The 57,671-nt window shown below is 41.4% G+C and carries 59 protein-coding genes (2 of these 59 running past the window's edge); 25 read left to right on the top strand and 34 right to left on the bottom strand.

Annotated elements, in window-relative coordinates; all coding sequences use genetic code 11:
* The 3 genes from spoIID to MHH41_RS16695 all read left to right on the top strand — a co-directional run.
* Nucleotides 1-501, top strand: the end of a protein-coding gene (gene spoIID / locus MHH41_RS16705; protein ID WP_044140138.1) for a stage II sporulation protein D. Its footprint begins 525 nt before the window's first position; the window shows 501 of its 1,026 coding nt (coding positions 526-1,026); its start codon lies beyond the left edge, outside the window; it ends in the stop codon at nt 499-501.
* A gap of 326 nt (nt 502-827) precedes the next feature.
* On the top strand, nt 828-1,526 hold the full coding sequence (locus tag MHH41_RS16700; RefSeq protein ID WP_080984771.1) for a VWA domain-containing protein: 699 nt from the start codon (nt 828-830) through the stop codon (nt 1,524-1,526).
* An 82-nt stretch (nt 1,527-1,608) separates the two neighbouring features.
* The gene (locus MHH41_RS16695; protein WP_340866573.1) at nt 1,609-2,286 is read left to right on the top strand and encodes a VWA domain-containing protein; all 678 of its coding nucleotides are present in this window, start codon (nt 1,609-1,611) and stop codon (nt 2,284-2,286) included.
* 52 nt (nt 2,287-2,338) lie between these two features.
* Here the strand turns inward: MHH41_RS16695 and MHH41_RS16690 are convergent, their stop codons facing one another.
* Nucleotides 2,339-4,687, bottom strand: coding sequence for an FdhF/YdeP family oxidoreductase (locus MHH41_RS16690; RefSeq protein WP_212045626.1), 2,349 nt, complete (start codon nt 4,685-4,687; stop codon nt 2,339-2,341).
* An 82-nt stretch (nt 4,688-4,769) separates the two neighbouring features.
* Nucleotides 4,770-6,035, bottom strand: coding sequence for an L-lactate MFS transporter (locus MHH41_RS16685; RefSeq protein WP_212045625.1), 1,266 nt, complete (start codon nt 6,033-6,035; stop codon nt 4,770-4,772).
* A gap of 134 nt (nt 6,036-6,169) precedes the next feature.
* Here MHH41_RS16685 and fdhD point away from each other — a divergent pair, with 134 nt between their 5' ends.
* Together fdhD and moaA are read left to right on the top strand one after the other, a co-directional pair.
* A complete protein-coding gene (gene fdhD, locus MHH41_RS16680) occupies nt 6,170-6,958 on the top strand; it encodes a formate dehydrogenase accessory sulfurtransferase FdhD (RefSeq protein WP_137054285.1) in 789 nt (262 codons plus the stop codon).
* Nucleotides 6,959-6,968: 10 nt separating this feature from the next.
* Nucleotides 6,969-7,976 (top strand): GTP 3',8-cyclase MoaA, encoded by a 1,008-nt coding sequence (gene moaA / locus MHH41_RS16675; RefSeq protein ID WP_212045624.1) that lies wholly within the window; start codon nt 6,969-6,971, stop codon nt 7,974-7,976.
* A 253-nt stretch (nt 7,977-8,229) separates the two neighbouring features.
* On the opposite strand, the gene rpsN is transcribed toward moaA, so the two are convergent.
* The 4 genes from rpsN to MHH41_RS16655 all read right to left on the bottom strand — a co-directional run bounded on the left by rpsN (nt 8,230) and on the right by MHH41_RS16655 (nt 10,510).
* Nucleotides 8,230-8,499 carry a 30S ribosomal protein S14 gene (gene rpsN / locus MHH41_RS16670; protein WP_212045623.1) on the bottom strand — a complete coding sequence of 90 codons (270 nt, stop codon included), beginning with the start codon at nt 8,497-8,499 and terminating at the stop codon, nt 8,230-8,232.
* 16 nt (nt 8,500-8,515) lie between these two features.
* A complete protein-coding gene (locus MHH41_RS16665) occupies nt 8,516-9,712 on the bottom strand; it encodes a GTP-binding protein (RefSeq protein ID WP_212045622.1) in 1,197 nt (398 codons plus the stop codon).
* Nucleotides 9,713-9,793: 81 nt separating this feature from the next.
* A complete protein-coding gene (rpmG, locus tag MHH41_RS16660) occupies nt 9,794-9,943 on the bottom strand; it encodes a 50S ribosomal protein L33 (protein WP_137054287.1) in 150 nt (49 codons plus the stop codon).
* Between the two features lie 144 nt (nt 9,944-10,087).
* The gene (locus MHH41_RS16655) at nt 10,088-10,510 is read right to left on the bottom strand and encodes a DUF5362 family protein (protein ID WP_050944429.1); all 423 of its coding nucleotides are present in this window, start codon (nt 10,508-10,510) and stop codon (nt 10,088-10,090) included.
* Between the two features lie 526 nt (nt 10,511-11,036).
* Here MHH41_RS16655 and MHH41_RS16650 point away from each other — a divergent pair.
* Nucleotides 11,037-11,441: a hypothetical protein gene (locus MHH41_RS16650; protein ID WP_137054288.1), complete on the top strand. Its 405-nt coding sequence runs from the start codon at nt 11,037-11,039 to the stop codon at nt 11,439-11,441.
* Nucleotides 11,442-11,486: 45 nt separating this feature from the next.
* Here MHH41_RS16650 and MHH41_RS16645 read toward each other — a convergent pair whose 3' ends face one another.
* Complete coding sequence (locus MHH41_RS16645; protein ID WP_212045621.1) at nt 11,487-11,996, bottom strand: hypothetical protein; 510 nt, start codon at nt 11,994-11,996, stop codon at nt 11,487-11,489.
* A 98-nt stretch (nt 11,997-12,094) separates the two neighbouring features.
* On the opposite strand from MHH41_RS16645, the gene MHH41_RS16640 reads away from it, so the two are divergent.
* The 3 genes from MHH41_RS16640 to MHH41_RS16630 are packed head-to-tail and all read left to right on the top strand — an operon-like array spanning nt 12,095 to nt 14,980.
* A complete protein-coding gene (locus MHH41_RS16640; protein ID WP_106032123.1) occupies nt 12,095-13,894 on the top strand; it encodes an ABC transporter ATP-binding protein in 1,800 nt (599 codons plus the stop codon).
* 1 nt (nt 13,895) lies between these two features.
* Nucleotides 13,896-14,453 (top strand): MauE/DoxX family redox-associated membrane protein, encoded by a 558-nt coding sequence (locus MHH41_RS16635; RefSeq protein WP_050944425.1) that lies wholly within the window; start codon nt 13,896-13,898, stop codon nt 14,451-14,453.
* Nucleotides 14,450-14,980 (top strand): TlpA family protein disulfide reductase, encoded by a 531-nt coding sequence (locus tag MHH41_RS16630; protein ID WP_050944424.1) that lies wholly within the window; start codon nt 14,450-14,452, stop codon nt 14,978-14,980. Before MHH41_RS16635 ends, MHH41_RS16630 begins: the two co-directional genes overlap by 4 nt.
* A 234-nt stretch (nt 14,981-15,214) precedes the next feature.
* On the opposite strand, the gene MHH41_RS16625 is transcribed toward MHH41_RS16630, so the two are convergent.
* A complete protein-coding gene (locus MHH41_RS16625) occupies nt 15,215-15,724 on the bottom strand; it encodes a GNAT family N-acetyltransferase (RefSeq protein ID WP_034620260.1) in 510 nt (169 codons plus the stop codon).
* 116 nt (nt 15,725-15,840) lie between these two features.
* Here MHH41_RS16625 and MHH41_RS16620 point away from each other — a divergent pair, with 116 nt between their 5' ends.
* Nucleotides 15,841-16,737, top strand: a complete 897-nt coding sequence (locus tag MHH41_RS16620; RefSeq protein ID WP_003214850.1) for a peptidoglycan DD-metalloendopeptidase family protein — start codon at nt 15,841-15,843, stop codon at nt 16,735-16,737.
* A gap of 80 nt (nt 16,738-16,817) precedes the next feature.
* Here MHH41_RS16620 and MHH41_RS16615 read toward each other — a convergent pair whose 3' ends face one another.
* The 5 genes from MHH41_RS16615 to MHH41_RS16595 form a co-directional block, all read right to left on the bottom strand.
* Nucleotides 16,818-17,165, bottom strand: a complete 348-nt coding sequence (locus MHH41_RS16615) for a P-II family nitrogen regulator (RefSeq protein WP_003214763.1) — start codon at nt 17,163-17,165, stop codon at nt 16,818-16,820.
* A gap of 18 nt (nt 17,166-17,183) precedes the next feature.
* Nucleotides 17,184-18,392: an ammonium transporter gene (locus MHH41_RS16610; protein WP_003215412.1), complete on the bottom strand. Its 1,209-nt coding sequence runs from the start codon at nt 18,390-18,392 to the stop codon at nt 17,184-17,186.
* Between the two features lie 193 nt (nt 18,393-18,585).
* Nucleotides 18,586-19,326 (bottom strand): amino acid ABC transporter ATP-binding protein, encoded by a 741-nt coding sequence (locus MHH41_RS16605; protein ID WP_226804253.1) that lies wholly within the window; start codon nt 19,324-19,326, stop codon nt 18,586-18,588.
* Nucleotides 19,327-19,336: 10 nt separating this feature from the next.
* Nucleotides 19,337-20,014, bottom strand: a complete 678-nt coding sequence (locus tag MHH41_RS16600; protein ID WP_078061638.1) for an amino acid ABC transporter permease — start codon at nt 20,012-20,014, stop codon at nt 19,337-19,339.
* Between the two features lie 40 nt (nt 20,015-20,054).
* A complete protein-coding gene (locus MHH41_RS16595) occupies nt 20,055-20,942 on the bottom strand; it encodes a transporter substrate-binding domain-containing protein (RefSeq protein WP_050944421.1) in 888 nt (295 codons plus the stop codon).
* A gap of 168 nt (nt 20,943-21,110) precedes the next feature.
* Between MHH41_RS16595 and MHH41_RS16590 the strand changes: the two genes are divergently transcribed.
* The gene (locus tag MHH41_RS16590) at nt 21,111-22,499 is read left to right on the top strand and encodes an MFS transporter (protein WP_226804251.1); all 1,389 of its coding nucleotides are present in this window, start codon (nt 21,111-21,113) and stop codon (nt 22,497-22,499) included.
* Nucleotides 22,500-22,536: 37 nt separating this feature from the next.
* On the opposite strand, the gene MHH41_RS16585 is transcribed toward MHH41_RS16590, so the two are convergent.
* The 3 genes from MHH41_RS16585 to MHH41_RS16575 all read right to left on the bottom strand — a co-directional run bounded on the left by MHH41_RS16585 (nt 22,537) and on the right by MHH41_RS16575 (nt 24,857).
* Entirely contained in the window at nt 22,537-23,136 is a 600-nt protein-coding gene (locus MHH41_RS16585; protein WP_137054296.1) for an undecaprenyl-diphosphatase, read from the bottom strand.
* A gap of 104 nt (nt 23,137-23,240) precedes the next feature.
* The gene (locus tag MHH41_RS16580; protein WP_253622083.1) at nt 23,241-24,428 is read right to left on the bottom strand and encodes an MFS transporter; all 1,188 of its coding nucleotides are present in this window, start codon (nt 24,426-24,428) and stop codon (nt 23,241-23,243) included.
* Between the two features lie 15 nt (nt 24,429-24,443).
* Nucleotides 24,444-24,857, bottom strand: coding sequence for a MarR family winged helix-turn-helix transcriptional regulator (locus MHH41_RS16575; RefSeq protein ID WP_003214738.1), 414 nt, complete (start codon nt 24,855-24,857; stop codon nt 24,444-24,446).
* Nucleotides 24,858-25,195: 338 nt separating this feature from the next.
* Between MHH41_RS16575 and spoIIID the strand changes: the two genes are divergently transcribed.
* The 4 genes from spoIIID (at nt 25,196) to MHH41_RS16555 (ending at nt 28,473) form a co-directional block, all read left to right on the top strand.
* Nucleotides 25,196-25,474 carry a sporulation transcriptional regulator SpoIIID gene (gene spoIIID / locus MHH41_RS16570; RefSeq protein ID WP_008343327.1) on the top strand — a complete coding sequence of 93 codons (279 nt, stop codon included), beginning with the start codon at nt 25,196-25,198 and terminating at the stop codon, nt 25,472-25,474.
* Nucleotides 25,475-25,658: 184 nt separating this feature from the next.
* Entirely contained in the window at nt 25,659-26,660 is a 1,002-nt protein-coding gene (gene mbl / locus MHH41_RS16565) for a cell shape-determining protein Mbl (RefSeq protein ID WP_012011515.1), read from the top strand.
* Nucleotides 26,661-26,784: 124 nt separating this feature from the next.
* Nucleotides 26,785-27,624, top strand: coding sequence for a flagellar hook-basal body protein (locus MHH41_RS16560; protein ID WP_003215293.1), 840 nt, complete (start codon nt 26,785-26,787; stop codon nt 27,622-27,624).
* 30 nt (nt 27,625-27,654) lie between these two features.
* Nucleotides 27,655-28,473 (top strand): flagellar hook-basal body protein, encoded by an 819-nt coding sequence (locus MHH41_RS16555; RefSeq protein ID WP_003215031.1) that lies wholly within the window; start codon nt 27,655-27,657, stop codon nt 28,471-28,473.
* Between the two features lie 14 nt (nt 28,474-28,487).
* Here MHH41_RS16555 and MHH41_RS16550 read toward each other — a convergent pair whose 3' ends face one another.
* The gene (locus MHH41_RS16550; RefSeq protein WP_050944418.1) at nt 28,488-29,543 is read right to left on the bottom strand and encodes a tetratricopeptide repeat protein; all 1,056 of its coding nucleotides are present in this window, start codon (nt 29,541-29,543) and stop codon (nt 28,488-28,490) included.
* 218 nt (nt 29,544-29,761) lie between these two features.
* Between MHH41_RS16550 and fabZ the strand changes: the two genes are divergently transcribed.
* Together fabZ and mscL are read left to right on the top strand one after the other, a co-directional pair.
* Nucleotides 29,762-30,196 (top strand): 3-hydroxyacyl-ACP dehydratase FabZ, encoded by a 435-nt coding sequence (gene fabZ, locus MHH41_RS16545; RefSeq protein WP_034620258.1) that lies wholly within the window; start codon nt 29,762-29,764, stop codon nt 30,194-30,196.
* 125 nt (nt 30,197-30,321) lie between these two features.
* Entirely contained in the window at nt 30,322-30,717 is a 396-nt protein-coding gene (mscL, locus tag MHH41_RS16540) for a large conductance mechanosensitive channel protein MscL (protein ID WP_003215139.1), read from the top strand.
* 189 nt (nt 30,718-30,906) lie between these two features.
* On the opposite strand, the gene MHH41_RS16535 is transcribed toward mscL, so the two are convergent.
* Nucleotides 30,907-31,317 carry a YwpF-like family protein gene (locus MHH41_RS16535; RefSeq protein WP_340866572.1) on the bottom strand — a complete coding sequence of 137 codons (411 nt, stop codon included), beginning with the start codon at nt 31,315-31,317 and terminating at the stop codon, nt 30,907-30,909.
* A 117-nt stretch (nt 31,318-31,434) separates the two neighbouring features.
* Between MHH41_RS16535 and MHH41_RS16530 the strand changes: the two genes are divergently transcribed.
* The 3 genes from MHH41_RS16530 (at nt 31,435) to MHH41_RS16520 (ending at nt 33,965) form a co-directional block, all read left to right on the top strand.
* Nucleotides 31,435-31,791: a hypothetical protein gene (locus MHH41_RS16530; protein WP_340866571.1), complete on the top strand. Its 357-nt coding sequence runs from the start codon at nt 31,435-31,437 to the stop codon at nt 31,789-31,791.
* A gap of 371 nt (nt 31,792-32,162) precedes the next feature.
* Nucleotides 32,163-33,023 carry a Cof-type HAD-IIB family hydrolase gene (locus tag MHH41_RS16525; RefSeq protein WP_340866687.1) on the top strand — a complete coding sequence of 287 codons (861 nt, stop codon included), beginning with the start codon at nt 32,163-32,165 and terminating at the stop codon, nt 33,021-33,023.
* A 153-nt stretch (nt 33,024-33,176) separates the two neighbouring features.
* On the top strand, nt 33,177-33,965 hold the full coding sequence (locus tag MHH41_RS16520; RefSeq protein ID WP_003214597.1) for a PAS domain-containing protein: 789 nt from the start codon (nt 33,177-33,179) through the stop codon (nt 33,963-33,965).
* 70 nt (nt 33,966-34,035) lie between these two features.
* Here MHH41_RS16520 and MHH41_RS16515 read toward each other — a convergent pair whose 3' ends face one another.
* Both MHH41_RS16515 and MHH41_RS16510 read right to left on the bottom strand, forming a co-directional pair.
* Nucleotides 34,036-36,813, bottom strand: a complete 2,778-nt coding sequence (locus tag MHH41_RS16515) for a DEAD/DEAH box helicase (protein ID WP_340866570.1) — start codon at nt 36,811-36,813, stop codon at nt 34,036-34,038.
* Entirely contained in the window at nt 36,800-38,407 is a 1,608-nt protein-coding gene (locus tag MHH41_RS16510; RefSeq protein WP_251190712.1) for an SWIM zinc finger family protein, read from the bottom strand. Before MHH41_RS16510 ends, MHH41_RS16515 begins: the two co-directional genes overlap by 14 nt.
* A gap of 186 nt (nt 38,408-38,593) precedes the next feature.
* Here MHH41_RS16510 and MHH41_RS16505 point away from each other — a divergent pair, with 186 nt between their 5' ends.
* The gene (locus MHH41_RS16505) at nt 38,594-38,737 is read left to right on the top strand and encodes a hypothetical protein (protein ID WP_003214884.1); all 144 of its coding nucleotides are present in this window, start codon (nt 38,594-38,596) and stop codon (nt 38,735-38,737) included.
* Between the two features lie 116 nt (nt 38,738-38,853).
* A complete protein-coding gene (locus MHH41_RS16500; RefSeq protein WP_340866569.1) occupies nt 38,854-40,173 on the top strand; it encodes a UDP-glucose dehydrogenase family protein in 1,320 nt (439 codons plus the stop codon).
* Between the two features lie 239 nt (nt 40,174-40,412).
* Here MHH41_RS16500 and MHH41_RS16495 read toward each other — a convergent pair whose 3' ends face one another.
* The 5 genes from MHH41_RS16495 to alsS form a co-directional block, all read right to left on the bottom strand.
* Entirely contained in the window at nt 40,413-40,946 is a 534-nt protein-coding gene (locus MHH41_RS16495; protein ID WP_034620321.1) for a chromate transporter, read from the bottom strand.
* On the bottom strand, nt 40,946-41,527 hold the full coding sequence (locus tag MHH41_RS16490; RefSeq protein WP_003214813.1) for a chromate transporter: 582 nt from the start codon (nt 41,525-41,527) through the stop codon (nt 40,946-40,948). The genes MHH41_RS16495 and MHH41_RS16490 overlap by 1 nt, the downstream gene beginning before the upstream one ends.
* Nucleotides 41,528-41,543: 16 nt before the next feature.
* Nucleotides 41,544-42,020, bottom strand: coding sequence for an Lrp/AsnC family transcriptional regulator (locus MHH41_RS16485; protein ID WP_003214832.1), 477 nt, complete (start codon nt 42,018-42,020; stop codon nt 41,544-41,546).
* A gap of 153 nt (nt 42,021-42,173) precedes the next feature.
* Entirely contained in the window at nt 42,174-42,944 is a 771-nt protein-coding gene (gene budA / locus MHH41_RS16480; protein ID WP_310425483.1) for an acetolactate decarboxylase, read from the bottom strand.
* Between the two features lie 38 nt (nt 42,945-42,982).
* Nucleotides 42,983-44,680: an acetolactate synthase AlsS gene (gene alsS / locus MHH41_RS16475; protein ID WP_340866568.1), complete on the bottom strand. Its 1,698-nt coding sequence runs from the start codon at nt 44,678-44,680 to the stop codon at nt 42,983-42,985.
* Between the two features lie 150 nt (nt 44,681-44,830).
* Here alsS and alsR point away from each other — a divergent pair, with 150 nt between their 5' ends.
* Together alsR and MHH41_RS16465 are read left to right on the top strand one after the other, a co-directional pair.
* A complete protein-coding gene (gene alsR, locus MHH41_RS16470; RefSeq protein ID WP_065097893.1) occupies nt 44,831-45,727 on the top strand; it encodes an acetoin biosynthesis transcriptional regulator AlsR in 897 nt (298 codons plus the stop codon).
* 50 nt (nt 45,728-45,777) lie between these two features.
* Complete coding sequence (locus MHH41_RS16465; protein ID WP_226805382.1) at nt 45,778-46,395, top strand: flavin reductase family protein; 618 nt, start codon at nt 45,778-45,780, stop codon at nt 46,393-46,395.
* 37 nt (nt 46,396-46,432) lie between these two features.
* Here MHH41_RS16465 and rbsB read toward each other — a convergent pair whose 3' ends face one another.
* The 9 genes from rbsB to MHH41_RS16420 all read right to left on the bottom strand — a co-directional run bounded on the left by rbsB (nt 46,433) and on the right by MHH41_RS16420 (nt 55,884).
* Nucleotides 46,433-47,350 (bottom strand): ribose ABC transporter substrate-binding protein RbsB, encoded by a 918-nt coding sequence (gene rbsB / locus MHH41_RS16460; RefSeq protein ID WP_327839553.1) that lies wholly within the window; start codon nt 47,348-47,350, stop codon nt 46,433-46,435.
* A gap of 13 nt (nt 47,351-47,363) precedes the next feature.
* Nucleotides 47,364-48,317, bottom strand: coding sequence for a ribose ABC transporter permease RbsC (rbsC, locus tag MHH41_RS16455; protein WP_003215300.1), 954 nt, complete (start codon nt 48,315-48,317; stop codon nt 47,364-47,366).
* 1 nt (nt 48,318) lies between these two features.
* Entirely contained in the window at nt 48,319-49,800 is a 1,482-nt protein-coding gene (locus MHH41_RS16450) for a sugar ABC transporter ATP-binding protein (RefSeq protein ID WP_050944406.1), read from the bottom strand.
* Between the two features lie 15 nt (nt 49,801-49,815).
* Nucleotides 49,816-50,208 carry a D-ribose pyranase gene (gene rbsD, locus MHH41_RS16445; protein WP_251190719.1) on the bottom strand — a complete coding sequence of 131 codons (393 nt, stop codon included), beginning with the start codon at nt 50,206-50,208 and terminating at the stop codon, nt 49,816-49,818.
* Nucleotides 50,205-51,083: a ribokinase gene (gene rbsK / locus MHH41_RS16440; protein WP_340866567.1), complete on the bottom strand. Its 879-nt coding sequence runs from the start codon at nt 51,081-51,083 to the stop codon at nt 50,205-50,207. The genes rbsD and rbsK overlap by 4 nt, the downstream gene beginning before the upstream one ends.
* Nucleotides 51,080-52,066, bottom strand: a complete 987-nt coding sequence (locus MHH41_RS16435; RefSeq protein WP_310425494.1) for a LacI family DNA-binding transcriptional regulator — start codon at nt 52,064-52,066, stop codon at nt 51,080-51,082. Before MHH41_RS16435 ends, rbsK begins: the two co-directional genes overlap by 4 nt.
* 117 nt (nt 52,067-52,183) lie before the next feature.
* Nucleotides 52,184-53,326, bottom strand: coding sequence for a Ger(x)C family spore germination protein (locus tag MHH41_RS16430; protein ID WP_340866566.1), 1,143 nt, complete (start codon nt 53,324-53,326; stop codon nt 52,184-52,186).
* A complete protein-coding gene (locus tag MHH41_RS16425) occupies nt 53,316-54,413 on the bottom strand; it encodes a GerAB/ArcD/ProY family transporter (RefSeq protein WP_050944400.1) in 1,098 nt (365 codons plus the stop codon). Before MHH41_RS16425 ends, MHH41_RS16430 begins: the two co-directional genes overlap by 11 nt.
* Nucleotides 54,403-55,884: a spore germination protein gene (locus tag MHH41_RS16420; protein WP_137054308.1), complete on the bottom strand. Its 1,482-nt coding sequence runs from the start codon at nt 55,882-55,884 to the stop codon at nt 54,403-54,405. The genes MHH41_RS16425 and MHH41_RS16420 overlap by 11 nt, the downstream gene beginning before the upstream one ends.
* A 746-nt stretch (nt 55,885-56,630) precedes the next feature.
* On the opposite strand from MHH41_RS16420, the gene pgsB reads away from it, so the two are divergent.
* Nucleotides 56,631-57,671, top strand: partial view of a poly-gamma-glutamate synthase PgsB gene (gene pgsB / locus MHH41_RS16415; RefSeq protein ID WP_012011489.1) — the 5' portion only. The gene runs 141 nt beyond the window's last position; only the first 1,041 of its 1,182 coding nucleotides appear in the window; the start codon lies at nt 56,631-56,633; the stop codon falls past the right edge of the window.

Below are 57,671 nucleotides of genomic sequence, written 5' to 3'. Positions count from 1 at the left end.
GCCTCATTCTTTTCAACAAGTAATGGGAAAACGGAAAATGCCGAAGCTTATTGGAAAAATGAAATTCCATATTTGAAAAGTGTTTCAAGTAAATGGGACGAAAAATCGCCAAAATTTCAAAACAAGAAAACCATCCCAGTTAGTGAATTTCAGCAAAAATTAGGTGTGACGCTCACTCAACAGGCTCAGGTAGGACAGATAGTAGAGCGGACACCAGGAAATCAAGTAGCAAAAGCCGTAATAAACGGTAAAACATTGACAGGCAGAGACATTCGAGAGTCATTAGGACTTCATTCAGCAGACTTTACATGGGAACGACAGGGCCAGCAAATTATCATTACCACAAAAGGGTATGGCCATGGTGTTGGAATGAGTCAGTACGGTGCGCATTATATGGCACAGTCAGGCAAAAAAGTAGATGCTATCGTGAAACATTATTATAAAGGAATTCAAATTGAATCAGCAGATCGTTTTCTTAACACGTATATGGCTAAAAAATAAAGCAAAGGTGCCTCCAGAATAGGGGCATCTTTTTTGTGTGTTCCAAGAGTTTTGAACAGAATGTGTCAATTTGCGACTTAAGACGCACCTCAGGAAATCTTAAACATTTACGTCCCGACAAGAACCGATGGCCGATACAAAGCCCCTCGAAAGAAGGAGAAAACAAGAGAAAAAATGATGTGTTGGGTGAATGTATCTAGACAACTGACAGATTTTTAGTGATTTTGATGAAAGAGAAAAAGGGACCGAGTCCTATACCATTCCAAGACAGAATATTTTACGATTAAGATGTTTCAATTTAATACATAGGGAGGAAGGAAAAAATGATGTTGAAAAAAGTATTTACACTCGTAACCTTAGCTGTATTGACATTATCTATGTCGATCTCTTCACCTGTATTTGCAAAAGCATCTACAGTCAAAAAACATAACAAAGATGTAAGAGTCACCATCTTACTTGATGCAAGTGGAAGCATGGCAAGAAAAGTAGAGGGAGAACGCAAATTTGACCTCGCAAAACAAGAGGTATTTAAATTTGCTCAGTCACTTCCAAAAGACGCTAAAATTCGTATGAGCTTGTTTGGCTCTGAAGGAAACAACAAAAATTCAGGTAAAGCTCAATCATGTGAAGTCATTAGAGGCGTTTATGGCGTACAGCCTTACGAAAAAGAAAGCTTTGAAAACTCTTTAAACGGACTTGGACCAAATGGCTGGACACCGATTGCTCGTGCTCTTGAACATGCAAAGCAAGCGGATGAGCAGCTTAATAATGGAACAAAACATATTGTGTACCTCATCACTGATGGCGAAGAAACTTGTGGAGGAGATCCAGTAAAAGTAGCAAAAGAATTGCATAACTCAAAAGGTTCGACTGTTGTTAATGTCATTGGATTAGACTTTAATGATGGCTATGAAGGTCAATTAAAGCAAGTAGCCAAAGCTGGTAAAGGCCATTACTACCAAGCAAGCACTGGTAAAGAAATGGGTTCTATCCTGTCAGCAGAATCATTAAAACTACACGAATAACTTGCTGAACAAAAGGGAAACGATTGATGTATGCTTTCGTTTCTCTTTTTCTGTACAAATGTAAAAAGGGAGGTTTTTATGAATGAAACGCAATATCGTATTAACCATTTTGGCTAGTCTTGTCCTGTTTCTTTCTTCACCAGCTCATGCTGTGACAAAAAAACAGGAGCCGGCTCATGTGGTGATATTACTCGATCTAAGCGGCAGCATGGCGCAATCAGTTGAAGGCGAAAAGAAAATCGATATCGCCAAACGTTCTATTCAAAGCTTCGCAAGTATTTTATCAGATGATACACAAGTTCTTCTTCGTGTGTTTGGTCATGAAGGAACCAATAAAAATGCTGGAAAAGCAATTTCTTGTGAAAGCTCTGAAGCCGTTTATGGATTTGGTTCATATGAGTCATCAACATTTCAGCAAGCGCTGAATGTGTATAAGCCAACCGGATGGACACCACTTGCAAAAGCATTAACAGATACGAAGCAAGATTTTGAAGATCACCAGGCTGAAGGGAAAAATATTGTTTACGTCGTCAGCGATGGTCAAGAAACTTGTGGAGGAAGCCCTTCACAAGCAGCAAAGGAATTACATGAAGGAGGAATTGACACCATTGTTAATATCATTGGCTTTGACGTGAATGAAAAAGAAGCCAAAAGTCTAAAGTCTGTTGCAAAAGCAGGCGGTGGACAATATCAACCGGCTGCAAATGCAGAAGAATTGAATCACATTCTACAAAATGCAGCGAGCGTTTTTAGTCAGTAGGATATGAATGGGAGCTGGGGATTGTTTTCCCCAGCTGTTTTTTAGTTGAAGATCAATTCAAGGTGGTTTCTAATTCATCAATTCGTTTCTCCACGTAGTGCTGGTCTTTTCTTGCATGAAAGGTTTCGGCTTTTTCTAATATGGCCGCCGTATTATATTCGGGAATCTGTGAGTAGCTCTCATACACACCCTTTGGAATTAAAACGTTCCCTTCAGGCCAGTAAACAGCGATATTGCCACGTTTCAACTCCCCAAATTGAGCGACTCCTTGGTAGGATCCATACTGATTAAACAAAACAACTGGATCACCTTCTTTGACATAAAGCTCTTTAGCATCTTCTTCATTCATCAAGATAGAATGACGCTTCCCACCATTAAAGGCATCCTTTTCACTATAGATCATAGAGTTGAATTGCTTTCCTCTTCTTGTCGTAATATTAAAATGTCCCTCGGTTTTTCGGTATTGAGGCAGCTGGGCAGGAAGAAGATGTCCTTTGCCATCCGGTGTTGGACACTCTCCGTCTTCACATAGCCAGGCACCTCCCCATTGGAAAACGTCTCCTTTATGACGTAAATGCTGGATGCCATTATAGTTTCGATTTGCGATCGCAATCTCACGGCGAATGTCTTCAGCCGTTTCGAAATGAATCAGCTCAGCATCTTGTGGACGTACTCTTTTTGCAAGATCCATATAAATATCCCATTCTGCTCTGGCTTCCTCAATCCGAGGTCCTTCAATTTCTGGACTGAAATATACCATGCGTTCCGTACTAGTGGAAGTACCGCCTCCTGGCTGCTCATATCTTGTCATAGCAGGGAGAATAATTACCGTCTCTTCTGCCTCTACAAGTGTAGAGGTATTCAAAATGATATCTTGATGGACACGAAGTTCAAGCCCAGATAAAGCTTTTTCAATCGCATCTGGATTTGGCATCGTTTCTAAAAAGTTCCCGCCACTCGTAAACAGCATTTTGAGTTTTTGCGGATGTTCTTTAGGGAGAGCCATTTTCTCAAATGATTGCCCAATGGTGTCACCATGCCATTTCGGAATGTCAAACCCCCAAATCTTTTCGATTCTTTCAATATTCTCTTCATCAAAATCACTGCCCGGCAAAACAAACGGGTCAGCACCCATTTCACCAGAACCTTGAACACCGCTATGCCCGCGAATTGGCATGACACCACAATGTTTCCTGCCAATAAACCCACGTAACATAGCAAGGTTGGCAACCTGTGATATATTATCAGTTGCAAAGCGGTGCTGAGTAAGACCCATGCTCCAAATGAAAACGCCTGAATTGGCATTGGCAAGAAGGATCGCAAATTCCTTCATTCTTTCTTTTGATAAGCCTGATGATGCTTCAAGGTCTTCCCATTTCAACTGTGCGACATGCTGCTGTAAATCCTGTATGCCGGTAGTATGGGCTTGAATAAATTCATGATCAAGAGCGGAATGGGGCGCGTGCTGCTCCATGTCAAACCAATGTTTGATGACACCATTCATAAACGCAATATCGCCGCCTATATTGACTTGATAGAAATCATCCGCGATTTTTGTGCCGAATAAAGCACTTTCTGGAATAGAGGGAACCCAGTACTTTTCCATGGCAGGCTCTTTGTACGGATTGATGACAATAATTTTGGTTCCTTTCTTTTTCGCCGCATACATATATTTAGTGGAAACGGGCTGATTGTTTGCTGCGACAGATCCCCAAAAAATTAAGACATCTGTTCCGATCCAATCGTTGTAATTACAACTGGAGGCTCCTATCCCAAGGGATCGCTTAAGAGCGGTTTTGCTCGGTGAATGACAAATGCGAGACGCATTATCAATATGATTTGTCCCGATAAAGCGAGCTGCCTTCGCAGCGGTATAATAGACTTCATTTGTAATTCCTCTAGCTGTTAAATAGAAAGCGAGCTGCCGTTTATCAATTGATTTGATTTTAGCTGCGATTTGATCTAATGCATCATCCCAGGAAATACGTGTAAAGGCATTGTCACCTTTTTTTCGAATCAGTGGATAAGGGATACGGCCAAGTTTGCGGAGAGTAGTGCTGTCCATTTGTTTGAGCTGTTGAATGTCTTCAAACCATTTTGGATCAATAGCTGGCATTGTATTAAGACGAAGTACATTTAGTCTTGTGGTGCATATATGAGGTCCTGCGAGCGTTTGGTCATATAGCCCTGAAACACCAAGGGCACAGCCGTCACACACGCCTTGCGTTAAAATGCGATATGCATAGGGGAGATTATCCTTGTTCTCCCAAGCCACTTTCATCGTATCTCGAATGTGTTTCGGCTTTACTTTTCCAAGTCCCATAGGCGCAAAAGAGGCCCATAGCTTTGGTGAGGGTTTTTTATTAAGCTTAATAGGCCCCTTATGTTTTGTTTTCCCCATGATATCATCACCCTCCTATTACTTTATAAAGCGTTTTCATATCTAAAAATTACCTTTAGATTGTGATTCTGTCAAATTCAAATTAAGGTCGGGATGAGACAGAAGCATCAGCAGTAAGGTTTGTTTCTCTAAGCTGCTGAATATCCTTCCGTATGAGAAGAGATATGATAAAAGCGATGAAAAATAAGCCAGAGAACACCATCAGACTCTGCGTGTAGTTACCTGTTATATCCCGGATAAAGGATGAAAATAAAGGTCCTGCTAAACCAGCAGCTGCCCAGGCTGTCAAAATATAACCGTGTATGGCACCAAGTTGTCTCGTGCCAAATAAATCCCCAATATAGGCTGGAATTGAGGCAAACCCTCCTCCATAGCACGTATAAATGATCGCCATCACGATTGAAAAGACGAGCGGTTCTTTTAAGTAGGGAAGTAAAGGAAAGGCAATGAGCTGGATACTAAAGAAGATTGTATACGTATTCGGCCTTCCGATATAATCTGAGAAGGAAGCCCAGCCAATCCGTCCTAAACCATTAAAAGCACCTAAAATGCCAACAAGGGTAGCTGCAGCACCAGCAGTGAATCCAACACTTTCTTGAGCAAGAGGCGATGCTACTGAAATAATGGCAATTCCGCATGTGATATTAATAAAGAGCATGAGCCACAAATAATAAAAACGTCGTGTTTTGATCGCTTCATTTGCTGTAAGCTGTGATAAATCCTGAGGGATTTTTCTTTGATTTGTTTTTAACACATCAAATTGTTTGACGTCATCAGGTGTTGGTGGTGATAAATAAAGAGATGAAATCACCATGATCATAAAATAGGAAATTCCAAGAATGTAAAAGGTATTTGCGATATCTACTTTTTCAATGAGATATTGGATAATTGGGCTGCAAATAAGAGACGCAAATCCAAAACCCATAATAGCTAAGCCGGTTGCAAGTCCTCTTCGGTCCGGAAACCATTTCACTAAAGTTGATACAGGTGCAATGTAGCCTACCCCTAATCCTATCCCAGCGAGTACACCATAAAATAAATAGAGGAGAGGGAGTGAGGACATGTGTACAGCGAATCCTGACCCTGTCATCCCGATACCGAAGAAAATGGCTGAGAAGAGCCCTGATGCCCTTGGGCCATATCTTTCAACGAAATGCCCCATGAAAGCAGCAGATAATCCTAAAAATAAAATAGCAATACTGAAGGTCAGGCTTATTTCTGTCAATGACCACTGAAAGGCCTGATGTAAAGGATTCGTAAAAACACTCCAAGCATAAACAGACCCAATAGATAAATGAATTCCTACAGCACTTGTTGCGATGAGCCAGCGATTTTTCGATTTATTCATTTTGTTCCCCCCATATAAAGCAATCAAAAAGTTTGATAAGATAGAAATATGTTACATTTTTATGACTTTTTAAAATAATATCACAATTCGATTGGTTCATATAACTAAATTTGTGCTGAAAGGAAGATCATACAATGAATCCTTCTGTTAAAAAGAAACGAGTTATACACCAATACCGTGAAGGTCAATTTACTTGCAAAACAGATGAAGTTGTAGAAGAATTTCCTTTAACTGTGATCGTGAATGGAGAGGAATTTGTAACACTTGTTTGTTCACCAGATCATTTGAAAGAATTGGTGATCGGTTTTTTAGCTTCAGAAGGAGTCATTCGATTTGAAAATGAGATTAAAAGGTTTACAATAGATGAAAGTATGGGCTTTGCCTATGTTGATTTAGTTCACTCAAGCGGATTTCAGTCATCAGATTTTACTAAGCGGGTGATTGGTTCTTGCTGCGGGAAAGGGAGACACTTTTATTTTCTCCAAGATGTGAAAACAGCAAAAACAGCCATTGATCGAATCAACATTTCTGCTGAAACTTGTATGCGTCTAATGAAATGTTTACAAGAAGAAAGTCAATTGTTTCAACATACTGGTGGTGTGCATAATGCTGGACTGTGTGACACAGAAAAACTATTCATCACTAGAACTGATATAGGAAGACATAATGCTTTAGATAAAATCTATGGATACTGTTTACTTCATCGAATTCCGCTTAGAGATAAAATCCTTGTGTTTAGCGGCCGGATATCGTCAGAAGTTCTATTGAAGGCAGCAAAACTAGGAGTGTCGATCGTCATCTCAAAATCAGCACCAACTGAGCTGGCGCTTAATATGGCAGAAGAATTAAATATCACGACAGTTGGATTTGTCAGAGGAGAATCTTTTAATATATACACTCACCATCAGCGTATAACAGAATAGGAGGCAAAGTATGGACAGTATATTGGATAAGAGACATCGACCATTGCGCGATTTAAGAATCTCAGTAACAGATCGCTGTAACTTTAGATGTACGTACTGTATGCCTGCTGAAATTTTTGGACCAGATTATCCTTTTTTGAATAAAGAAGAACTGCTTAGTTTCGAAGAAATTGAACAGCTTGCTACCCTTTTTGCAAAGGACCTAGGTGTGGTGAAAATACGCATCACGGGTGGTGAACCCTTAATGCGAAAAGATTTGCCTATCTTAATAGAAAAGCTCTCGAAAATTCCAGGAATCGAAGATATTGCTATGACAACTAATGGAACGCTTTTACCTGTATATGCTGAAAAGTTAAAGAAAGCAGGTCTTCAAAGAGTCACCATTAGTTTGGATTCATTAAACCCTGACCGTTTCAAGCAAATGAACGGAAGGAATATTTCTATCCAAAAAGTGTTTGATGGGATTGAGGCTGCAAAAAAAGCTGGACTTGCTATTAAGATCAATATGGTTGTTCAAAAAGGTGTGAATGATCAGGATGTCTTACCAATGGCAGCTTACTTTAAAAAAGAAGGACATGTTCTCAGATTTATCGAGTTTATGGATGTCGGAAATACGAACAAATGGAATCTAGAGCATGTCATGACAAAGAAAGAGATTATTGGTCTAATTGATTCAACATTTCCCATCAAACCAGAACCTCCTCAATATCCAGGTGAAGTAGCCAACCGATTCTATTACCAAGATGGTTCAGGAGAGATAGGCATTATTTCTTCTGTTTCAGATGCCTTTTGTGGAACATGTAATAGAGCGAGACTTTCTGCTCGCGGTGAATTGTTTACATGTCTTTTTGCATCATCGGGTTTTGATCTGAAGCGGGTGATTCGCTCAACAAAAGATAATGAAGATACAAAGAACATATTGAAGGAACTATGGTCGAATAGAGATGATCAATATTCAGCTGAGAGAGAGCAGAAGAAAGATCAGAAAAAAGTTGAAATGTCATACATCGGTGGGTAGTGACAACAAAGTATCATGATCATGATTTTTTGAAAAGTAGAGAAAATGTCATAATCATTGTTGAAAATTCTTTTATAGAAATAGGTCTATTCATCTTAGAATCCTGTCATGATCAAAAACCAGCAGAAACTCTGCTGGTTTTTAAAATGTTATTTTGTGGCTCAAAAAGGTTGAGATATGCTCAGAAAATAGATTTTTCAACATTTTTTACTGCTTTACTTTTATGGGAGCTGTGATAAGATCAACTCAATGTTTACCAGCTCGATTTTTTCACTCCTGGAATTTGGCCCTTATAGGCAAGCTCACGAAAAGCAATTCTAGACATTTTAAATTTTCGTAAGTAACCTCTAGGACGACCGGTTAATTCACAGCGGTTTTTTAAGCGGGTAGGGGAAGAGTCTCTGGGTAATTTCCTCAAAGCTTCATAGTCACCTTGTTCTTTCAACTCTTTTCTTAATTCTGCATATTTCAATACAAGCTGCTGCCGCTTTTTTTCTTTAGCAATTTTAGATTTCTTTGCCACTTAAAACCCTCCTGGCTTAATGTTGGATTTTCCATTGAAAGGGGTCTTCAAACGTAGTCCATTCTTGATCAAATTCCTCAGGTGTGAGTAAGCATTGATCAAGTGTGCGAATGATATCTGCTTTAGGTAAATCTACGCCAATAAACACAAGTTTTGTATGCCTGTCACCAAATTCTGCGTCCCACTCATCAAGAAGCTCTGGTTCTTGCTTTAATATCTGTGCTTTTTCTTGCTCAGGCAAGGCAGCAATCCAGTAGGCAATTGGTTCAATCGCAACAGATTTTCCAGCCTGTGAAATTAAAATGGTTAAATCATGATGTGTGGCAAGCCATGTAAATCCTTTAGCGCGAACTATTTGCTCTGGCATCTGATCTAACCAATTATTTAACCTGCCAGTATGGAAGGGAAGTCTTCTTTCATAAACAAAGGATGAGATTTGGTATTCTTCTGTTTCTGGCGTATGCTGAGAATGCCCAGCGTTGATTTCTTTAATCCAGCCAGCAGAAGCACTGGACTTTTCAAAATCGAATAAACCAGTATTTAAAATGTCACTTGGCTTTACTTGCCCTTTTGAGGTTCTGATGATAGATGCTTCTGATTGAAGTGTGGTCAGCACGTGCTCAAGTCGGTCTAATTCTGAGTTTGATACTAGATCACACTTATTGATAATCAACACATCGCAAAATTCAATTTGATCAATCAGTAAATCGGAAATTTCTCGTTCGTCATCATCGGAAACGGCTTGTTTACGGTCTAATAGACTTTCTCCTGACTGGAAGTCGGTCCAGAAACGGTTCGCATCTACAACAGTGACCATCGTGTCTAGCCGGCAAAAGCGCGTCAAATCTATCCCCATTTCTTCATCAATATAAGAGAAAGTTTGCGCGACTGGAATAGGTTCACTAATACCTGTTGACTCAATGACAATATAATCAATATGACCAGTCTTACATAGGCGCTCTACTTCTATTAACAAATCTTCTCTTAATGTGCAGCAAATACAACCATTAGATAATTCAACTAGCTTCTCATCTGATCGAGAGAGCTCACCGCCTTGTTTGATTAGTTCTGCATCAATATTAATTTCGCTCATGTCATTAACAATAACAGCTACTTTTAACCCTTTACGATTTTGTAGTACATGATTTAATATCGTTGTTTTTCCAGCTCCTAAAAAACCACTTAATACTGTAACGGGTATTCGCTTATTCATTTCCTTCTGTCCCTTTGCCAATGCTCATGTTCATTTCCGCCTCTCTTAAAAAGTAATGATTACGATTTGAAACCTAAAAAATTATTTTGTTTCTCTATGAAGGGTATATTTCTTTAACCGAGGGGAATATTTTTTTAACTCCAGTCGGTCCGGATTCGTTCTTTTATTCTTTGTTGTGATATAGTTTCTCTCACCAGTTTCAGTACAGGCTAAGGTAATTTTTACACGCATCGGTAATAGGAACCTCCTTTAATTCGTAATGGTTACGATTTGTATTTTAAAATGATCAAGATAGAATGTCAAGCTTAGAAGGGTAAAACGATGCCAAATATCAAAGAAAAGGGGTATCAAATGTTCATTGATACCCCCTCTCCATTAATAAAAGTCACCAAGCTCTTCTTCGTATTCACCTTCGTAGTGCTGAATGTCACTGGGAATTTCTTGAAGAAATGCTAGACCGCCTAATACCAGCATCAGGATAATGGCGATGAATGATAGAATGGCTGCGACAATACTTGATATGGCAAATAGTGTCTGCATTTTCATCATCTTAGCATATTGTTCTAATAACTCTTCATAAGAAGTATCAGGAGCTTGAATTAATTGTTCCGCTGCGTTTACAGATTTTTGTACATGGATTCCCATCATAATGAGGAAGACGCCAAGGGCAGCAGGAAGAACAAGCCAAAAACCAATAAGAATAGCTAAGCCACCTGAAATATAGAGAAATATACTACCAACTTTTCCCCACTTTGTGATCGAATGAAGAGATTGAATGATTTTCTCAGTTTGTTGCAATGGTGTTCACTCCTTTATGTATTCACTCTTTATCATACTTGAGCAGGTAGTACTTTAGGAAGAGTGGATGTAGAACAATTTTAAAAATTTCTATCTTCACTTTACTATTTATGGATAAATAAATTATCTTCGAATAAGAAAAAAGTAACATTTACTATGAATTTTAACGACAATTTATGTCATAAATAAGATTAGTAGTTAAAAATAATTAGTAAAATTATCAAAATATGTTGTTAGTTGTCTTGTAATTGGTTATTATTGTGTTGTATTACCATAAAAATTGGAAGGTGGAATTCATATGTTAGATCGTTTCTTAAACAAAATGACCAATGTTCAACCTGCAGCTTCAAGATGTATTTTGCAAAAATTAGTCACTTCATGCAAATCAGCGCCAACTTGTTTCCTTCAAGGTGTTGGAACTTTCCGTTACTACGTGGATCGTGATACAGGTGAGATTTGTACTAGCCAAGAACGCATTAGATGTGGCTGCTAAATTCAAGGATTTTATTTAATAGGATGTGAACGCATGAGCATATCTTCAATTTCATTCTTAACAAATGCTATGCAGACGTCAAACAGTCGTCAAGCGAGTCAAACATCCAATTCTTTTTTAAACCAAGCAGCGAAAATTGTTCAAGGCGACCATTCTCCAGAAGAGAGAAAGGCATTATTTCAACAACTGACTCTAGTTCAGCAAGGAAAAGATTTAGAGCTTCATGTGTCTAAATTAAAGGAACTAGAGAAAGAGGTTCAAAAAGAATCGTCTTCTTCATCCGTTACTGTGAATCAGCATGGTGACCAAGTAGATATTTCAAATGAGGCTCGCAGTGAGTTTGAACAAGCTGAGGAACAAGCCACAGCTTCAAGTGAAGCGAGTGAAATCGCCGCAAGGGAAAAGGATCAGGATGTTCAGGCAGATCCAAACCAATAAAAAAATGAGGCGTGTGTTTGTTATCTTCACATGCCTCATTTATGTTTATTTTGCAGAAAACCTTGAATAAAGACCATCCGGAAAAGGGGCTGCATATGAGATTGTTTCATCTTCTTCTACCATGATGTAATATGGAAACTCTTCAATATGAAAGGCGCCTATCATTTGTTCGTCCACTGAGATAATTCGCATGTTGGTTTGGTTATCACGATATAATTCTTGATCCTCTTCTTTCCCATTCTTTAGCAAAATACTAAAAGAAATGTCTAATTGACGCTGCTTTTTCGTTTCTAGGAATTGTTCCAGTGATGGGATGCAATGCGGACATGCTGTGTCAGTGAATACAAGCAGCTGCTGCTTGTGATTGGTTTGCAGTAGATCATTTATTTGAATAGGTGATGGTTTTTCGAGTAGCGGATGAACAAATTTTTGTCCAACATGCTGGATCGGTAAGATGATTAATTCCATCTGGTGTTTTAAATAGATCATGATTCCGATCGTCAATAAAAGGCTACAAAGAATAAGAGTTAGCTGTAAAAGTAAGATTGAAGTCATCGTATATCGTCCTCTCAGAATGAAGTTACGCAGAGCTATCATAATATAAATATCAAAAATATGTCAATTATACTAAATGGTGTAAGGTGGAGCGTTTGATGAGTACAGTGAACCATTGTTTATATGCAATCTCCTATACTTGGAAAAGAAGTCGATCATATCTTCTGTTAACTCTATTCATCCAAGTGATCGTTGGCTTTATGCCTTTGGCTAGTGTCTGGATTATTCAAACATTGATTAATGAAATTATTTTATTCATGACTTCTTCAGGAGATATTCAAAAGGTCTTAAGGTTATTTGGGTTGCAAATGGTCATTGTGATTTTAGGATATGGGCTTCAATTCATTCTTCAGCTTAGTCAGCAGAAAGCGACAAATCTGATTGGTTTGCATTTGAAGGGTGAATTGCTTCAAAAAGCGATTAAGCTTCCATATATTACATTTGAACACCCGTCTTTTTATAATGAAAGTCAACGTGTGATGAACAGTCATCAGCATGTTCTGAGTATGGTTAGAAGTATTTTTACAATCATGAGCGCATTGATTACTGTTGTATCACTTCTCATTTATATGATTGGTATCCATTGGGGCTTGGCGGTCATTCTGATCTTATGTACTCTGCCTGTCTTGTGGATTGAGCTTTTCTTTGGAGGCGCACGGTATCAATTAAACCGCATGTTAACGGCAAATGATCGAAGAGAAATGTATGTGTCTGATCTTGTTGCGCAGCGAGATTCATTGAAGGAAATCCGTTTATATGGAATAGGAAATTACCTTCTTCAAAAATGGAAAGGCCATTATGTAAAAAGTGCAGATGAAAAATATAAATTACTAAAACGTCAGGTTCGCTGGGAGATGGCAGGTGGATTGCTTATGACATTTGCCTATGTGTGCTGCGGTCTTTTTATTGTCTTTCTTATCTTTCAAAAGAAATTAGCTGCGGGTACGTTTGTCGCTGTGCTCCAAGCTGTGCAAAATATTCAAAGTGGTTTTCAGGATTTGACGAGGGAATGTTCTAGTTTATATGAAACGAGTCTCTATATTGATGAAATGAGAGCTTTTCAAAAGAGAGAAGAAGAAATTGATGAGCAGACAGAGGAAGCGGCATCGCTTCGGAGGATTGAATGTATTCAGTCCATTACGCTAGAAAATCTCTCTTTTACCTATCCGAATATGAAAACGCCTGCTATTGAACATATACATTTTCATATCGATAAAGGTGAACGCATTGCATTGGTGGGGGATAACGGATCAGGTAAGACGACCTTGATTAAATGCTTGACTGGTTTATATGATCCAGATAAGCCGAATATGCAAAAGGTCAATGGTGAATCGATTTCGACCATTTATAAAAAATCATATCATGCGAGAATGGCCGTCCTTTTTCAAGATTTTATGAAGTACGAATTCACTGTGAAAGAAAACATTGGATTTGGCCGTATTGACGAAATAGATGATAAAGAGCGCATGATCTCAGCTGCACGGCAAGCCGGCATAGAGAAAAGAATTCATCAAATGGAAGAAACATACGATGCGCAGCTTGGCCGGTTTTTTGAAGAAGGTCATGAACTATCTGGCGGACAATGGCAAAAGCTTGCGATGGCGAGAACCTTTTTTAGAGAAAGTGATTTTATCATTTTAGATGAACCGACTTCTGCTCTCGATCCGCTATCGGAGATTTCACTCATTCGAAAGCTATTCGATCATACGCAGGATCAAGGGGTCTTGTTTATCACACACCGTATGGGAGCGGCCCGCTTAGCAGACCGGATTATCGTGATGAAAGATGGTGCTTTCGTTGAAGAGGGGAACCATGAAGAGCTAATGGCGCTAGATGGAGAGTACAAAAGGCTTTACGAGGCACAATCCCAACTATTTCAACAAAAGGAGATGGCGTAAGGTGAGTGTCTTTTATTTTATAGGTGTCTATTTATTAGGAATCATCTTTGCAGGTGCATGGCTTGATAAAGTGAGAAAACAAACGGCGCATATTCAGCAGATGAATGCTTATCGCCTGCTGCCTCCTGCGCTCACGGCGCCCATGTTTTATTTGTTTTTGACTGTTGAATTGGCTTGTACGGGTTTATTGTTCGTGTGGAACATGTCTTTTGTACCTGCGATTGGTCTTACAGCACTTTTATGTATCTATACTGGAGCGGTCACCTTCAATTTATTGAGAGGACATCGTAACATTTCATGCGGCTGTGGAGGTTTGCTTGAAAATGACCATCTTCACTGGGGAATTGTGATTCGTAATGTGTCGATGCTGGCTCTTGTGATTGGGTTGTTTTATGTCCATCCCTATGTAGAAACAATTCCGTGGCCACTTCATATTATTTGTTTTCTGATTGCAGTGGCTGTCTGTCTGATTATAGCGGTTGGGAAAACAATCATGATGTTCAAAAGAAAATGGATGAATCAATTTGAATCGTTTATAGAAGGAGACCAAGTGAAATGACTGATATTCTACTAATTATTGTGTTATTCATTGTCATAGCTCAGCTGGCGGTCGTGTTTTTGCTTGCCCGCTTTATCGGAAAATTTATGAGTAAAATTAAATCCCTTGATGGGATTGAATTAAAGGAAGCGGATGTTGGTGATGGTGCGCCGTTATTTCGAAGCTATACACGTTTAGGAGATAAGGTCATTTTAAAGGAGTATTTACAGAACGGAAGAGCCGTGATGCTGTTATTTGTAAATACCACTTGTATGACATGCAAAAGCATTTTGTCTGATATGCGTCAGCACATTTCTAGCGATGATACTCAGTTCATGTTCATCAATGGAGATGAACAAGGAGATGATGCATTGCTCCTTCAATTGCTGCCTGATCAAGCTGTGTATATGCGCTCTTCGCAAATCATGGAGCTGTATGGGGTAACTGTTGTTCCGCAAGCGATTCTGATAGATGAACATGGCATCATCCTCCAAAGAAAATCTGTTCAAAATGCGAAACAGTTTGAACAGCTGTTACACGCATCATAAAAAAGCGTCTCTTTGTTGGAGAGACGCTCCAGCATGTAGACAAACCCTCGCATTCGTTGTCAGTCCTGCGTGCTGGTGCTCAGGAATGTCAAATTCGCTCCGCTCCAGTACTCGTCCTTCCTTGACTGCAAAGGTTTTCTATCACGCTGAAAAGAAGACAAAGGGCTAAAATCAAGATCATTTTAGCCCTTTGTCAACAATCTGAAGCGTCTCTTTGTTGGAGAGACGCTCATTTTATAATTCTTTTCCTAGAATGTCTAAATCGTACCTGCTGCCGTCCATTTCTGCGATGCGTGGCAGGTGACCCCATGTTTCAAAGCCGTGCTTTTTAAATAATCGAATGCTGGCTTCGTTGTGCCCGAAAATAAAGGCGAGTAATGTTCGAATGCCTAGTGAAGGTGCCAACTCAATGGCCTCTTGTAAAAAAAGTGACCCTAAGCCTTTCCCTCGATCGTCTTGGTTTAAGTAAATACTCATTTCAACGGTCCCGTTGTATGCAGGTCTTCCATAAAACGTTTCAAAGCTGAGCCAGCCGTAAATATGTCCATCCTCATCTGTTTTCACATAGAGAGGTCTTTTCTCTGAATGATTCAAAAACCATTGCCGGCGGTCTTCAACTGAAACTGGTTCTGTATCGGCGGTTACTTCTCTTGAAGCTATAGTCGAATTGTAAATATCAACGATTGCTTTGAGGTCATCTTCTGTTGCTATACGGTTGAAAGTTTTCACATTAAAGTCCCCCATCTTTTTTTCATTCATCATACATATTATTGATGCGATTGCGCAAAATAAAAAGAAAAATGATTTCGTGTGTATATATTTTTTGAAAAGTGTTCAGAATGTTGCTGAGGTGATGAAAAATGAGAGAGGAAGAAAAGAAACGTACTTCCAAAATCACAAAAGTTCAGCAATTTTTCCGTAAGCGCTGGGTATTCCCTGCAATTTACTTGGTCAGCGCAGCGGTCGTGTTAACAGCCGTTCTTTGGTATCAAGCTGTATCAAAAGATGTGAAAGACCAACTATCTGATGGAAATCAAACAGGGCAAGAACAGCGTGATGATGCCGTTGAAGTTGGAAAGCCAATTGAAAATGTTGCCATGCCAGTCCAGAATTCTGATAATGTTTCTGTCGTGAAAAAGTTCTATGAAGCAGATGCTGATCAAAAAGAAAAAGAAGCAGCACTTGTAAACTATAATAACACCTATACCTTGAGCAAAGGTATTGATCTTGCAGATAAAGATGGCAAAGTGTTTGATGTCACAGCTGCTCTTAGTGGAACAGTGGTTCAAGCGAAAAAAGATCCAGTTCTCGGTCATGTCGTTGAAATTGAACATGAAGATGGATTATCGACTGTTTATCAATCGTTGTCACAGGTGAGTGTTAAAGAAGGCGATGAAGTGAAGCAGAATGATGTCATCGGTGCTTCTGGTAAAAATCTTTATGGTGCTGAAAGCGGCAACCATGTGCATTTTGAAATTCGTATGGAAGGTTTAGCGCTTAATCCACTTAGCTTCATTGACAAGCCTGTTTCAACTATTGAAAAGGCCGCGCAAGAAGTGACGGAAGAAGCAAAAGAACCTGCTCAGCCAAAAGCTGATGAAAAAACGAAGGAACCTGCTGCTGAAGATAAGGCCAAAGAGCCTGCTGGAGAAAAATCTGAAGAAAAGTCTGATGAGAAGGGCAAATCCTCTGATCAAGAAAAGTCTTCTGATTCCTCTAAAGACAGCAGTCAATCTGAAGAAACAAAACAATCTTAAGTCTTGAAACCTCTGTATATGAATCATGCAGAGGTTTTTTTCTGTCTTTAAAAAATCCCCCGCACTCGGCGGAGGATGGTTTAAAGAGCGGCAGGTCCTTCTTCACCTGTCCGAATGTTGATTGTATTTTCTATCTCATATATAAAAATTTTCCCATCCCCTGGTTCGCCTGTACGAAGTACCTTTTGAGCTGTTTCAACGACCTGTTCGACAGGTACTTCGCTTAGGACGATTTCAATCTTTAATCGTTCGTACACATTACTTTCCTTTTTGACGCCACGGTATAGCTCTGTATGTCCCTTTTGTAAACCGCAGCCGTGTACATTCGAAAAGGTAATGGAAGTGACGCCAATCTTTCCAAGCTCCACCTTTAATGTTTCAAAATTGGCTGGACGTGTGACAATCTCCACTTTATACATTTTGCTCATAGAGACACCCCTTTTTCTTTAATCTTGATAAGCTTTTTCCCCATGCATGGTTAAATCAAGACCCACTGATTCTTCTTCTTCGGTTGCGCGAATCTTAAAGAAGAGATTGACCACTTTGATGATTACGTATGTCACAACAGCTACAAAGGCATAAGTGGCCACAATAGCGACGACTTGCTTCCAAAGTAAGCTGGGATCTCCGTAGAATAATCCATTGGCTCCACCGTCATTGACAGAGGTTGTTGCGAAAAGCCCGGTTGCAATTCCTCCCCAAGTCCCGCCAATTCCGTGAAGACCGAATGCATCTAGTGCATCATCATAGCCAAATTTGGCTTTGAGTGAGAAGACTCCCCAGAAACACACAATCCCGCCAATAATTCCGATGATGATAGAAGCAAAAGGTGTGACAAAACCGGCGGCAGGTGTAATTGCCACAAGACCTGCGATGGCTCCAGAAATCGCGCCGAGCATGGTCGGTTTTTTGTTGATCATCCACTCGACTAACAGCCAGCCGATGATTCCCGCAGCAGCAGCTGTATTGGTGTTAATAAAGGCATACATTGCGACACTGTCTAAGGTAAGGGCACTTCCAACGTTAAAGCCAAACCATCCAAACCAAATGACAGCTCCGCCAAGAAGAGTATAAATCAAATTGTGAGGAGAAGAGCTTGCTGCTTCTTTACGCTTCCCGAGCACAATCGCTACGACTAGACCTGCAACACCTGATGAAATGTGAACCACGTTTCCTCCAGCGAAGTCGAGCGCACCCATTTCGCCAATCCAACCGCCGCCCCATACCCAGTGTGCGACTGGCGCGTATACAAATGTGACCCAAAGGAGTGTAAACACAACGACCGCTGAGTAGCGAATTCGTTCAGCAAAGGCACCTGAGATGATGGCTGTTGTTAAGACGGCAAAGGTCATTTGGAACATCATGAACAATGAATGTGGGATGGTCTCACTGTAGGGACCGGGTTCAAAGCCAACGCCTTTTAATCCAATCCAGTCTAAGCCTCCAATCCATGCATTGCCTGGCGCAAAAGCCAAGGAATAGCCAAACATGATCCATACAATAGAGACGATCGCTAGTGAAGTTAAGCTGTGCATGGTTGTACTTAAGACGTTTTTACTTCTCACGAGTCCTCCGTAGAATAAGGCTAAACCCGGTGTCATTAACCACACGAGTAGTGCGCAGAAGAACATAAATACTGTATCACCCATTTGCATGCTGCATTCCCCCTGAATCATTCAGAATTAATTGATTTCTTAATTCTTCATTATAGAGAGAAAAGTCATATATGACATATTCATGTAAGGTAATCTTACATGGTTTTTGGTTATATTCAATATAAATGGATGAAAAGTTCGTGAAATATGAGAAAAAACGTGCATTGAGCACGAAAAATAAAGGGCGTTTGACCTATAAAATGGAGCTGAGAAACAGCTTGGTTCGTTCCTCTTGAGGAAAATCGAACAATTTTGATGGCGTGCCTTCTTCGACGATACGGCCTTCGTGCATATAGACGACACGATCGGCGACTTCTTTCGCAAAGCCCATTTCATGTGTGACGATAACCATCGTCATGCCTTCTTTTGCGAGACTTTTCATTGTTTGTAGTACCTCGCCTACAAGCTCTGGATCGAGGGCAGACGTAGGTTCGTCAAATAACATGACATCTGGTTTCATGGCGAGAGCTCTTGCAATAGCCACACGCTGCTTTTGACCGCCTGATAGCTTAGAAGGATATACGTTGGCTTTATCTGCAAGTCCGACCTTTTCTAACAGGACATTGGCTTCTGATACAGCTTGAGCCTTTTTTGTTTTTTTCACCATAACAGGCGCTTCGATGATGTTTTCAAGCACAGTTTTATGCGGAAAGAGGTTAAAATGCTGAAACACCATGCCTATTTTTTGCCGCATCTCGTTTAATTGATCGCGTTTTGGGTGAACAGGGCTGCCATCAATGACGATTTCACCATCATTTTTGATTTCTAAAAAGTTCATACAGCGGAGCAAGGTGCTTTTTCCAGAGCCACTGGCTCCAATTAAGACGACCACATCATTTTCATAAACAGTGAGGTCGATATCCTTTAAAACATGCAGTTCTCCGAAGTGTTTATTGAGTTTTTCAACACGAATGAGTTCCTTTGATTCTGTCATGTTTCTCCTCCTAATGGTCACTGACTGATAGTTTCTTCTCAAAGGTTTGGACAGCGAATGTTAACAGCAGGACAAGAACTAAGTAATAGACGGCTACAACAAGTAAATAGGTCATATTGTCAAAGCTGTTTGAGCCTTGGGTGGTGGCGACGTTAAATAGTTCATTGACGCTAATAAAGGCGGCGAGTGATGAATCTTTTAAGCCAATAATGAACTGGTTGCCAAGAGGGGGGAGGGCACGCCGCATCGCTTGCGGGAGAATAATACGTCTCATTGTTAGAAAGCGCCCCATGCCAAGTGAGCGTCCAGCCTCTTTTTGCCCTTGATCGATTGATTGGATGGCACCTCTGAATATTTCTGCTATATACGCTCCATTATGAAAGGCGAGCGCAATGGAAGCGGCCCAGAAGTCGGGAATATTTAATTCTGTCAGTCCAAAATATAGGATGAAAATTTGAACAATCAGTGGTGTGCCGCGTACAAGGAAGATATAGGCGTTGGCGATATAACCGAAGACAGCCACGCGTGATATTTTCAATAAAGCAAAGAAAAGCCCGATGAACATGCCGATGAAGATGCTGATCACAGTGAGCTGTAAGGTGAGCAGCATTCCTTCTAAAAAAATACCTCTTGAATCAATCAGCGTCTGAAAAAAATGTGATAGGGTAGGCAAAACAATCATCTCCATTTGAAGAAAGTGCGCCTAAAAAAGGCGCACAATCGTGGTTTTAATTTTGTTTGACTGTGATGTCTTCATCAAAGTATTTCTCGCTAATTTGTTTTAATGTTCCGTCCTTTTTTAATGCGTCAATCGCATCGTTGATCTCTTTTATGAGCTGTTCATTTTCTTTAGATACAGCAATTGCCTGCTCACTTTGTCCGAGTCTTTCCTGCGCTTCGATCTTTAATTTTTTCTTCATGGCTTCTGCACCTGTCGCAAAATCCGTCACGACTGCATCGTGTTTTCCGTTGGCTAGTGCTTCTAAAGCGACTACATCACTGTCGTAATATTTTGGTTCCTGCCCGCTATGTTCCTTTGCAATATCAGCGTAGGACGAGCCTTTTGATACAGCAATTTCTTTGCCTTTTAAATCATCAGCATGTTGAATGTCTGCTCCAGGTCTTGTGAAAATTTGCGGACCAGAGTAGTAGTAGGGCTTAGAAAGAAGGACGTGTTTTTTTCGTTCCTCATTGATGGTATGACTTGCAACTGCCGCATCAAATTTTCCTGATTTCACACCTTCAACGATGCCTGCGAATTTATATTTCTTCTGTATAGGCTCGAGGCCTAGTTTGTCACTAATCGCATTGCCTACATCGATATCAAAGCCTGACATCTGATTTCCATCCATGTAACTGAACGGGTGAAATTCACCTGATGCTGCAAATATAAATTTTCCATCCTCCAAAATTGGCGACCCTTTCGCTGTAGAATTACGTTTATCTCCGTTCCCATTTGTTTCATTTGCACCACACGAAGACAGAAGTAATACTGCAACCGAGAAAAGGGCTGGGACCCAAAACCGTCTTTTCTTAATAATAAGCTTCTCCTCCTTTTCAGCCTTTCTCCATATAAGGAGAAAGTAGGCTTTTAAATATGTGTAGCATCTTACCATTTGTTCCTCATATTCTCAATTTTATATGTGTTTTTCCAACACTCGCCCTTTTTAAAATGTATGTCTTGCTTTTCCAAGAGAGAACTTGAATTGATCAGGGTAAAAAAGGGAAATGAATCTCATAATAACGGAAGGAAACATGTCAGAACACAAAGAGGGGGTCGGTGTATGAAGAAGTGGAGGGACAACCGAAAAGTCTTTTTAACTGCGATTGCCTTTGGGACAATGTTAAATCCGTTAAATTCCTCAATGATTTCTTTGGCCTTGCATCAAATCCAGCATGAATTCGGTTTGTCATTTACGACTGTATCTTGGCTTATTTCGTCTTTTTATTTAGCTAGTGCGGTGACGCAGCCGGTGAGCGGCCGGATTGGGGATCATGTGATGAGCCGGAGAACATTATTTTTATTCGGACTGGGTCTTGTCGCGGTCTCAGCCATCTGTGCGCCGTTTGCCCCGACGTTTGCGGTGCTGATTGTGATTCGGTTGTTGCAGGCAATTGGGAGCAGTGCCATTTATCCTTCTGGTGTCGGACTCATTCGGGATCATATTCAAGACAAGCAGGCATCGGCGTTAGCGGTATTGTCCATTTTTGCTTCAGCGATGACGGCGCTTGGACCGACACTTGGCGGCTTTTTAATGACAATCGGCGGCTGGCCGGCTATCTTTTTAGTGAATCTGCCTTTTATTTTAATCAGCTTCTTTCTTGGACTATCTTTGTTTCCAAAGGAGCAGAAAAAGAGAAAGCTGCGTATAGGTGAAACGGTACGGAAGCTCGATCTGCCAGGGATGCTGCTTTTTACAGTTTGTATTGTCCTTCTGCTTTCGTTTTTATTATCACTAGGTCATGGCATTCAATATGTACAGGGGATTCTTTGTCTCTTGAGTGCAGGCGCTTTTATTTGGTGGGAGTATCAGGTGGATGAACCGTTTATTCAAATTCGGATGTTCAGGCAGGAGCAGCGACTTTCACTCGTGTATGTGCAATTTGTCATTTTAAATATCTTTTTCTATTGTCTTTTCTTTGGTTTGCCGAGCTATTTCCAAGATGAATTAGGCTGGCGTGTGGAAATGACGGGTCTTTTTATGCTTTGCATGTCTGGGGTGAGCATCATTGTCTCTCCGCTGACGGGTAAGTGGGTGGACCGCGGGGATGAACGCCATCCGGTATTAGCCAGTGCGGTATTGATGCTGGCTGGGGCGTCTGCGATGACCTTCTTTTTTATTCCGGCACCATTATGGGGAAAAGGGCTTGTTCTAGCGCTGCTTGGACTTAGTTACGGGATTGGAAATGTTGCGCTGCAAGCTGCGATGCTCAAGGCAAGCCCTCAGCATATGATTGGCACGTCCTCTGGGCTTTTTCAAACATGTCGCTACCTTGGTTCCATTCTGTCATCTGCTGTTCTCGGTATGCTGTTTGGAGATGAAATTGCTGGTCCTCATTTTGAGCAGTTAGGCTGGACGCTGATCATGATTTCCCTTATCGGCATCGGTGTCAGTCTTTATTTTTCGAACAAGGTCAGAGGAGGACAGTCAATAAAAAAAGCGGCGCGATAAGTGGAAGAAGAATCTTCATCACGTTATCGCAAGCCGCTTAAGAGTTAGACAGGTCAGAGCCCTGATCCTTTTGCTTCCTTCTAAATATTTTCCCTACAATTGTCTCATAGAAAGTAACGATGCGATCAATTGGAGAGTCAAAGAATTTCCATAATTTATTCATGATAAAGACGACCACAATCGATACGACCAAGCTGCCTAAAACATCTAATGGATAATGGTGACCGACCCAGATGCGGGAGAATCCTGTGAGTAATCCAAAGACGAGCAAGATGTTGCCAAGCTTTTTATTACGAGATCGAATGGCAAGTGAAAGAGCCAGTGCACCTGTTGTATGGTCACTTGGGAAGGAAGCATCTGCTGAGTGCGGAATGAGTGTGTCGACTTTATGCGCCACAAACGGCCGCTCCTCATAATGAACCAGTGTAATCGCAAAATTGACGATAAGTGCCGCGATGCCCGTTACACCGGAAAAGAAGACATGCTTCTTAAATTTGTGATTACCTAAAAACCAGCAAATCAATAAGACAAGGGCGTACACAAGAATGGCCTTTTTCGTAATGAAAATCATGGCCTGATCTAAAAACTCAGAATGATGAGCCATCCCGTGTATCACTTTAAACAATTCGTAATTCAAAACATCACCTATACCTTCGCTTAATGCCAACTATTTTTCAAATAATCGTTTATTTGAAACATCCTATATTTTAGCATGTTTCCGTTGAAGTTTAAAATAGAATCCTATTCTGATAGGGAGACCTTCTGTGCTTTTGCTTCTTGGGGCTTTCGTTCACTCCAATAAAAAACAAACATACTGAGCAAGACAACAATACCTGCAATGAGATATACGTTTGAAAAGTCTGTGAAGCTGACAAGAAGACCAAATACAAATGAGCCAGCAGCAATACCCGTATCATATAAAGTGAAGAAAGTAGCCGTCGCATAGCCTGTACGGTGAGCTGGTGAGTGCTGAATGGCAAGTGTTTGTAAACATGGTACTAGCGATCCATAGCCAAGTCCAATGACACCACCTGATAGAAGAAGCATTGTAGCTGAATGTGTAGCTGTCAGCATCCATAAACCAATCGCAAAAAGAGCAATCGAAGGATAGATCACAATGTGAGGTCCTACTCGGTCAAAAAGTCTGCCTGTAAATGGACGTGATCCAAGCATCGCTGCCGCAAACACAATAAAGAAATAACTGCTTGCCCCCATCAAGTCAAGGGAATTGGCATAGACTGAAATAAATGAAATGATCGGCGAATAACAGAAGGAAATAATGATGCCGACTGCCGCTGTTTTTAATGCACCTTTTTCGAACAGATGAGAAAAAGTAAATCGGAAGACGACACTACCCCCATCTTCAAGCTCTGGCTGTCTGATCAGCATTGTAAAAGCGGCACCAATGGTAACGATAATGGAAAAAAGAAGGAATAAGGAATGGAATCCTACTTTTCCTACTTGATTCAGTGCGATAAATGGACCGATAACCACAGCGAGGTTCATGGACATGACAAAGTAGCCGAGTCCTTCCCCGCGTTTATGTTTTGGAATCATATCTGCCGCAATGGCACTGGTTACTGTCGTCAAAATGCTAAAAAAGATGCCCTGCACGAAACGCAGCATGAGAAGCGTTTGGAATTGATCAATTGGGATGTATAAGTAAGTGAGTAAGGCAAAAGCCGTTGATGAGAAAATCGCCATCTGTTTTTTACCGAATTTCTCAATAATCGCTCCTGAAAACGGTCTTGTCACAATGGCAGACAATAAGAAGACCGTCACAAGGAGACCGCCCTGTGATTCTGTTCCATTTAGTTCATCCATTGTGTAAATAGGTAGCAAGGTTAAAAGGGCATAAAAAGAGGTGAACGTAAATAAATTCACCAGGACAATCATGATAAAGTCTCTCGTCCAAATGCGTTCGTTCATGATGTATGTCACTTCCTATTCAGTTGATAATTTGTGTAAAAGTGTATGGAGGAGTTGTTTTTCTTCGTGGGTGAAATTTGAAAGACATTCTTCTTCAAATTGTTCCATCGTACGTTTGATTTCTTCAAATCGGGCCTTAGCATCATCTGTCATCACGATCAGATTTTCACGTTTGTCTTTTCCTTGTACACGTTTCACCCAGCCATTTGCTTCTAGACGGGTTACGGTTCGGGTAATGGTTGGGGCTTCGACGTTCAAATATGTCCAAATGTCTTTTTGGGTTTTCGGGCCGAATGTATCCAAACAAAAAAGTACAGTCCATTGGGACATGTACAAGTCATAAGCAGCAAGCGCTTCGTTCGCCTTTTTAGACAGCAACCTGGCGCTTTGGTGTATTTGATGTAAACACTCTCTATTTAACGTATCCATATGATCACCTTTATTCAATATTTAGCTAGGTAAATAAAATCACCTTTTCTATTTTACGTGCTCGACCCATTCTTGTAAAGTGAAAATTTTCGCCACTCGAAATGATTGCATTTTCTGATAAATCCCTTGTCCCATCTTCATTTTTAGCATATTCCCTATGCAATGCTAATAGACTGTTACAAACCTGACAAAGAGAGTGTTTGAGGTGAGGGATCGTGTTTGGCATTTACTACCTAATGGATGAGGAATTAAGACGAACAAGCGCCGCTGAAAATGGACAATATTGATACGGATCTCATTTCACACTTCTCACATCCATTTTAGGGAGGTCGAGTGGTGTGCACGATTACATCAAAGAGCGAACAATCAAGATAGGAAAGTATATCGTGGAGACAAAGAAAACCGTTCGTGTAATTGCGAAAGAATTTGGAGTCTCTAAAAGTACTGTACACAAGGATTTAACAGAAAGACTGCCAGAAATTAATCCAGATCTGGCTAATGAAGTGAAGGAGATACTGGATTATCATAAATCAATCCGCCACTTGCGAGGGGGAGAAGCCACTAAATTAAAGTATAAAAAAGAAGAAATTTTAGAAGGCGAGCCTGTGAAACAATAAGATTAGTTCTTTGTTCTTAAACATGATATATATATCTTCCTCATATCGGTAGTTTCTAACCACAAATTTTGTAAAGACTTTTGTAAAGAAATATCTTTTTTTCTGCAAATTATGATAGAATATATAATTAGGGCAGAATGTGGTATTTGCTATGGAAACAGATTTTCAAGGAGGATATATATAGATGTTTGCTAGGGATATTGGAATTGATCTTGGTACTGCCAATGTACTGATTCATGTCAAAGGAAAAGGAATTGTGTTAAATGAACCATCTGTTGTAGCTCTTGACAAAAACAGCGGGAAAGTTTTGGCTGTTGGAGAAGAGGCTAGACGTATGGTTGGACGTACGCCTGGGAATATTGTTGCGATTCGTCCATTAAAAGATGGCGTAATTGCTGATTTTGAAGTAACTGAAGCGATGCTCAAGCATTTTATTAACTCATTAAATGTGAAAGGGCTATTCTCTAAGCCGCGTATGCTCATCTGCTGCCCAACAAACATTACATCTGTTGAGCAGAAGGCGATCAAAGAAGCTGCTGAAAAAAGCGGCGGTAAGCATGTATTTCTTGAAGAAGAGCCAAAAGTAGCAGCTATTGGTGCTGGTATGGATATTTTTCAGCCAAGTGGAAACATGGTCGTAGATATTGGAGGCGGAACGACAGATATCGCTGTCATCTCAATGGGTGACATTGTAACCGCCTCTTCTATTAAAATGGCTGGAGATAAATTTGATCTGGAAATTCTCAACTACATTAAAAAAGAGTACAAGCTGTTGATCGGTGAACGCACGGCTGAGGATATTAAGATCCAAGTTGCAACGGTATTCCCAGACGCACGTCATGAAGAGATTTCAATTCGTGGACGAGACATGGTGACAGGATTACCAAGAACGATTACCGTCACAAGCAAAGAAGTAGAAGAAGCATTGCGTGAATCTGTATCTGCGATTGTTCAGGCTGCGAAGCAAGTTCTTGAGAGAACACCGCCTGAATTATCAGCTGATATTATTGATCGCGGCGTCATCATTACAGGTGGCGGAGCTCTTCTAAACGGGCTTGATCAATTGCTTGCAGAAGAGCTGAAAGTACCAGTTTTCGTGGCTGAGAATCCGATGGATTGTGTAGCTGTTGGTACTGGCGTCATGCTTGATAATATGGACAAGCTGCCAAAGCGTAAACTCAGCTAATGATGTCCCTCATTCTTTTTCGAAAGAATGGGGGATTTTTATTAAAGAACCCTGCAAATATGCCGATATATTTCATAGAAGATTGTGTTTAGGTCATGTGAAAGAATTTTAATGAGGTGAGCACGTGTTAAAAGGACTATATACCGCAACATCTGCCATGATCGCTCAAGAGCGGCGGACAGAAATGCTTTCAAATAATATCGCAAATGCGAATACGCCAGGATATAAAGCGGATGAGGGGACCATGCGGGCATTTCCAGAAATGCTGCTAAGCCGAATGGAGTCAGGACGTTTCCAAACTTCCTCAGGCAAAGGTTTTAGTGTTCCACAGCAAACGCCGATTGGCGGCATTAATACGGGGACATATATGCAGGAACTGATTCCTCAATTTACACAAGGAACTTTAAAAACAACAGATCAAACAACGGATGTCGCACTAGTCGAAAATAATGTGCCGATCAACCCGGAGACCAATCAGAAATCAGCGCTTTTTTATGCGGTCAATACACCAGAAGGCGTTCGTTATACGAAAAGCAGCTCAATTACAATGAACGCACAAAATCAGTTGACTATCAATGGACGTGCCCTTCTTTCTGTCACAGGTCAGCCAATTACGGTTCAGAGTGAGAATTTCAAAGTGAATGCAGATGGAACTGTGAGTGAAAATGGACAAAATCTCGGGCAAATTGATGTGCGTGTTGCGATGGATACAAGGAACTTAGCGAGAGAAGGAAATGATTTATACCGTACAGCTGATAACCAGCCCCTGCCAAGCGCAGTCAATAACGGTCAAATGTCCTATACGCTAAGTCAAGGTGTATCGGAGCTGTCGAACGTGGATGTGACGAAATCATATACAGAAATGACAACCGCCTATCGAGCATTTGAAACAAACCAAAAAGTGGTTCAGGCGTATGATAAAAGCTTAGAAAAAGCAGTGAATGAAATTGGCAGAGTGTACTAATCAAGACATGAAAAAGAAAGGAGGATTCTCATGCTTAGAACGATGATCAATGCAGCTGTATCAATGAACGAAGTACAAAAGCAGCTTGATATTATCAGTAATAACATCGCGAACAGTGAAACAACAGGGTACCGTGCGAAAAATACCCGTTTCTCAGAGCTTATCAGACAACAGTTCAACCAGGTGGATGAAAAAAATGCGCAGGTGGCAAACAGTCGTCTGACACCTGATGGGCTAAGGCTTGGTACAGGTACGATGGTCAATGCGTCCATTAACTCGCTGCAAGGTTCCATTAAGGAAACAGGTCGTGATCTTGATGTTGCATTTGGAGCGCCATCTCAGTATATGCAGGTCAATGTCGGCGGTAATATTCGTTATACAAGAGACGGTTCTCTTTACTTACAGCCAGGCAATAATCGTAATCAAGTCCAGCTTGTCACTAGCGAAGGCCATCCGATTCTTGATGAAAACGGAAATGAAATCGTCTTAAATGCGAATTTCCGTGATATTTCAATTGATAAAAATGGACGTCTAACAGCCATTTCAAGAGATAATCAACCGAATCAGCAAGTGAATCTAGGTGTTGTACAAGTCAATAACTCTTCAGCACTTGTCTCTGAAGGAGATAATTTGTTCTCAGTTGACGGTACTTATCAAGGTGCATTAACGGCACTAAATGGAGCAAACCGCCAAGCGATTCAGCTTCAGCAAGGTGCACTTGAAACGTCGAATGTGGACATGTCTAAAGAATTAACAGATCTCATGACAACACAGCGCTCCTATCAGATGAACTCAAGAACGATTACGATGGGTGATCAAATGCTTGGATTAGTGAATACAATTCGATAATGAGTAGGCTGACATCAGCCTCTCATGATAAAAAAGGCGGCTCGCTCAAAGTCGCCCTTTTTTTTATAAAAATCTGAGACATCGGCAAGCAGATCCTCAAGATCAATCCAAGCTTCTTTTCGTTCAAGGCATGTGACGAGCCTTGCAATCTGCTCATCTGCCTTTGGCGTTTGGCTGTAGAGAAGAAATAAGATTTGGAACTTGATTCTTAATATATCAAATTGAGAAGCAACGGCTTCTTTCAATCCTTTTTGAATATACTTCATTCCTTCATCGGTTAAATTTTCTTTATAACAGGAACGCACAGTTTCGTAGAGGCACGATACATAGGAGTGTGCGGACTTCCGGTATGCTGGGAGACGAAGTGCTTTTTTAAAGTATTCCAGCGCTTTCTTGTGACGGTTTTGCCTCGACTGAATAAAGCCAGCGTCATAATAAACGATACCGAGCAGTTCTTGATCATCAATGATTTTCACGTATTCGATGATCTCAATAAAAAGAGCTTCTGCTTCTTCATATTTTTTTTGATCGCTATAATTAAGACCAAGCACAATTTTACAACGATAGAGGCTGTGGTCATCCCCATGCTTTGCAAAGATATCCATGGCTTTTTGAACATGACGAATCGATAGCAACGAATAGCGGTTGTTGTAATAAACACCACTTGTACGGAAATGGAACTCTGCTTCCTCCAGCTCATCGTTAAGGAACGACAGTCGTTCTTCCGCCTTTTCGAGATAGTAGATCGCATCATTTTGATCGCTGTTTAAAGCTTCGTAAAGTCCGAGAAAGAAGTAAAAGTAATAGGCCAGTTCTTCGTTCATATCATCTTTGTGCTGCATCAATTCATGTTTCATTTTTTCTAAGTCCTCTGTCTGATTCATCCAGAGCTGCTGGCGAAAAAGCATCAGCTGATAATGTAAATAGAGTTCCTGTTTTTTTGATATTTTACGTTGATGTTTTAATAGAGTTGTTTTGATTTCTTCAGCCTTCGAAAAATGTCGATGCTTTAGCATTGTATACCACGAATGGAGAAGTTTTTTAATGGATTTATCACTTATAAAATTCATTTTTACCCTCTTATTCAATCAATGATGTAATATATATTACCATATTTGTGAAAAAACAATGAGTGTAGTGTGGATTATATTTGATGACAATAGGTAATAGTAGATTCTATTTTTTACCATATATGTGGAGCGGACGTTGAAAAATACGAGCATTCATAATATACTTCTATAGGAATCAAATGAAGATCATCGATATAGAAAAAAGGAGAGATCAAGATATGCTTGATGCTCAGCAAATTCAAGACATTATTCCACACCGTTATCCATTCTTATTGGTCGACCGTATTTTAGAGGTTGAGGGAGAGAAAAGAGCGGTTGGGATTAAAAATGTCACAGTAAACGAAGAATTTTTTAATGGTCATTTCCCAGGATACCCAGTCATGCCGGGTGTGCTAATTGTAGAAGCACTTGCGCAGGTGTTTGGAGTCATTATGTTAGGCAAAGAAGAAAACAAAGGGAAAATTGGTTTATTTGCAGGAATTGACGGCTGCCGTTTCAAAAGACAGGTGAAGCCTGGCGATCAGCTTCGTTTAGAGGTAGAAGTGACGCGCCTCAAGGGTCCAGTTGCAAAAGGAAAAGCAGTAGCCACAGTAGATGGCGAAGTGGCATGTGAAGCAGAACTTACATTTTCTATCGGTCCTAAAGTATCATGATTTGCCTGGCGGTTCATCAAGGATGAATCGCTTTTTATATGGAAACAACTAGTCTGAACGGATCAGGACTTGCATTTTTGACAAAAAAACGTCATATTAGACAAAAAAGATGAAGGTGATAAAAGATGCTGAAAGAATTTAGAGAATTTGCAGTCAAGGGAAATGTCATTGACTTGGCTGTAGGTGTCATCATTGGGGGAGCATTTGGCAAAATTGTCACTTCTCTTGTGAATGATTTGATCATGCCGCTTGTCGGCATTATTATTGGCGGACATGATTTTAGCGGTCTATCTATTAAGATCGGATCTGCGCAAATCTTATATGGAAGCTTCATTCAAACAGTGATTGATTTCTTGATTATCTCGTTTTCCATTTTTATCTTTATTCGTTATTTGAATAAATTAAAACGGAAAAAGGTAGAGGAAGAAGAGGTTGTAGAAACGCCGGATCAAACGGAAGTTTTACTAACTGAAATTAGAGATCTCTTGAAACATCAAAGCCAATCGAAAGATGTGCAATAGAAAAAGAGCGGCTAATCCCGCTCTCAGCGTGTAGGCAAACCCTCGCATTCGTTGTCAGGTCTGTGCTTCGGTGCTCGCCCTTTCTAGACTGCAAAGGTTTTCTATCACGCTGAAAGGAAGACAAAGGGCTAAAATAAGATTCATTTTAGCCCTTTGTCAACTATCTAAGAGCGGCTAATCCCGCTCTTTTTATGTGTTTTGTTTAAATGCATCCAGCAGTTTTTCTCCGGAAAGCCCCTCTTTGACGAGGTCTTTAAGTACTTCTTCGGTTTCTGTTCTGTAACGATTTGTAATCATCTTACCATCGAGCAGCACAGAAATGTTTTCTTCTAAAGCAACAATGTTTTTGACTTGGACAGATAGATGAACAGGGCGGTTGTTTTCTTTTGTGATCGTTACTAGAATCTTCACTTCAGTGTGCTGCTGAAAGAGCACCTCAAACACCTGTCTATTTTTCTTTGGAATGAGTGCCTCGATCATCCAGTGATTTTCACCATCTTCTTTATTAATGATTAAACCGTCACGAAGGGGAATGCTGGACATTTTATCTTGCTTTGGATCAAGTTCGATTTTTAAATCAATCAGCCTAAAGGTTTTCATTTTTTGCACCTCACAAGCGTTCATTATTCGTAAGTAACATTATAGCATACAACATCTGTATAAATGAAACCGCTGCCTGCTTAAAGCGAGCTGCATATGAGTGAAAGGAGATGTTTTATGGAGTCTTATCAATTGCGAAACATACATATTGGCGAGGAGAAGGCAAAGAGCACAATGCGCGTTTATTCGTGGGGAGACATTCTTTCATTTTGTGATGTGTACATGGAAGAAGGCGAGTCACTCACGTTTCAATACGTCACCGAGGATCAAATGGACTACTTTGAATTTCAATTGTCGATTCATGACGGGCAGCTTTGTTTTTATTGGTTTGCGTGGGACGGATCTGATTATATTCACATGCCTTCTAGTAATTGGATTCATTCAGACGTTTTTTATCAATTTATGAAAAATAAGTTTTTCATCAAACAAAACAAGATGATGTTTTATACTCAAGCGGTAAAAAGCGGAAATTAAAGAGGAAATAGAGAATTTAAGGGGGAATTTTGTCATTTTCATGTTTTGTCATATACAACCTTCCTCGGTAGACTAAGGGCAGTTGAAAGGAAAGGAGGTACGGTCTGAATCAAAAGGTAACGTCTAGCATCTGACAGCCCCCTCTAGCTAAAGCTGATAGACGCTGCCTTGAGCATAAGAACACTGCGTAATAGAACCATCGCTTCTTTGTATAGGTCATGTGTCCCCTTAAATCCCCTTGTGTGTATCCGGTCATGTAGCGTGGCCGGGTACCCTTTTATTCAATGATAAACCGATCACCTCTTGATGATGGATTTTATCAGCGGTATGATAGCCAAAATGGAGACAAAAAGGAGAGAACGATGACAAACATTCAATTGATTGCAACGGATTTAGACGGAACGTTATTGAATAGTGAACACAAAGTGAGTCAGGAAAATGAGCAGGCATTAAAGGAAGCAGCGGCGGATGGATTGGAAGTTGTCGTTTCTACAGGAAGAGCGTATTTTGATGTGAGGTCTATTTTTGATGAGCTTGGGATGAATACATGGGTGATTAGTGCCAATGGAGCTGTGATTCATGATCCGGCTGGACAAGTATATCATTCAGCTGCTTTACAAGAAGAAAAGGCCAAACGCATATTGTCGTGGCTTGAAGAACGTGATTATTATTATGAAGTTTTTACAAACGAAGCGATTTTCACACCGAATCGTGGTAGAGAGCTTCTTGCGATTGAAATGGATCGCTTAAAAAGTGCAAATCCAGAAGCGGACCTGAGTGTTTTAAAACAAGCGGCAGAAGTGCAATACAGTCAGTCGGGTTTTTCTTATATTGATACATATAAAGAGTTGTTTCGTGAGGATCGAAAGCTTTCATTCTACAACATCTTAGGTTTCTCTTTCTTTGAAGACAGATTGAAGGCAGGATGGGATATGTTTGGTGATGATTCAGATGTCACAATGGTCAGTTCAGCCGATCATAACTTTGAAATTGGTGCTAAGGACGCATCTAAAGGCCAGGCATTAACAAGGCTGGCAGAACGACTTGGTGTTCCTTTAAGCCAGACAGCGGCTGTAGGAGACAGTTTAAATGACGAATCGATGCTTCGAGCAGCTGGTGTTGGGGTTGCGATGGGCAATGCGAGACAGGATATGAAAGAAATCGCTGATCATGTCACGTTAACAAATGATGAACATGGTGTGGCGTATATGATTCGACACCTGTTGAAATAGATGCATCGGATGTCGTTGTATAAATCACATAGGATAAAGCGCATTCTACAAAAGAGTAATTCAGAACTACTTCTATTTACACATGATGTGGAACATCATATAATTTAATTATGAACATAACCCGCTTGTAAGGAAATTAAGGAGAGTAAACGAATGGCGCTGGAATCTTATAAGTCCGAAAATCTGCATTTAATCAAGGAAGCCTTAGACTATACTCAGGTTGGCCTGACGGTGACGGACCCGTCTTTACCTGATAATCCTTTAATATATGTGAACAAGGGCTTTTTAGATATGACAGGCTATCAAGAACCCGAAGTATTGGGGAAGAATTGTCGTTTCCTTCAAGGAAATGAAACAGAGCAAATTGCTCTCCAACAAATTAGAACAGCTATTGAGAACAAAGAGGCTGTCACTGTTCAGCTGAAAAATTATAAAAAATCTGGACAGATGTTTTGGAATGAGTTAAGTGTAGCTCCTCTTTGGATTGACGAAAATGAAGGGAAACGTCTTTATTTCGTTGGTCTGCAAAAAGATGTCACGAAAGAGAAGGAACAGCAGGAGCTTCTTGAGCAATCAATTGATGAAGTGCTGAACATTTCCGTTCCCATTGTTCCTGTGAAAGATGGTATTTCTGTGTTACCGATCATTGGTACGTTAACAGCGCCAAGATTTGATAAGATTATCTCCACAGTCTCCACCTATATCTCTCAATCCAAGGACGATTATTTTATTGTCGATCTGTCTGGTTTATTAGAAGTCGATTCATTTGTGGCAGATGCGATCTTTAAGCTGAACGATTTGATTTTAATGACAGGTACGGAACTCATCGTGACAGGAATTAAACCGAATCTTGCGATGAAAATGGGAGAAATGAGAGAAGACTTCCGTGAATTGAATACGTATATGAACGTGAAATCTGCATTGAAAAAACTGCACATTTAACCTATGTTCATATGAAATGAAAAAAGAGGACTTTTCATCATGTTTGAGAAAAGTCCTCTTTTTGCTTGGATTAAGATGATTGAGCGGCGGCACTTAATGTGAATAAATCTTCTAGTTCGTTTGTCGATAGCTCTGTAATCCAGCTTTCACTTTGGATAATTTGATCATTTAACGTTTGCTTTGTTTCGAGCATTTGATCGATTTTTTCTTCAATCGTGCCCGTTGTGATCATCTTATGGACGTGAACAAATCGTTTTTGTCCGATCCGATAAGCACGGTCGGTCGCTTGGTTTTCCACAGCAGGATTCCACCATCTGTCGTAGTGAATGACATGGTTTGCGGCGGTTAGGTTAAGTCCTGTTCCTCCTGCTTTTAAAGAGAGAATTAAGATGTTGAATTCTTTCTTCTGGAAGCGGTCCACCATTTTATCCCGTTCCTGTTTGGACAGACTGCCATTTAAAAATTGAACTGGTTCTCCAAACATTTTTTCCGCCAGTTGCTTGATCATGTTCCCCATTCCAATATACTGCGTAAAAATGAGGCAGCTTTCTCCTTGCTCATGTATTGCTTTTAACAGCTCTGCGAGTTTATCCATTTTTAATGAACGTTTCAGCAGTTTCACATCGGTTCCACTCTCTTTTAAATAGAGAGCCGGGTGATCGCAAATCTGTTTGAGTCTGCCGAGCATACTTAAAATAATGGCTTTCCGCTGCATTCCTGTTAACGAAGCCATGTGTTCGAATGTATCTTTCACGAGCTGTTCATATAAAGAAGCCTGCTCAGCAGATAGCGGAATGAATTCTTTTTCTTCGAGTTTCTCAGGCAGGTTCAGGGCGACCTCTTCATCTTGCTTTGTTCGTCTTAATAGGAAAGGCTTAATCAGCTGCTGCAGCTGTTCAATTCTTTTTTCATCACGGTCTTTTTCAATCGGCAGAACGAATTTCTTATGAAAGCTCGTCAGGCTGCCGAGATATCCTTTGTTGACGAAGTCAAAAATGGACCAAAGCTCTGTTAAACGGTTTTCCATAGGTGTCCCGCTAAGGGCAATGTGATGCTGCCCTTTGAGCTGTCTGATCGCTCTCGATTGTTTCGTATGGGCATTCTTAATGTTTTGGGCTTCGTCTAAACAAATCGTATCCCACTTTGCTGACGTTAATTCATCACGATCAGAATGTGAGAGTCCATAAGACGTCAGGACAATATCTGTTGACTCGTATGCCTTTGTAAAGTGTTCCCCTTGAGGGCGTGATGGCCCGTAATGCAAGGCAACATTCAAATGTGGTGCGAAGGTTTCAAGCTCCCGCTGCCAGTTTCCTAAAACAGAGGTCGGCGCAATGATAAGAGATGGAGCGGCATTTTGCTCCTGCTCCTTTAAATATGTGAAATACGCAATCATTTGAATCGTTTTTCCAAGACCCATATCATCTGCTAAACAAGCCCCAAATCCATGAGATCTTAAGAATAACAGCCAGTTGACACCATGCTGCTGATACGGCCTGAGTGTGCCTTTGAAGGACTCACTCATTTCGTAGGAAGGCAGCTCATGCGTATCATTTAACTGATGAACAAGCCCTCTTAATTGAGACGAAAGTTCAAATTGAATATTTGCAAATGCTGAGCTGTCTAGCAGCTCTGGAATCGATTCAGAGGATGCTTCTTGATCTGCCAGTTCACGTGACAAAATATCAGACATGTGCAGCCCTTCATTTTCGGCACGCTCCATCCATTTTTTCATTTGCTGGATGAAGGTTGGATCGATTTTGATCCATTGTCCACGAATATTGACAAGGCGCCGTTTACTTTGGACAAGCTCGTTGAACTCATCTTCTGTCAGCTCGATGCCGTTTGTAGCGAAGCGCCAATTAAAGTCCATCAAGGCATCCATTCCGACATGCGACTCGCCTCTAGGGGTAGAGGAAATCCTTGCTTTTAGCATCATGGTGCTTTCTTTGACAATTTGCCACCACGATGGGAGCAGGATCTCAATGCCCATATTCACAAGTGTTTCACTTGCTTCAGATAGGAAGAGCCATGCTTCGTCTTCTGACATGAGCGTGGTGCCAGATGTGAAAGAGAGCCAAGGGACAATTTGACCGAATCGCTCCAGCTCTCTTGAGATTTTATCTTGATACGGATGCCAAGACCTTTTCAATGAACGGATGCCTTCAAAAAAGTGAAGGTCGCTGTTTTTCTTATCACGCAAAAACAATTCGATTTTCCAATCATCTCCGTCGAAATCCGGTTCATTTAAACGCAAGCCGACAGTGAAAGGTGTGTCGTCATCAATCCAGCCAATCGTTTCCAAGAAATCCTGCTCATCTAAAAAATGTCCTTGGAAGGATGAGAGCGCAGGCGATTGTTCTGTCATCCGGTTCCATTTGTGCTGTAAGGCATTATCAAATTGAATATAATCCTGTACGGCAAAGGAGAACCACTCAGCCGTATAGCCATCTAATAGTCCTTCTTTGTCTTTAAAACGAAGCACACCTTTTGTCCATGCCTCGTAATCGGGAATGAAATCTTCATCCTCAATGAATTCATAAATGGTGGAGGCGGTCTTCATCAGTGGTTCCGTTTCATCGGTTAGTGTCACATGACTAAAGGTATTAAACGAATTTTTTCCTAGCAGTTCGACGGTCATCCAAGGGCTTAGCAGGAAGGCAGGTGTGCCAATAAAGCTCACATCTTCTAAAAATGTTCCGTAAAAAGACGATTCGTGCCATTGGAAAAGCTGCCTCTTCATTTCATTAAGCGGAACAGGGTGTCCGTCCTCTGCTTGCGCTGAAATGGTGAAAGAGAAATCTTCTGTTTGTTCTGCATGAATGACAATTTGTTTATGGCGTGTCATCAATTAATTTTCCTTTCTTCATTTCCTCTTGGAACGCACGCAGCCGTTTCGTTGAATCCTGTAGCTGCTTTACATATCTTTCCCAAATCGCAGTTTTTTTCGTTTTATGATAAAGCGTGCGCAGTTTTTTTAGCATTTTCACAGATTCCCGGTAAGCACTTCGATTCTTTTGATCGAGAAGCTGTGAGATTTCACGGTGATATGATGGAATGAGCGCTTCAGGCTCCTCTTTTGCAATTTGTTTGATCAGATCCTTCTCCAGTTCACTGATGGAGAAACCAACAAGGCTGTGAATCTCAATCCATTCTGCATAACGCTGTTGTGCATATAATAGCTGACTATATTCAGTAAACGCATAGGGCATGCAAATCTGGAGGTAGCGTTCATATAAATGATGATCCTTCGTCTGCTTAAAATATGCGTCTAAATAAAAGAAGAAATCACTGACGGCTCCTCGCAGTTCTCTGTAGGAAAGGTCGAGCTGGCAATATTCCTCTAAAATATAGGTGATCTCATGATACCATAGCTTGAGCCGCTTCCAGTCCTTGCGGTTTGTCAGATCCTTCAGCCAATTGAGCACATTTGGCAGCATATCTGCATTGAGCAGCTTTAATTGCTGAAAAAGGCTATCGTCTTCTTTCATTAAATAATCCATGTGCATCAATCCGATGGTACGTTCAACCGTTTGTTCTTGCTGCTGAGCGTTTCTTAGTAATTCTGTTTCTTTTTTAACCCATTTCCCTCTATTTAATATGGTGCCCCAAATCTCCATAAAGACCGCTACTCGTTCATGCTGGAAAGGTCCGTTTATTTGAAGAAGTGTCCGAACGGCAGTTGGTGTGTTTTCAAGAAACGGATCGAGGGAAAAGGAAAGGGCGTATGTCTTCAAGTGATCCACTGAATCGAAAATGGTGTTCATAAGCTGTTCGACATATGGATTCATGGAATAAAAGTCCTTCTCGGCATCAAGCTGGCCAAGGTCGATTAATTCATGAATCCTTAACCACACATCGATTGACGTATGAATCGCATACAAACTCTTGAATTCAGGAGAATGAGGTGCGTGTTTTTTTAGGATCGATAAATAGCCGTAATACAAATGCTGCGGTGTTTGCTGATGCTTTGGTGTCCGTTTCAGCCAGAGGTTAAATTCCTCTTGGAAAAAATTCAGCCAGCTTTGGAGTGATTGTTCGTCTGGGCGCTTCACTTGGAAGTGCTGGCGAATCAATTCTTTGCTGCGCTGTAATTCATCCTTTTCTGACCAATTTTCTGTAAATCCAGTCACACTCTCCACTTGAGCGTATAGCGAAAAGAAGACAGCGAGAATGTGTTTGCAAAGTCCATCTGCCGGACATGAGCAACTGCTTCTCACAGGAAACAGCACATGAAGGTGGACTCTTGCTGCCACGACATCATGTACATAAGCTGACCATTCCGTATCAGATTCTTGCTTGAGACGATATACACTGTCCTGTCTATAAGTAATCAATGCTTTTTTGATGAGTTGTTTGTTTTCATCTGTTGCAGGAAGAAGTTCTTTGATCTGTTCGGCTGTTTGTTTGATTTCTTCCTCGTTGATGTTGTGCTGAAGCATTTGATCCGCTCCTAACCAAGTAAAAGATTCCAATTCTTTTATTATAGCTCAATGGTGATTTATAAAAAAGTTTTTCATGAAAATGGTCATAAATTTCAAAAGCTGTCGAATGATGTATTAGAGTATTGCATAAACCAACCTTACAGCATATAATAATGAAATTAGTGGAATCGAAAGGATACAGACATGGATAATAAGGGTTTGAATCAAGAAGAGTTTTTAAAAATTTTGATGTACGCTCATGATATTGGTGAGAATTCAAATGACGTCACCACAAAAGAAATGCTTGAAAATCTGATTGCTCATATTCGAAATGGTCTTGTTTCATAAAAGTGACCCCCTGCTGGTGATGGCAGGGGGTTTTTGTATGCTTTTATGAATGGAACGAAAGCTCCCAGCATACGATGTCATTACAAGCATAAGGCGTATGGGGAGCTGATGGTGTCATGAATATTGCAATTGCAGGCTGTGGATATGTGGGACTGGTCACAGGTGTGTGTTTAGCGGAGGCAGGGCACAATGTGGCGTGTATTGATATTGACCGGAGAAAAGTCATGCAGCTGAAACAGGGACATCCACCTATGTATGAGCCAGGATTAAAAGAACTGCTGAAACGCAATCTTGAGCAAGGACGAATTCAATTTCACATAAATGGAGAGGCAGCCTACTCGCGGGCAGATGTGTTAATGATTGCGGTTGGCACCCCGCAGCAGGCAGATGGCCAAGCTGATTTACAATATGTGTTTCAAGCCGCAAAGGAGATCGGTACAAAAGCGAAATCAGGTGCGGTTCTTGTGGTGAAAAGTACGGTGCCTGTTGGAACGGGGGATCAAATCGAACAGATGATCCATCAAGAATTAGGACGGAATGAGCCATTATCGATTGCATCTAACCCAGAGTTTTTACGAGAAGGCTCTGCCATTTCAGATACATTGAGGGCAGATCGGCTTGTTATTGGGGCTGAAACAAAAGCTGTATTAGACCGGCTCGAGGAGATGTATGCTCATTTCCACCTGCCAGTGGTCAAGACAGACCGAAAAAGTGCAGAAATGATCAAGTATGCATCAAATGCTTTCCTTGCGACCAAAATCAGCTTTATGAATGAGATTGCCTCCATTTGTGAAAAAACAGGTGCTGATGTTGAATGGGTGGCGCAGGGAATGGGGCTCGATCAGCGGATTGGTTCTTCATTTCTCAAGGCGGGGATTGGCTACGGAGGTTCTTGTTTTCCAAAGGATACAAATGCACTTGTCCAAATCGCAGGGCATGTGTCGCATGATTTTGAGCTGCTAAAGGCTGTTATCAAAGTAAACAATGAGCAGCGAGCTGGTTTTATCCGAAGCATTCAGGAGAGACTGGGATCAAATCTTGAAGGAAAGCGAATTGCACTTCTTGGCCTTGCTTTTAAACCGAATACAGACGATATGAGGGAGGCGCCGTCGGTTCCAATTGCTCATGAACTCCATCAATTAGGCGCGGAGCTTGTGGCGTATGATCCTGTTGTCGCACGCCATGCCGCTCGTGAGCTACCTGAAAAAGTCGTGTTTGCTCATACGATTGAAGAAGCGCTAAAGGATGTCCATGCAGCTTGTATATTAACAGAGTGGACAGAAATTCAGACGTTCCCGCTTACGTCCTATAAGGAATGGATGAGACAGCCGCTTATTTTCGATGGGCGAAACTGCCATACGCTTGAAGCGGCAGAACAAGCAGGAGTCGAGTATCATTCGATTGGGCGCAGACCAGTTTCTCCAATATATATGTAAAAGAAAACCGATAACAGGCCATGTTATCGGTTTCAGCGTGTAGACAAACCCTCGCATTCGTTGTCAGACCTGCGCGCTGGTGCTCACGAATGTCAAATTCGCTCTGCTCCAGTGCTCGCTCTTCCTAGACTTCAAAGGTTTTCTATCACGCTGAAAGGAAGACAAATGGCTAAAATAAAAATCATTTTAGCCATTTGTCAACAATTTGTAACCGATAACAGGTCATGTTATCGGTTTTTTTAATGCGGCAGAATGAATCCACCATATAAAAAGGCAGCCACAATGAGAAAGGCGGGGTGCATTTTGAATTTAGTCATAAAGAAAAATGAGATCGCAGCAATGGCGAGCGACTGCGTCCAGCCAATGGCTTTCACTGCATCTCCGCCAATTTCCCATGTTAATAAAAGCATCATCATCGCAATGACAGGCTGGACGGATAAGGTCATGCCTTTGACGACAGGGGATTGGCGAAAACGGTCAATCAGCTTGAGCAATAAAATCAATCCAATGGCTGATGGCAGTACAGTTGCAAGCAGTGCCACAATAAAGCCTGGCCAGCCCATGACGTCATAGCCGACATATGCCGCGATTTTCGTCGCAATTGGTCCTGGCAGTGCATTGGCTAAAGCAAGCATATTGGAAAATCCTTCGTTCGTCATCCAATGAAAATGGTTGACAATTTCTTCATAATTCAGCGGGATGGATGCAGGTCCTCCGCCATATCCTAATAGATTGGACAAGAAGAATGCCCAGAATAAAAAGAAAATCAGCATCATGAAGACACTCCTTTCTCTTTATTTGGTCGATTCCAGCGTTGTTTCAGTTTGAAATGAAAAGCACCATAGCATAAAAAGATGATAACAATGATTCCTGGATGAATGGACAGTACCTGTAGCCCGATAAAGGCAAGAAGGAACAGAGCGATCCCGAAGATCATTCCGAAGCCTTTCAGCGTTTTTTGTCCAAACTCGTATGCCATGATCCCGAGCAGGACGGCAATAACTGGTGTCACGGCGCCAATCATATTTTGAATGATTTGTGAGGAGCTTAAGACGCTGACAAGTGTGACGAGTGCCACCATGGCGAGGCATGTCGGTAAAATATGGGCAGCTGTTGCGACAATTGCGCCGGATACGCCCTTCAATCGATAGCCGAGATATGCTGACATTTTGGTCGCGATCGGACCTGGTAATGCGTTGGCGATGGCGAGTGTTTCTCCAAACTCGTCATCATTGACCCATTGATATTTCACCACCGCTTCATGGCGAATGAGTGGTATGACGGAAGGACCTCCGCCAAAACCGAGAATACCGGTTCGCACCATAGCGATGATGAGTTCGATATATGATTGCAAGTGCTTCAACTCCTGTCTACAATTTCATGCCCATTCGGCTTTTGTATCGTTTAATGAGCATTTGGCAGTCCACACTCACGACGCCTTCTAGCGGGTACAGTTTTTTTGTCAGGAATGTCTCCATTTCCTGTTCATTTTGAAAAATGCCATGCATATGCAGCTTGCTTGGCCCTGTCATGTGATAAAGACTTGTGACAGCTGTTTCCTGCTCAAGCTGAAGGGCGACTGCTTCTAAAAATTTCGGCTCCACTTCTACATTAAAGAAGACAGAAACATGAATGCCGATCTTAGCAGGATTGATGACCGTTGTGAATCGTTCAATGACGCCTGCTTCAATGAGCTGCTGTATACGGGCTTGTACAGCAACACGTGAAAGACCGACTTGTTTCCCGAGATCTGTATAGGACATACGCCCGTCCTCGTGTAATATGGATAAAATTTGTTTATCTCTTTCATCTAATGTTAAGTTCGGAATGCTATAGTCGTTTGACACCGTATGACCACCTTTCTTCTGTTGATATTTTAGCATATTTCATTACGAATAGAATGAGTGAATTTAAATTTACTAACGAAATGAAATGTAATGAAGTGATAAGTATTCTTTTTGCATAAAAAAACACCCCGGAATCACCGGGATGTCTTTATTTTATTGATCTGGACTGCTTTCCGCACTGGAAATTTGCTGTGCGAGGTCAGCTCGATCAATGTCTGCTTGGAAGAATTCCTGCGTATTTGGCAAGTGTAAATTCATATGACGTTTTTGAGAAATTCGGATGGTCACTTGATCAACAGTGTAATCAAAAACGTGTCCGCCGACACTTCGATCGTCATCAATGAAATGAAGATGATATCCACTTACTGCAATGCCATGAGCGTACTGCGGTGTACGGAAACCAGCGATCGTTCCTTGAATATCCTCGAAATCGAAGATGGGCTGTGACTTGACTGCTTCCACCATCGGAACGTAAGGTTTTTCCTGTTTTTCGACCGTACGTGTTTGCACCTTTTTGAATGATCCATCAATGCGGATTGCATAAAACACATTCTTACTTGGTAAAATGCGGTCGATTTCTTCTTCTAGCTCTTTGCTCGTCATGGCTGCATCAATTCGATGAACGATATCTGTTTCAAAGAATGCTAAAGAGCAGAAGGGTGAATAGTCTTGATTGGTAACCGGTGTCGCTGTTCCATCCGAGCGCAGTCGGTAGAATGCGCCATCAAAGCCGATCAGCTCTCCATCTAATTGATTGAATGTACCAATACCGAAATCACCGTGCTCGGGAATTTGTGAAAGGGAGAAATCTCCATCATATACGGCTTCCAGCAAAGAGGTCATCGTCGATACTTGATAGACCTCTTGCTGTTTGTCATGTTGTCTTGTGTCGCTGTGTTGATTCATTGGGTGCATCATACCCATATCCGCTCACTCCTTTGGTGTAATGTATGGACATCTTATCAGACGTTCAATGTGTGTTTTTCACGAAAGACTTCTGGCCATTTTTGACTGGCGAGGTCTGGGTTGTCTTGATAGTCAATCGGAATATCAATAATAACGGGTCCTTCTATGTTTATACCCTTTTGTAGGACAGTTGAAAGCTCTTCAGGTGAGTTAACCCGTAATCCAGTCGCTCCAAAGCTTTCCGCATATTTCACTAAGTCGATCTGTCCGAATTCAACGCAGGATGTGCGATCATATTTCATTTCCTGCTGAAATGCCACCATGTCGTATGTGCTGTCATTCCAAACAAGGTGAACGAGGTTTGTTTTCATGCGGACGGCTGTTTCTAGCTCCATTGCAGAGAAGAGAAAACCGCCATCACCAGAGACCGAAATGATCTTTTCATCTGGATTCAATATGGAAGCCGCAATTGCCCATGGTAAGGCGACGCCTAATGTTTGCATTCCGTTGCTCACTAGGAATGTGTTTGGCTCATAGACGCGGAAGTGACGCGACATCCAAATCGCGTGAGATCCGATATCACACGTGACCTTCGTGTCATCAGAAATCAGGCGTCTTAATGTATGAATGACATCCAGCGGGTGAGATAGATGACTTTCTCTTTCTGGTGCTTTTTCAATGTCGCTTAACAGCTCCTGTAATTCAGTGACGAATTCAATTTGTTCTTTGCATAGAGAAAGTGGAACACTGTCATGGGCTAGATGTTTAACGGTTTCAGCTATATTGCCGACAAGCTCAAGCGCTGGCTCATAAAAATGATCAATATCTGCCTGCATGTCATCGACATGGATGATCTGTCGCTGCTTCGGCTGAATATTCCAATGCTTCGGATCATATTCAATTGGATCAAAGCCGATGGTTAAAAGGACATCTGCTTGTTCAATGAGAAGATCCCCCGGCTGATTTCTGAATAAACCGATTCTGCCTACATATTGAGACTCGAGCTCTCTTGAGAGAACGCCGGCTCCTTGGTACGTTTCGACAAATGGAATTCCAAGTGTTTTCAATAATGTTCTTGTAGCCTTTGCAGCAGCTGGACGACTTGCTTTCATTCCCACAATGGCAACAGGTAAGTGTGCATTTTGAATTTTGGCGATAGCCGAGCTGATGAGAGCATCCGGTGCAGGACCTAGTTCTGGAGAAGGGTGAGCAGACACTGGTGTTTGTGTGGTGTGTTCTGTCACGACATCTTGTGGAAAGCTGATAAATGCTGCTCCAGCCTGCCCCTTTTGTGCCGCGCGAAAAGCATTTGTTAAGGCTTCGGGTATATTATGAACGTCTTGTACTTCAACACTGTATTTTGTGACTGGTTTGAATAATGCCGCATTGTCGAGTGATTGATGTGTTCGTTTTAGCCGATCTGCACGAATGACGTTTCCCGCGATTGCGACAACAGGGTCACCTTCTGTATTGGCTGTTAATAGACCTGTTGCTAAATTAGATGCGCCAGGACCTGATGTGACGAGACAAACACCTGGTTTGCCGGTTAAGCGGCCGACAGCAGCTGCCATAAAGGCGGCGTTTTGTTCGTGTCTGCATAGGACAAGCTCTGGACCTCTGTCTTTTAATACATCAAATACGGCGTCAATTTTGGCACCTGGAATTGCAAAAACATGGGTCACACCTTGAGCAATCAGCGTATCAACAATCAATTCTGCTCCTCGTCTTGTTAGGGATTGTGCTTGAGAATTCATTTACCCCGCACTCCTTTCGGCAAGTAAAATTTTTTATGAAAATATATTTTCATGATATGATTTACTATACATTTCAAAATGGAAAATTTCCAATATCTGTTTAACGTGGTTTTAATATGTTTCACGAATAAGTGTGCGAGGAGTGAAAGGATGGAACTGAGACATTTGCAGTACTTTGTCACAGTAGCGGAGGAGCTGCATTTTGGCAGAGCAGCCGCACGGTTGAATATGACACAGCCGCCACTTAGTCAGCAAATTAAGCAGTTTGAAGAAGAATTGGGGTTTCCTTTGTTTCACCGGTCGAAGCGAGTGGTGGAGCTAACAGCTGCTGGAAAGGTCTTTTTACATGAGGTGCGTGGTGTGCTGCATCAGCTTGATAAAGCCGTTGATCATGCCCGGCATACAGCAAGAGGAGAGCTGGGAAAAATCATCATAGGGTTTGTTGGAACAGCGACGTATGATATTCTGCCGCCAGTTGTACGCGAATTCAGAGAGCTGTATCCCTCTGTCAGTATTGAGCTGGAGCAGCTTTCTGTTCCGCAGCAGCTAGGAGCGCTTTTAAATGGGGAGATTGATATCGGTTTTTTACATCCTACATCTCCTCATGAAGAACTGGTCAGCCGTTTGATGAAGCAAAGTGAATGTATTTTTGCGATTCCGAAAAATCATCCGCTGGCGAAAAAAGAGGCGGTCACGATCGAAGATATTCGTCATGAGCCGATTATTTCTTTATCACAGGAATCATGGCCGTCCCTTTATCAACACTTTGTCCTGCTATGTGAAAAGTACGGGTTTTCTCCGAATATTGTGCAGGAAGCGGCTGAATATCAAATGGTGATTGGCCTTGTCACAGCTGGTATCGGCATTGCGGTCATTCCGAAATCAGCCCGGCGTTTATTTAATCTAGATGTTGTGTATCGGTCCATTGAAGGTGAACAGCTTCTGGCAGAATGGACGATTTCCTATAGACGAGAAAATCATAATCCTGCTTTATTTCATCTTGTCCACCATATCCTGCATCGCACCGAGCCTGAATCAGAGGCATAGAAAAAGAGGTATGGTATGATGTCGATACACCAAAAGGAGGCGTGTCTGAATTGATTACGTTGCAAATGGATCAGCTATCAAGAAAAGAAGCATATAAATTATTATCGGGCTCTATTGTTCCACGACCGATTGCGTTTATTACAAGTCTGTCTAAAGACGATGTTGTCAATGCCGCACCATTTAGTTTCTTTAATGTCATCAGCGGACACCCGCCGCTCCTCGCAGTTTCTATCGGACGACGCGAAGGTCAGATGAAAGACACAGCGCAGCATATGATTGACAGAGGAGAATTTGTGGTCCATGTGAGTGATGAAGCGATAATAGAAGATATTAATGAAACAGCTGCTACGCTGCCACAGGAAGAGAGTGAGCTGGATCGAACCGGTCTTCATCAAGTAAAGAGCCATGTCGTGTCAGTGCCGGGCATTCAGGAAGCACGTATTCGCTTTGAATGTCAGCTTGAAAAGCATCTTACCTTTCAAAATGATGAAGGGGAGATCACGGTCGATCATATCATTGGCCGGGTTGTGTGTGCGCATTTAGATGAGGCTGTGTATGATGCGGAAAAAGGATATGTTTCTACTTCTGAATTGAAGCCAGTCGCACGTTTAGCGGGTAATGATTATGCCCATTTAGGGACGTCATATGTGCTGAAAAGACCAGAATAATAGGAAAAACCCCCGAGAGCTATCGGGGGTTTTGTGTTTATTTTTTCTGTTCTAGTTTCAGTGGAGCTGCTATGTTCTTTTGTACTTTTTTCCCTTTTAAGACGTCGCTTGCAGCACCGACTGCCAGTTTTCCGATCAGCTCTGGCTGCTGGGCGACTGTGGCAGATAGTTTTCCTGCTTTGATCGAGTTGAGTGCATCTTCGTTTCCGTCAAAGCCAACGACGAGAATGTCTTTTCCAGAGCTTTGAATCGCCTCTAGTGCGCCAAGCGCCATTTCATCATTGTGGGCAAAAACGGCTTTGATGTCAGGGTTTCCTTGAAGGAGGTTTTCCATGACGTTCAACCCTTTTGTTCGGTCGAAGTCAGCTGCTTGTTTTGCTGTCACTTTTAGATCTTTATCTGCTATTTGATGGAATCCTTTTCCGCGTTCACGTGTAGCGGAAGCGCCTGGTACACCTTCTAATTCAGCGACTTTAGCGCCTTTTCCAACCTTGTCGATAATAAAGTTGGCTGCCATTTCGCCGCCTTTGACGTTATCTGAAGCAACCAGTGCTTCTACTTTACCGCTTTCAGCTGAACGGTCTAATGTGATGACAGGAATATCTGAAGCATTCGCTGATTCAACAGCAGTTGAGATGGCAGACGAGTCCGCTGGGTTGATAAGCAATGCGTCGACCCCTTGCTGAATTAAATCTTCTACGTCACTTGTTTGTTTTGCTGAATCATTTTGAGCATCTGCAATGACAACTTCGATGCCAAGCTTTTTCGCTTCTTTCGTCACCCCGTTTTTAAGAGAAACGAAGAATGGATTGTTTAAGGTCGAGATCGAGAGACCGATTTTGATGTCTTTTTTCTTCCCATCTTTTGTTGATTTGGCCCACTCTGGCGGTTCTAGCGAGCAGGCAGAAAGCATGAACAATGAGAGAGTCAGAATGAGAATGAGAAATTTTTTCATAGCAGCTGCCTCCTTAAGCAGATTTCTTTCTGTCTAGTAGGACTGCAATCAAGATGACAATCCCTTTCACAACAGATTGATAGAATGATGATACACCAAGTAAGTTCATACCGTTGTTCAGGACACCGATGATAAGCACCCCGATCAGTGTGCCGACAATTCGCCCTCTTCCGCCGGAAAGGCTTGTCCCGCCAAGTACAACGGCAGCAATTGCATCAAGCTCATAGGACGTACCAGCTGTTGGCTGGGCTGAGTTTAGACGAGATGTTAAGATCGCACCTGCTAGAGCAGACATGAACCCTGCTAATGAATAGATCATAATTTTTACGCGCGGTACTTTGATTCCTGAAATGAGCGCAGCTTTTTCATTCCCACCGATTGCATATGTTCTTCTGCCGAAAGGCGTTTTATGAAGCAGCACCCAGAGCACGATAAAGGTGAGAAGCATCGTGATCGCTGGAACAGGAATGCCTAAGAAATACCCGCGTCCGAATAACTGAAAGGCATAGTTAGAACCGAGTCCTGTAATCGGGTTTCCGTCTGTATAAACAAGTGTTAATCCTCTGAAAATCGTCATCGTGGCAAGTGTTGCGATAAAAGGAGCCATTTTTCCTTTTGTGATTAAAAGACCGTTGACCATCCCAAGAATAGCGCCGATGATACAGCCAACGATAATAGCTAAAATCGGGTCCATACCAGACACGATAAATCCGGCAGTCAGCGCACTAGAAAGTGCTAAAATGGCACCGACCGACAAATCAATTCCTCCGGTTAAAATAACAAACGTCATTCCAAAGGCAATGAGGGCATTAATGGAGATTTGTCTCAGTAAGTTTAAGATGTTTAATGGCTCTAAAAAGGCCGGGTTTAAAATAGAAACAATGGCGACAAGGATGATGAGTCCTAAGAATGGCCCAAGCTTTTGCATGATGTTGTCAAATCGTCCATTTGAAGTGAGTGGTTTCATGTTACTTCCCTCCTGTAGCTAGTGTCATAATTCGTTCTTGTGTTGCGTCTGCTTTATTTAATTCTCCGCTGATGGTTCCTTCATGAATGACAAGCACTCGATCGCTCATCCCTAGAATTTCTGGGAGCTCAGAGGAGACCATTAAAATGGCAACACCTCGATCAGTCAGTTCATTCATTAACTGGTAGATTTCTCGTTTCGCTCCGACGTCGACACCTCTTGTCGGTTCATCTAAAATCAAGACCTTCGGCTGGATGCCGATCCATTTGGCGATGACGACTTTTTGCTGATTTCCACCAGAGAGACTTCGAGCCGAGATTTCAGAGGAAGCCGTTTTAATCGTCAATCTTTTGATGAGCAGGTCAACAAAATCCTGTTCGTTTTTCTTATCGATCAGTCCCTTTGGAGAGAAGCTTTCTAAGTTTGGCAGACCAATGTTTTCTCGAATGGATGCATCCAGCATGAGTCCTTCATCTTTGCGATCCTCTGTGATAAAGCCGATGCCGAGCTTGACGGCATCACTTGGTTTTTTAATGATAGCCTTTTTCCCATGAACCCAGATTTCCCCTTGATCAAGAGGATCAAGACCAAACAGTGACCGCATCATTTCGGTCCTGCCAGCGCCCATTAAGCCTGCAACACCGACGATTTCTCCAGCTTTAACGGAGAAATTGATATCTTGAAATTGTCCTTTTCTTGTCGCTTGCTTCACCTCAAGGATAGTATCTCCTAAAGAAGGCGTTCTCTCAGGGTATCGATCTGTTAATTCGCGGCCGACCATTTTTTTGACGACCTCATGGAAATTTGTTTCAGGTATGGCTTTCGTATCGACCGTTTTCCCATCGCGCATGATGGTAATCCGGTCACAGATCGCAAAAATTTCCTCCATACGGTGAGAAATATAGACGATGGATACGCCTTCCTTTTTGAGAGATTCAATGACCTGAAAGAGCTTTTCAATCTCACGGTCTGTAAGAGCTGCCGTTGGCTCATCCATGATGATGACCTTCGCTTCTGTCATTAATGCCTTTGCAATCTCAATCATCTGTTTTTGTCCAACAGAGCAGCTACCTGCCTCTTGATCAAGCGAGAGGTTCACAGACAATCGGTCCAGCTGGCTTTGGGCAAGAACCTTCATTTTCTTTGTGTCTAGCAATCCAAATTTCGTATAGATTTCTTTCCCGATGAATAGGTTTTCCAAGACGGTCATATCTGGCCATATGTTGAGCTCTTGATGAATAAAGGCGATGCCGTGTTGTTCCGCTTCCTTCGGATTTTTGAAAGCGGTTTCTTTCCCGTCGATTTGAATCGTTCCCTGGTCTAATGAATAAAGACCTGTGAGCAGGTTCATTAAAGTTGATTTTCCTGCGCCATTTTCACCCATGAGCGCGTGAACCTCACCTGTGACGAGGTCAAAGGAGACCCCGGAAAGAACGGTGTTTTTTCCAAAGGCCTTATGGATGTTATGCATCTCAATGTTCATATCTGGCTCCTCCTTTTAAAAGATGACACCGGCATGAAGAATGCAGTTTGCGTATGGGGTGGCTTCACCCGTGCGAATGACTGCTTTTGCCTGTTTGGTCATGTCTTTGAACGTCTCGTGGTCTACATCATGTAATGGCTGTGAGAACGCTTTCTTTAAAAATAGATGATCTCGCTCATTGGCTTCTTTGATTTCACTAGCTACAGTAATGTGTTCAACCGCCATTTCTTGAAGAAGGAGGGAGGTGACCTCCTGAAAGGACGGTGTGCCGATTGATAGTGCCAGGTCGATTTTGACTGGACCTTCTGGAATCGGCAGGCCGCAGTCTGCGATGACGATTGTATCTGTATGACCAAGGTCAGCAAGTACCTTGGCGATATGACTGTTTAAGATGCCGTTTTTTTTCATTTTTTTCTCTCCAGTTCTTCTCTTGTTGGCATGCCGCCTTGTGCACCGAACGTGGTGACAGAGATAGATGCGGCTAAGTTGGCAAAGGCAAGTGCGTCGTATAGGGATTTTCCCTCTGCTAGTGCTACAGCTAGAGCACCGTTAAAAGTATCACCAGCGCCTGTAGTGTCAACGGCTTTCACAGGGTAGCCTGGCACCAACACTTCTTTTATTCCGTCAAAGTAACGAACACCATTTTTTCCTTCTGTAATGAGTAATTTGTTTGGATATTGGCGCAAAGCTTCTGCTATGGTGAGTCCATCAAACATAAGAGCTGCTTCGTGTTCGTTTGGAGTAATATAGGCAGCTTGATCTAATATTTGCTGAGAAACTTGACGAGCTGGTGCGGGATTTAAGGTGACCGGAATCCCTTTCTCACTGCAAATGGTGCAGACGGCTTCGACTGTTTCTTCAGGAATTTCTTGCTGAATGAGGACCATTCCAATATCATCTATTGTAGAAAGTGCTTCTCTTACATAGTCAGGAGTGACCTCGTCATTTGCCCCTTTGACCACGACAATGCTGTTATCACCTTCCGCTAAAATGATATGAGCCGTGCCGCTTTCCATTTCGGTAACCGGTTTCATATATGAGGTGCGGACCCCTTGGTCTTGTAGATTGCTGAGAATATCTTGACCATAAGCGTCATCACCGACCCGGCCGACCATGTATACATCAGCACCGAGTCTGGCACTGGCGACTGCTTGATTGGCGCCTTTTCCGCCTGGGACGGTTTTAAATGATTCGCCTAACACTGTTTCACCGGCATTTGGCCGTTTATCCGAAGTGACAACTAAATCCATTGAACAGCTTCCTACTACGACAATATGACTCATTGTGAATCCACCTTTCTTGTGGTCTCTCGTTCAATAAAAGAGACGGGCATTTGAATAACTGGTTGATCTATAGGTTGTTTCTGAATCGCTTTAATTAACAGCTGCGCCGCTTCTTTTCCCATCTCATAGGCAGGCTGCCTAATTGTCGATAGGGAAGGGAAGAGCAGCTCGCTTTGCGGAATATCGTCAAACCCAATGATTTGAACATCCTCTGGAACGGCTTTTCCGATCCGAAGTGCTTCGTGTATGACCGCTGTTGCGACAATGTCATTACTGGCAATGATGCCATCTGTTTCAGGGTACAGCTGAAAAAGAGCCTTGGCACTTTTTCGGGCTTCTTGAAAAGAAAACGAAGCATTAGACATCACATGGAAGTCGACACCCTTTTCGGTCAGTACATCGAGTGCACCCTTGAATCGCTGCCTCGCTGTTTGAAGGTGGGCAGGTCCTTTCAGCAGTGTGATCTGCCGGCTGCCGCGCCTGATTAATTCCATTGCGGCGATTTTCCCGCCAGCTGCAGTATCTGCAGATACAGAAGGTGCATGCGAGACGGTTCGATCTAAGAACACAACCGGCAATTCATCATCATTGTATATATCTGATTCAGGTTCGTTTGTGACAGCGATGACACCGACCACTTGATTTTGTTTAAAGGTTTGTAAATAAGCCAATTCCTTTTCTCGATCTTCATCACTGTTTCCGAATAATAACCGAAAACCTTGCGCATGAATCTCATCCTCTACGCCTCTAGCAAGCTGAGGAAAGAAGGGGTTTGTGATATCAGGCAAGATCAAACCGATTAAGCGGGATTCTCTTTTGAAAAGGGATCTAGCCACTTCATTGGGAAAGTAGTTCAGCTCCTGCATCGCTTGTGTCACGCGGGTTTTCGTATCTGTATGGACATATCCAGTATCGTTAAGCACGCGAGACACAGTGGCAACAGACACTTGTGCAGCTTTTGCAACATCTTTAATGGTAGCCAATGGAGTGCCTCCCTTCGTGAATGTGTAACCGTTTACACAAATAGATTATCATGAAAGCTTTTAAATGACAATCTTAAAAAAATAAAAAAAGAAAAGAAAGATGAACTCTTCCTTTTCTTAACTAATAATCCCTGTTTGGGTAATATTCACTTTGACTTTTGGGATGATTTTTACATTTGGATAATCAGTGACCCAGTTCATCTTCATGAATTCATCATAGTGTCTTACCCGATATTTTCTGCCTAGGCTAAGGACGTCAGAGTTTGCTTCTTGCAGGGAGGCCACGACTTTTTCTGCTTCTTTTGTCAAAATCGCGGAAAGCCTTTTGTTGAGCATTTTAATTTTTTTATCTGTGTCTAGATTATCTTTCGGGTATTCAAGGACAGAGGTCGTGAATTCATACTCAAGAGAAAAGGTTAAGTTTCGATGGTCAGGATTGATAATGTTGATGTCTCTCTTTGAATCTGTCACTTGAATGGTGATGTAATTGTTCTCCTTTGATTTCATATCACTTCTTACTTTTTTAGTGAAGTTCGCATATTTGCCCATATTCTCGTCCATGACAGTGAGAAGAATGGCATCTTGTCCGTACAGCTCACCTTTCTTTTTCTCATTATCAAATAGGGCGACGCCTTTTACACTGATTAATTTCTTCGATTGATCAAAATGGATTAAGGGCAGTGTGAAGTCCTCTCCAGTTTGGAGCATTTTAGATCGAATACTTTGAATGTTTTTAGGTGCTACTTGGGATGAGCGTGATGCGGTTGTGATCAAGTTATTTAAATAGTCACTCACAATGAGCTTTTCCTTCAGCAGCGAGTTAATCACTTCTTCACAGGTCCCCCCTTGAACAACGGCGAGATTTGCGAGGAGGGGGCTTTTCGGATCACGATAAAACATATCTAAGTAGGGAAGAAGACGATTTTGGGCAAATTCATCACCGACCAGCATCACCCGCATTTTCGACATGTCTATTTTTTGATCCACAATCCGGCTGAAGTTGGTTCTTGCTTTCCTTAAAGTAGGTGCTTCCGTTGTGAGAAGAGTGGTTAAAAAGCTGCCTGTATTTCCTTGCTCCATACTTTGAGACTGCTGCACCTTTCGATAAGTAATCGAGTACTTGGCATTGTCATCCTCTCCTTGATCAACAGCAGAGGTTAAAACAAGAGAGATATTCTTTAATAAGTTTTGATCCCAGCAGCCAGGCATGAATATGAGAGACACACACATGAGCAAAGTCAGTATGTACTTATGACGCATGTGATTTCACCTTCCCTTTACGATGTTTGAAAAAGATGATAATTGCCATAAAGATCGGGAGTGTGTAAATAAATGAATATTGCGCAATGGTGGTAAAGTCATTAAAACGTTGAATTCTAAAATTATCGGTTGCAAGATAGCAACTAGCCGCATAGATCAAAATGGCAAAATAAAAGACGTATTTTTTGTGGTCTTTTTTCTTGAGAATACTTGCTACGCCATTTGCACAAAAGTAAAGATAATTACTGAGTGTGGCAAGAATGATAAATACCCAGAAACTCAGAAAAATCAGATCTGTCCGCTCAATCACACCGAACGAAATGGTTTTTAACAGATAAAGAACAGGATTTGGAATGATTTTAAGCTCAATCGGGCTGAAAAACATAAAACAAATCACTGTGATAAATAGGTAGTAAAGAGTCGTGCATATATTGGCAATGGTCATGACCTTGTATCGCGCTTTAATGGTGCCTTTCATCAGTGGAGAGATGATCAAAATCATTTCAAATCCATTCATAGATAATACAACATCCTTTAATCCAAGCTGAAATTGAGAGAAGTCCGTTTGGAAAAAGGGCATAAGGTAGTCGATATTGGTTCCTTTTAATGAATACAGCATGATGAGAGACAACAAGAGTAAAAAAGGAGTCAGAATAAAGTTGAATCTGACAATCGCTGTAATTTGTTCCTTGGCGATGTAAAGGATGGATATCATGAGTAGTAGGTTGATCACCCAATTGGGTGTAAGTGGTAAAACCCATATACCCAGAATTCTCGTGAAAATAGATAGAACGACAATACAGACTGAGGCGAAATAAATTGTATAAAGAGCCACTAAGATTCGCCCAATCCATTTTCCAAAAACCTCAATTAACGCCTCGAAAAATGATGTCTCAGGATATTTGTGAATGATATATATAAAAATGGTATTGATGATTTGGATAAAAAAACAGGCCAAAATGATAGCCATCCAGCCATCATGCCCCATATCTTTCATAAGCAAATGAGGCAGGGCTAAAATACCGACACCAATTTGAGATTGAATGATAAAAAAGACAGCTTGAGATGGAGATATTTTATTTTTCATCTTGATTTTTCCATCCTCTCAAATTTTCAATTTGCTCTTTCTTTTTTGGATTTAAGTAAACAGGGCGTTTTTTATACATCCACATCGGTAATCGAATCACAGTGTCTTTTAAGTCCTGCCAGTTAAATGGAGTTACTGGAGATAAATACGGGACACCTAGTGATTCAAGGCGGCATAAATTCATCAGGACGATCGACAGGCCGAATGAAATGCCAATAAACCCAAACATCGATGCCATGAACATGAGCGGAAAACGCAGCATCCTGATGGTAGACGTCATTTCAAACGAAGGAAGAACAAAGGAAGCAACAGCGGTCACGGCGACCACAACGATAAGAACATTCGAAATGAGCCCAGCTTTTACTACCGCATCTCCAATGACCAAACCGCCTACGATCCCAATTGTCTGTCCAATTGGTTTTGGCAGACGCACCCCTGCCTCGCGTATGAGCTCAATCGTAATCTCCATCAGCATAGCTTCTATTAAAGGTGGAAAAGGAATTCCAATAATGGAATTTTTCATCGTAATCGCTAATTCATCCGGGACAACCTCATAATGAAAGCCGATGACCGCAATATAAAAAGAAGGCAAAATCACAGCGATGATACAGGCAACATAACGAAGAATACGAATAAACGTAGCTGGAATCCAGCGACTATTGTAGTCATCTGGTGATTGAAAGAAGCTAAAGAACGTAATAGGCAGAATGATAGCCATTGGACTGCCATCCATCAGCACAACAATTCTCCCCTCAAGAATGGCGGATCTCACTTTGTCAGGTCGTTCTGTATCAATGAGCTGCGGGAAGATGGAATATGAATCATCCTCAATCGCTTCTACAATAGAACCGGGGCTGAGCAGCGTGTCTACTTTAATGGAAGAAATTCGTCTGTTGACCTCATCTATCTTTTCTTGATTGGCAATATCAGAAATATAAACTGTCGCAACCTTTGTTTCAGATTTTGTGCCGATCTTATGATACTGGATCGCAAGTTTTCGATCATTTAAGTGTGACCGCAGTAAATATAAATTGGTATCTAAACTCTCAACAAACCCATCATGTGCGCCTGCAATAATACTTTCAGAAGAAGGTTCAGAAATGGAACGCAGCGGCGGCTGTCCAACGGCAAATATTTTGATCTGTGAGGATTTTTCATCAAGGAAAGCAATGCTTCCTGCAATAATGCTGTCGACAATCAGCGTCAAGTCTCCTGTTTCGAGTGTACTAAGTGATTTTGTATAGTTCTGCTCTCCAGGAGGACCGAGCAAGTTGCCGATAATGAAGTCGTTTAATTTGCTTTCTTCAACTCTTGTTTTAATATAAAACAGCACTGATTTCGTTTCATTCACCATTAATTCCCGGTATTCAAAATCGGCGCTTTGCTGAAATGCTTTCTTCAGGATTCGAATCTTTTCCTCAAAACCGCCTGATAAAAAGTGTAAGCGTGTTTGCTCATTCGTATTTGGCATCTTTAGCCTCCTCTCACAGTTTTTTAACCATAGTGTGAGCGGAGAGGCTGATTTTATTCGTCACCTTAGTTGAAAGCATGACATAAGCTGACAACTTTCAACTAAAATCATATTAAAAATGTTAAGAAATGATGAATCTTGATAAAAAGAAATGAATAATGTTTCATTGTTTAGGTCATAAGGAGCGAAATTCGTAATGAGAAGGCATTTCGAAATGATCAATAGTTTACATCTTATCCCAATTTTTCGTGACCTGAAAATAAGCATATGACTTGATTTTTTTAGAGATGACCTTTGTCATAGGTCAACACATAGCATTCTGAGCGATGAGGATGACTTTCTAACCTGTTCCTTCAAAAATCGAAAACATTCCAAAACACGCACTATTCATTTAAAGCACTGATATGACTGATGTTATAGAGTTTAAAGGGCTTTAAAACATTGATTCAAAATACATCTTAACAATTGTCAAAAAATTTAGGGAGAAAAGGACAAAAGATTTTTCGATGCTTGATGGTAACGCTTACTCTTGATTGAAGGCGAAATTCAGGCTGATTTTTGTCCGTCTTTTGGCCTTTTCATTTAAAGAGGAGCTAGGTCAATACACCTTCTGATTAGAGGAATTTGGCATACGAGGAAGTGAAAGATTATGTTACATAATACCGATTGTGATTTTATGCTGAACCTATATACTGTTGATTGAATTTACATATCACACTCATAAAAAAAGGAGATGTAGATAAGCGATGTGGTTAATCGTTATAGCCTGTGTCATCATGTTAGGGATTGGCTTTATTGAAAAGAAGCGTCACCAGAAAAATATCGATGCCCTACCGGTGCGCGTCAATATTAATGGTATTCGCGGAAAGTCTACCGTTACAAGATTGACAACCGGTATCTTAATGGAGGCAGGTTATAAAACTGTCGGCAAAACAACGGGAACAGATGCAAGAATGATTTATTGGGATACGCCAGAGGAGAAACCGATTAAAAGGAAACCGCAAGGACCGAATATCGGTGAGCAGAAGGAAGTTATGAGAGAAACCGTTGAAAGAGGAGCAAATGCCATCGTCAGTGAATGTATGGCGGTAAATCCAGATTACCAAATCATCTTTCAGGAAGAGCTGCTTCAAGCGAATATTGGCGTGATCGTAAACGTTCTTGAAGATCATATGGACGTCATGGGGCCGACACTTGATGAAATAGCAGAAGCCTTTACAGCGACAATTCCTTACAATGGACACTTGGTTATTACGGATAGTGAATATACGGATTTCTTTAAAGAGATTGCGAAAAAACGCAATACAGAAGTCATTGTTGCAGATAATTCCAAGATTTCTGATGAGTATTTACGGAAATTTGAGTACATGGTCTTCCCAGATAATGCCTCACTTGCACTTGGTGTTGCACAGGCATTGGGAATTGATGAAGATACGGCATTCCGAGGAATGTTAAATGCGCCGCCTGATCCAGGAGCGATGAGAATTCTTCCATTAATGGATGCGAAAACGCCTGGACACTTTGTAAATGGTTTTGCGGCAAATGACGCATCATCTACATTGAACATTTGGAAGCGTGTGAAAGAAATTGGATATCCAACAGATGAACCGATTATTATCATGAACTGCCGTGCGGATCGTGTAGATCGAACGATCCAGTTTGCGGAGGATGTACTTCCTTATATTGAAGCAAGTGATCTCGTCTTAATTGGTGAAACAACAGATCCAATTGTAAAGGCATATGAGGATGGAAAAATTCCGGCTGACCACTTACACAACCTTGAATAT

It is taken from the genome of Bacillus sp. FSL K6-1145 (assembly GCF_038003425.1).
Taxonomy (GTDB): domain Bacteria; phylum Bacillota; class Bacilli; order Bacillales; family Bacillaceae; genus Bacillus; species Bacillus pumilus.
Note: the sequence above shows the minus strand (reverse complement) of the source record. Positions and strands in the feature narration are given on the sequence as shown.

Bases quoted from the DNA above. Each gene is read 5' to 3' on its own strand.
- MHH41_RS16700 (WP_080984771.1), top strand. From the start codon at position 828: ATGTTGAAAAAAGTATTTACACTCGTAACCTTAGCTGTATTGACATTA.
- MHH41_RS16695 (WP_340866573.1), top strand. From the start codon at position 1,609: ATGAAACGCAATATCGTATTAACCATTTTGGCTAGTCTTGTCCTGTTT.
- MHH41_RS16690 (WP_212045626.1), bottom strand. From the start codon at position 4,687: ATGGGGAAAACAAAACATAAGGGGCCTATTAAGCTTAATAAAAAACCC.
- MHH41_RS16685 (WP_212045625.1), bottom strand. From the start codon at position 6,035: ATGAATAAATCGAAAAATCGCTGGCTCATCGCAACAAGTGCTGTAGGA.
- fdhD (WP_137054285.1), top strand. From the start codon at position 6,170: ATGAATCCTTCTGTTAAAAAGAAACGAGTTATACACCAATACCGTGAA.
- moaA (WP_212045624.1), top strand. From the start codon at position 6,969: ATGGACAGTATATTGGATAAGAGACATCGACCATTGCGCGATTTAAGA.
- MHH41_RS16665 (WP_212045622.1), bottom strand. From the start codon at position 9,712: ATGAATAAGCGAATACCCGTTACAGTATTAAGTGGTTTTTTAGGAGCT.
- rpmG (WP_137054287.1), bottom strand. From the start codon at position 9,943: ATGCGTGTAAAAATTACCTTAGCCTGTACTGAAACTGGTGAGAGAAAC.
- MHH41_RS16650 (WP_137054288.1), top strand. From the start codon at position 11,037: ATGAGCATATCTTCAATTTCATTCTTAACAAATGCTATGCAGACGTCA.
- MHH41_RS16645 (WP_212045621.1), bottom strand. From the start codon at position 11,996: ATGACTTCAATCTTACTTTTACAGCTAACTCTTATTCTTTGTAGCCTT.
- MHH41_RS16640 (WP_106032123.1), top strand. From the start codon at position 12,095: ATGAGTACAGTGAACCATTGTTTATATGCAATCTCCTATACTTGGAAA.
- MHH41_RS16630 (WP_050944424.1), top strand. From the start codon at position 14,450: ATGACTGATATTCTACTAATTATTGTGTTATTCATTGTCATAGCTCAG.
- MHH41_RS16625 (WP_034620260.1), bottom strand. From the start codon at position 15,724: ATGGGGGACTTTAATGTGAAAACTTTCAACCGTATAGCAACAGAAGAT.
- MHH41_RS16620 (WP_003214850.1), top strand. From the start codon at position 15,841: ATGAGAGAGGAAGAAAAGAAACGTACTTCCAAAATCACAAAAGTTCAG.
- MHH41_RS16615 (WP_003214763.1), bottom strand. From the start codon at position 17,165: ATGAGCAAAATGTATAAAGTGGAGATTGTCACACGTCCAGCCAATTTT.
- MHH41_RS16610 (WP_003215412.1), bottom strand. From the start codon at position 18,392: ATGCAAATGGGTGATACAGTATTTATGTTCTTCTGCGCACTACTCGTG.
- MHH41_RS16605 (WP_226804253.1), bottom strand. From the start codon at position 19,326: ATGACAGAATCAAAGGAACTCATTCGTGTTGAAAAACTCAATAAACAC.
- MHH41_RS16600 (WP_078061638.1), bottom strand. From the start codon at position 20,014: ATGGAGATGATTGTTTTGCCTACCCTATCACATTTTTTTCAGACGCTG.
- MHH41_RS16595 (WP_050944421.1), bottom strand. From the start codon at position 20,942: ATGGTAAGATGCTACACATATTTAAAAGCCTACTTTCTCCTTATATGG.
- MHH41_RS16590 (WP_226804251.1), top strand. From the start codon at position 21,111: ATGAAGAAGTGGAGGGACAACCGAAAAGTCTTTTTAACTGCGATTGCC.
- MHH41_RS16580 (WP_253622083.1), bottom strand. From the start codon at position 24,428: ATGAACGAACGCATTTGGACGAGAGACTTTATCATGATTGTCCTGGTG.
- MHH41_RS16575 (WP_003214738.1), bottom strand. From the start codon at position 24,857: ATGGATACGTTAAATAGAGAGTGTTTACATCAAATACACCAAAGCGCC.
- mbl (WP_012011515.1), top strand. From the start codon at position 25,659: ATGTTTGCTAGGGATATTGGAATTGATCTTGGTACTGCCAATGTACTG.
- MHH41_RS16555 (WP_003215031.1), top strand. From the start codon at position 27,655: ATGCTTAGAACGATGATCAATGCAGCTGTATCAATGAACGAAGTACAA.
- MHH41_RS16550 (WP_050944418.1), bottom strand. From the start codon at position 29,543: ATGAATTTTATAAGTGATAAATCCATTAAAAAACTTCTCCATTCGTGG.
- fabZ (WP_034620258.1), top strand. From the start codon at position 29,762: ATGCTTGATGCTCAGCAAATTCAAGACATTATTCCACACCGTTATCCA.
- mscL (WP_003215139.1), top strand. From the start codon at position 30,322: ATGCTGAAAGAATTTAGAGAATTTGCAGTCAAGGGAAATGTCATTGAC.
- MHH41_RS16535 (WP_340866572.1), bottom strand. From the start codon at position 31,317: ATGAAAACCTTTAGGCTGATTGATTTAAAAATCGAACTTGATCCAAAG.
- MHH41_RS16530 (WP_340866571.1), top strand. From the start codon at position 31,435: ATGGAGTCTTATCAATTGCGAAACATACATATTGGCGAGGAGAAGGCA.
- MHH41_RS16520 (WP_003214597.1), top strand. From the start codon at position 33,177: ATGGCGCTGGAATCTTATAAGTCCGAAAATCTGCATTTAATCAAGGAA.
- MHH41_RS16515 (WP_340866570.1), bottom strand. From the start codon at position 36,813: ATGACACGCCATAAACAAATTGTCATTCATGCAGAACAAACAGAAGAT.
- MHH41_RS16510 (WP_251190712.1), bottom strand. From the start codon at position 38,407: ATGCTTCAGCACAACATCAACGAGGAAGAAATCAAACAAACAGCCGAA.
- MHH41_RS16505 (WP_003214884.1), top strand. From the start codon at position 38,594: ATGGATAATAAGGGTTTGAATCAAGAAGAGTTTTTAAAAATTTTGATG.
- MHH41_RS16500 (WP_340866569.1), top strand. From the start codon at position 38,854: ATGAATATTGCAATTGCAGGCTGTGGATATGTGGGACTGGTCACAGGT.
- MHH41_RS16495 (WP_034620321.1), bottom strand. From the start codon at position 40,946: ATGCTGATTTTCTTTTTATTCTGGGCATTCTTCTTGTCCAATCTATTA.
- budA (WP_310425483.1), bottom strand. From the start codon at position 42,944: ATGGGTATGATGCACCCAATGAATCAACACAGCGACACAAGACAACAT.
- alsS (WP_340866568.1), bottom strand. From the start codon at position 44,680: ATGAATTCTCAAGCACAATCCCTAACAAGACGAGGAGCAGAATTGATT.
- alsR (WP_065097893.1), top strand. From the start codon at position 44,831: ATGGAACTGAGACATTTGCAGTACTTTGTCACAGTAGCGGAGGAGCTG.
- rbsB (WP_327839553.1), bottom strand. From the start codon at position 47,350: ATGAAAAAATTTCTCATTCTCATTCTGACTCTCTCATTGTTCATGCTT.
- rbsC (WP_003215300.1), bottom strand. From the start codon at position 48,317: ATGAAACCACTCACTTCAAATGGACGATTTGACAACATCATGCAAAAG.
- MHH41_RS16450 (WP_050944406.1), bottom strand. From the start codon at position 49,800: ATGAACATTGAGATGCATAACATCCATAAGGCCTTTGGAAAAAACACC.
- rbsD (WP_251190719.1), bottom strand. From the start codon at position 50,208: ATGAAAAAAAACGGCATCTTAAACAGTCATATCGCCAAGGTACTTGCT.
- rbsK (WP_340866567.1), bottom strand. From the start codon at position 51,083: ATGAGTCATATTGTCGTAGTAGGAAGCTGTTCAATGGATTTAGTTGTC.
- MHH41_RS16430 (WP_340866566.1), bottom strand. From the start codon at position 53,326: ATGCGTCATAAGTACATACTGACTTTGCTCATGTGTGTGTCTCTCATA.
- MHH41_RS16425 (WP_050944400.1), bottom strand. From the start codon at position 54,413: ATGAAAAATAAAATATCTCCATCTCAAGCTGTCTTTTTTATCATTCAA.
- MHH41_RS16420 (WP_137054308.1), bottom strand. From the start codon at position 55,884: ATGCCAAATACGAATGAGCAAACACGCTTACACTTTTTATCAGGCGGT.